53 protein-coding genes are annotated in these 55,451 nt (G+C 73.9%); 32 read left to right on the forward strand and 21 right to left on the reverse strand.

Annotation, left to right across the window (positions count from 1 at the left end; translation table 11 throughout):
• Positions 1-86: 86 nt before the first annotated feature.
• The 3 genes from ACWCXH_RS05325 to moaA are packed head-to-tail and all read right to left on the reverse strand — an operon-like array spanning position 87 to position 1,499.
• On the reverse strand, positions 87-218 hold the full coding sequence (locus tag ACWCXH_RS05325) for a hypothetical protein (protein ID WP_449799982.1): 132 nt from the start codon (positions 216-218) through the stop codon (positions 87-89).
• A gap of 32 nt (positions 219-250) precedes the next feature.
• Positions 251-442: a hypothetical protein gene (locus ACWCXH_RS05330; protein ID WP_449799983.1), complete on the reverse strand. Its 192-nt coding sequence runs from the start codon at positions 440-442 to the stop codon at positions 251-253.
• 28 nt (positions 443-470) lie between these two features.
• The gene (gene moaA, locus ACWCXH_RS05335) at positions 471-1,499 is read right to left on the reverse strand and encodes a GTP 3',8-cyclase MoaA (protein WP_449799984.1); all 1,029 of its coding nucleotides are present in this window, start codon (positions 1,497-1,499) and stop codon (positions 471-473) included.
• 145 nt (positions 1,500-1,644) lie between these two features.
• Here moaA and ACWCXH_RS05340 point away from each other — a divergent pair, with 145 nt between their 5' ends.
• The 5 genes from ACWCXH_RS05340 (at position 1,645) to ACWCXH_RS05360 (ending at position 6,644) form a co-directional block, all read left to right on the forward strand.
• Positions 1,645-2,256 (forward strand): nucleotidyltransferase family protein, encoded by a 612-nt coding sequence (locus ACWCXH_RS05340; protein WP_449799985.1) that lies wholly within the window; start codon positions 1,645-1,647, stop codon positions 2,254-2,256.
• A gap of 185 nt (positions 2,257-2,441) precedes the next feature.
• A complete protein-coding gene (locus ACWCXH_RS05345) occupies positions 2,442-3,293 on the forward strand; it encodes a hypothetical protein (protein WP_449799986.1) in 852 nt (283 codons plus the stop codon).
• Positions 3,294-3,419: 126 nt separating this feature from the next.
• The gene (locus ACWCXH_RS05350; protein ID WP_449799987.1) at positions 3,420-4,292 is read left to right on the forward strand and encodes a hypothetical protein; all 873 of its coding nucleotides are present in this window, start codon (positions 3,420-3,422) and stop codon (positions 4,290-4,292) included.
• A gap of 173 nt (positions 4,293-4,465) precedes the next feature.
• A complete protein-coding gene (locus ACWCXH_RS05355; protein ID WP_449799988.1) occupies positions 4,466-5,389 on the forward strand; it encodes a (2Fe-2S)-binding protein in 924 nt (307 codons plus the stop codon).
• 214 nt (positions 5,390-5,603) lie between these two features.
• A complete protein-coding gene (locus ACWCXH_RS05360; RefSeq protein ID WP_449799989.1) occupies positions 5,604-6,644 on the forward strand; it encodes a DUF2637 domain-containing protein in 1,041 nt (346 codons plus the stop codon).
• Positions 6,645-6,665: 21 nt separating this feature from the next.
• On the opposite strand, the gene ACWCXH_RS05365 is transcribed toward ACWCXH_RS05360, so the two are convergent.
• Together ACWCXH_RS05365 and ACWCXH_RS05370 are read right to left on the reverse strand one after the other, a co-directional pair.
• Entirely contained in the window at positions 6,666-8,951 is a 2,286-nt protein-coding gene (locus tag ACWCXH_RS05365; protein WP_449799990.1) for a SpoIIE family protein phosphatase, read from the reverse strand.
• A gap of 336 nt (positions 8,952-9,287) precedes the next feature.
• Entirely contained in the window at positions 9,288-9,803 is a 516-nt protein-coding gene (locus ACWCXH_RS05370; RefSeq protein WP_449799991.1) for an ATP-binding protein, read from the reverse strand.
• A 518-nt stretch (positions 9,804-10,321) separates the two neighbouring features.
• Here ACWCXH_RS05370 and ACWCXH_RS05375 point away from each other — a divergent pair.
• The 4 genes from ACWCXH_RS05375 to ACWCXH_RS05390 all read left to right on the forward strand — a co-directional run bounded on the left by ACWCXH_RS05375 (position 10,322) and on the right by ACWCXH_RS05390 (position 14,642).
• Positions 10,322-11,032: an urease subunit gamma gene (locus ACWCXH_RS05375; RefSeq protein ID WP_449799992.1), complete on the forward strand. Its 711-nt coding sequence runs from the start codon at positions 10,322-10,324 to the stop codon at positions 11,030-11,032.
• A gap of 97 nt (positions 11,033-11,129) precedes the next feature.
• Positions 11,130-12,845: an urease subunit alpha gene (locus tag ACWCXH_RS05380; protein ID WP_449799993.1), complete on the forward strand. Its 1,716-nt coding sequence runs from the start codon at positions 11,130-11,132 to the stop codon at positions 12,843-12,845.
• An 18-nt stretch (positions 12,846-12,863) separates the two neighbouring features.
• Entirely contained in the window at positions 12,864-13,913 is a 1,050-nt protein-coding gene (locus ACWCXH_RS05385; protein WP_449799994.1) for an agmatine deiminase family protein, read from the forward strand.
• Between the two features lie 129 nt (positions 13,914-14,042).
• Positions 14,043-14,642, forward strand: coding sequence for a TetR/AcrR family transcriptional regulator (locus ACWCXH_RS05390; protein WP_449799995.1), 600 nt, complete (start codon positions 14,043-14,045; stop codon positions 14,640-14,642).
• Positions 14,643-14,664: 22 nt separating this feature from the next.
• Here the strand turns inward: ACWCXH_RS05390 and ACWCXH_RS05395 are convergent, their stop codons facing one another.
• A complete protein-coding gene (locus tag ACWCXH_RS05395) occupies positions 14,665-16,329 on the reverse strand; it encodes a protein phosphatase 2C domain-containing protein (protein WP_449799996.1) in 1,665 nt (554 codons plus the stop codon).
• A gap of 284 nt (positions 16,330-16,613) precedes the next feature.
• Between ACWCXH_RS05395 and ACWCXH_RS05400 the strand changes: the two genes are divergently transcribed.
• The 4 genes from ACWCXH_RS05400 to pth all read left to right on the forward strand — a co-directional run bounded on the left by ACWCXH_RS05400 (position 16,614) and on the right by pth (position 19,365).
• Positions 16,614-17,105 (forward strand): hypothetical protein, encoded by a 492-nt coding sequence (locus tag ACWCXH_RS05400; RefSeq protein ID WP_449799997.1) that lies wholly within the window; start codon positions 16,614-16,616, stop codon positions 17,103-17,105.
• A gap of 101 nt (positions 17,106-17,206) precedes the next feature.
• On the forward strand, positions 17,207-17,869 hold the full coding sequence (locus tag ACWCXH_RS05405; RefSeq protein ID WP_449799998.1) for a DUF3105 domain-containing protein: 663 nt from the start codon (positions 17,207-17,209) through the stop codon (positions 17,867-17,869).
• Positions 17,866-18,582, forward strand: a complete 717-nt coding sequence (locus ACWCXH_RS05410) for a DUF305 domain-containing protein (protein ID WP_449799999.1) — start codon at positions 17,866-17,868, stop codon at positions 18,580-18,582. The genes ACWCXH_RS05405 and ACWCXH_RS05410 overlap by 4 nt, the downstream gene beginning before the upstream one ends.
• 186 nt (positions 18,583-18,768) lie before the next feature.
• Positions 18,769-19,365, forward strand: a complete 597-nt coding sequence (gene pth, locus ACWCXH_RS05415; RefSeq protein ID WP_449800000.1) for an aminoacyl-tRNA hydrolase — start codon at positions 18,769-18,771, stop codon at positions 19,363-19,365.
• Here the strand turns inward: pth and ACWCXH_RS05420 are convergent.
• Positions 19,313-20,824: an MFS transporter gene (locus ACWCXH_RS05420; protein WP_449800001.1), complete on the reverse strand. Its 1,512-nt coding sequence runs from the start codon at positions 20,822-20,824 to the stop codon at positions 19,313-19,315. The genes pth and ACWCXH_RS05420 overlap by 53 nt on opposite strands.
• A 146-nt stretch (positions 20,825-20,970) precedes the next feature.
• On the opposite strand from ACWCXH_RS05420, the gene ACWCXH_RS05425 reads away from it, so the two are divergent.
• Positions 20,971-21,471 carry a MarR family winged helix-turn-helix transcriptional regulator gene (locus ACWCXH_RS05425; RefSeq protein ID WP_449800002.1) on the forward strand — a complete coding sequence of 167 codons (501 nt, stop codon included), beginning with the start codon at positions 20,971-20,973 and terminating at the stop codon, positions 21,469-21,471.
• 42 nt (positions 21,472-21,513) lie between these two features.
• Positions 21,514-22,035: a GNAT family N-acetyltransferase gene (locus tag ACWCXH_RS05430; protein ID WP_449800003.1), complete on the forward strand. Its 522-nt coding sequence runs from the start codon at positions 21,514-21,516 to the stop codon at positions 22,033-22,035.
• Between the two features lie 78 nt (positions 22,036-22,113).
• Here the strand turns inward: ACWCXH_RS05430 and ACWCXH_RS05435 are convergent, their stop codons facing one another.
• Positions 22,114-22,623 carry a methylated-DNA--[protein]-cysteine S-methyltransferase gene (locus tag ACWCXH_RS05435; protein WP_449800004.1) on the reverse strand — a complete coding sequence of 170 codons (510 nt, stop codon included), beginning with the start codon at positions 22,621-22,623 and terminating at the stop codon, positions 22,114-22,116.
• Positions 22,620-24,191 carry a DNA-3-methyladenine glycosylase 2 family protein gene (locus ACWCXH_RS05440; RefSeq protein ID WP_449800005.1) on the reverse strand — a complete coding sequence of 524 codons (1,572 nt, stop codon included), beginning with the start codon at positions 24,189-24,191 and terminating at the stop codon, positions 22,620-22,622. The genes ACWCXH_RS05435 and ACWCXH_RS05440 overlap by 4 nt, the downstream gene beginning before the upstream one ends.
• Before the next feature lie 221 nt (positions 24,192-24,412).
• On the opposite strand from ACWCXH_RS05440, the gene ACWCXH_RS05445 reads away from it, so the two are divergent.
• Complete coding sequence (locus ACWCXH_RS05445) at positions 24,413-24,868, forward strand: ASCH domain-containing protein (protein WP_449800006.1); 456 nt, start codon at positions 24,413-24,415, stop codon at positions 24,866-24,868.
• Positions 24,869-24,917: 49 nt separating this feature from the next.
• Here the strand turns inward: ACWCXH_RS05445 and rsgA are convergent, their stop codons facing one another.
• Together rsgA and ACWCXH_RS05455 are read right to left on the reverse strand one after the other, a co-directional pair.
• Positions 24,918-25,979, reverse strand: coding sequence for a ribosome small subunit-dependent GTPase A (gene rsgA, locus ACWCXH_RS05450; RefSeq protein ID WP_449800297.1), 1,062 nt, complete (start codon positions 25,977-25,979; stop codon positions 24,918-24,920).
• Positions 25,980-26,405: 426 nt separating this feature from the next.
• Positions 26,406-27,527: a cytochrome c oxidase assembly protein gene (locus tag ACWCXH_RS05455; protein WP_449800007.1), complete on the reverse strand. Its 1,122-nt coding sequence runs from the start codon at positions 27,525-27,527 to the stop codon at positions 26,406-26,408.
• 186 nt (positions 27,528-27,713) lie between these two features.
• Between ACWCXH_RS05455 and ACWCXH_RS05460 the strand changes: the two genes are divergently transcribed.
• A complete protein-coding gene (locus ACWCXH_RS05460) occupies positions 27,714-29,441 on the forward strand; it encodes an FtsW/RodA/SpoVE family cell cycle protein (RefSeq protein WP_449800008.1) in 1,728 nt (575 codons plus the stop codon).
• A 203-nt stretch (positions 29,442-29,644) separates the two neighbouring features.
• On the opposite strand, the gene ACWCXH_RS05465 is transcribed toward ACWCXH_RS05460, so the two are convergent.
• Positions 29,645-30,940, reverse strand: coding sequence for a YihY/virulence factor BrkB family protein (locus ACWCXH_RS05465; protein ID WP_449800009.1), 1,296 nt, complete (start codon positions 30,938-30,940; stop codon positions 29,645-29,647).
• A 187-nt stretch (positions 30,941-31,127) separates the two neighbouring features.
• Between ACWCXH_RS05465 and ACWCXH_RS05470 the strand changes: the two genes are divergently transcribed.
• The 11 genes from ACWCXH_RS05470 (at position 31,128) to ACWCXH_RS05520 (ending at position 41,076) form a co-directional block, all read left to right on the forward strand.
• Entirely contained in the window at positions 31,128-31,211 is an 84-nt protein-coding gene (locus ACWCXH_RS05470; protein ID WP_310593185.1) for a putative leader peptide, read from the forward strand.
• Positions 31,212-31,410: 199 nt separating this feature from the next.
• Positions 31,411-33,135 carry a nitrite/sulfite reductase gene (locus ACWCXH_RS05475; protein WP_449800010.1) on the forward strand — a complete coding sequence of 575 codons (1,725 nt, stop codon included), beginning with the start codon at positions 31,411-31,413 and terminating at the stop codon, positions 33,133-33,135.
• Between the two features lie 130 nt (positions 33,136-33,265).
• Positions 33,266-33,445: a hypothetical protein gene (locus ACWCXH_RS05480; RefSeq protein WP_449800011.1), complete on the forward strand. Its 180-nt coding sequence runs from the start codon at positions 33,266-33,268 to the stop codon at positions 33,443-33,445.
• Complete coding sequence (locus ACWCXH_RS05485) at positions 33,426-34,127, forward strand: phosphoadenylyl-sulfate reductase (protein ID WP_449800012.1); 702 nt, start codon at positions 33,426-33,428, stop codon at positions 34,125-34,127. Before ACWCXH_RS05480 ends, ACWCXH_RS05485 begins: the two co-directional genes overlap by 20 nt.
• Positions 34,128-34,175: 48 nt before the next feature.
• A complete protein-coding gene (gene cysC / locus ACWCXH_RS05490) occupies positions 34,176-34,757 on the forward strand; it encodes an adenylyl-sulfate kinase (RefSeq protein ID WP_449800298.1) in 582 nt (193 codons plus the stop codon).
• Positions 34,758-34,777: 20 nt separating this feature from the next.
• Entirely contained in the window at positions 34,778-35,710 is a 933-nt protein-coding gene (cysD, locus tag ACWCXH_RS05495; RefSeq protein ID WP_449800299.1) for a sulfate adenylyltransferase subunit CysD, read from the forward strand.
• Position 35,711: 1 nt separating this feature from the next.
• On the forward strand, positions 35,712-37,058 hold the full coding sequence (locus ACWCXH_RS05500) for a sulfate adenylyltransferase subunit 1 (RefSeq protein WP_449800013.1): 1,347 nt from the start codon (positions 35,712-35,714) through the stop codon (positions 37,056-37,058).
• Positions 37,059-37,301: 243 nt separating this feature from the next.
• A complete protein-coding gene (locus ACWCXH_RS05505) occupies positions 37,302-38,471 on the forward strand; it encodes an aliphatic sulfonate ABC transporter substrate-binding protein (protein ID WP_449800014.1) in 1,170 nt (389 codons plus the stop codon).
• A 139-nt stretch (positions 38,472-38,610) separates the two neighbouring features.
• Positions 38,611-39,420: an ABC transporter ATP-binding protein gene (locus tag ACWCXH_RS05510; RefSeq protein WP_449800015.1), complete on the forward strand. Its 810-nt coding sequence runs from the start codon at positions 38,611-38,613 to the stop codon at positions 39,418-39,420.
• Positions 39,407-40,336: an ABC transporter permease gene (locus tag ACWCXH_RS05515; protein WP_449800016.1), complete on the forward strand. Its 930-nt coding sequence runs from the start codon at positions 39,407-39,409 to the stop codon at positions 40,334-40,336. The genes ACWCXH_RS05510 and ACWCXH_RS05515 overlap by 14 nt, the downstream gene beginning before the upstream one ends.
• Positions 40,337-40,347: 11 nt before the next feature.
• Positions 40,348-41,076, forward strand: a complete 729-nt coding sequence (locus tag ACWCXH_RS05520) for a sirohydrochlorin chelatase (RefSeq protein ID WP_449800017.1) — start codon at positions 40,348-40,350, stop codon at positions 41,074-41,076.
• 15 nt (positions 41,077-41,091) lie between these two features.
• On the opposite strand, the gene ACWCXH_RS05525 is transcribed toward ACWCXH_RS05520, so the two are convergent.
• From ACWCXH_RS05525 to ACWCXH_RS05535, 3 genes are all read right to left on the reverse strand, one after another.
• Positions 41,092-41,502, reverse strand: a complete 411-nt coding sequence (locus ACWCXH_RS05525) for a PIN domain-containing protein (RefSeq protein WP_449800018.1) — start codon at positions 41,500-41,502, stop codon at positions 41,092-41,094.
• The gene (locus tag ACWCXH_RS05530; protein WP_449800019.1) at positions 41,499-41,720 is read right to left on the reverse strand and encodes a type II toxin-antitoxin system VapB family antitoxin; all 222 of its coding nucleotides are present in this window, start codon (positions 41,718-41,720) and stop codon (positions 41,499-41,501) included. Before ACWCXH_RS05530 ends, ACWCXH_RS05525 begins: the two co-directional genes overlap by 4 nt.
• 77 nt (positions 41,721-41,797) lie before the next feature.
• Positions 41,798-42,814: a hypothetical protein gene (locus ACWCXH_RS05535; RefSeq protein WP_449800020.1), complete on the reverse strand. Its 1,017-nt coding sequence runs from the start codon at positions 42,812-42,814 to the stop codon at positions 41,798-41,800.
• A 190-nt stretch (positions 42,815-43,004) separates the two neighbouring features.
• Between ACWCXH_RS05535 and ACWCXH_RS05540 the strand changes: the two genes are divergently transcribed.
• Positions 43,005-43,853, forward strand: a complete 849-nt coding sequence (locus ACWCXH_RS05540) for a helix-turn-helix transcriptional regulator (RefSeq protein ID WP_449800021.1) — start codon at positions 43,005-43,007, stop codon at positions 43,851-43,853.
• 58 nt (positions 43,854-43,911) lie between these two features.
• Here the strand turns inward: ACWCXH_RS05540 and ACWCXH_RS05545 are convergent, their stop codons facing one another.
• From ACWCXH_RS05545 to ACWCXH_RS05555, 3 genes are all read right to left on the reverse strand, one after another.
• Positions 43,912-45,615: a DEAD/DEAH box helicase gene (locus tag ACWCXH_RS05545; RefSeq protein ID WP_449800022.1), complete on the reverse strand. Its 1,704-nt coding sequence runs from the start codon at positions 45,613-45,615 to the stop codon at positions 43,912-43,914.
• A gap of 160 nt (positions 45,616-45,775) precedes the next feature.
• Positions 45,776-45,982 (reverse strand): cold-shock protein, encoded by a 207-nt coding sequence (locus ACWCXH_RS05550; RefSeq protein WP_449800023.1) that lies wholly within the window; start codon positions 45,980-45,982, stop codon positions 45,776-45,778.
• A 320-nt stretch (positions 45,983-46,302) separates the two neighbouring features.
• Positions 46,303-48,486: an MMPL family transporter gene (locus ACWCXH_RS05555; RefSeq protein ID WP_449800024.1), complete on the reverse strand. Its 2,184-nt coding sequence runs from the start codon at positions 48,484-48,486 to the stop codon at positions 46,303-46,305.
• 625 nt (positions 48,487-49,111) lie between these two features.
• On the opposite strand from ACWCXH_RS05555, the gene ACWCXH_RS05560 reads away from it, so the two are divergent.
• From ACWCXH_RS05560 to ACWCXH_RS05570, 3 genes are all read left to right on the forward strand, one after another.
• Complete coding sequence (locus tag ACWCXH_RS05560; protein ID WP_449800025.1) at positions 49,112-50,005, forward strand: phosphotransferase enzyme family protein; 894 nt, start codon at positions 49,112-49,114, stop codon at positions 50,003-50,005.
• A gap of 186 nt (positions 50,006-50,191) precedes the next feature.
• Positions 50,192-51,160: a polysaccharide deacetylase family protein gene (locus ACWCXH_RS05565; protein WP_449800026.1), complete on the forward strand. Its 969-nt coding sequence runs from the start codon at positions 50,192-50,194 to the stop codon at positions 51,158-51,160.
• Between the two features lie 103 nt (positions 51,161-51,263).
• A complete protein-coding gene (locus ACWCXH_RS05570; RefSeq protein WP_449800027.1) occupies positions 51,264-52,226 on the forward strand; it encodes a hypothetical protein in 963 nt (320 codons plus the stop codon).
• A 21-nt stretch (positions 52,227-52,247) separates the two neighbouring features.
• On the opposite strand, the gene ACWCXH_RS05575 is transcribed toward ACWCXH_RS05570, so the two are convergent.
• The 3 genes from ACWCXH_RS05575 to ACWCXH_RS05585 all read right to left on the reverse strand — a co-directional run bounded on the left by ACWCXH_RS05575 (position 52,248) and on the right by ACWCXH_RS05585 (position 55,131).
• On the reverse strand, positions 52,248-52,715 hold the full coding sequence (locus tag ACWCXH_RS05575; protein WP_449800028.1) for a GNAT family N-acetyltransferase: 468 nt from the start codon (positions 52,713-52,715) through the stop codon (positions 52,248-52,250).
• Between the two features lie 141 nt (positions 52,716-52,856).
• Positions 52,857-53,558 carry an exonuclease domain-containing protein gene (locus ACWCXH_RS05580; protein WP_449800029.1) on the reverse strand — a complete coding sequence of 234 codons (702 nt, stop codon included), beginning with the start codon at positions 53,556-53,558 and terminating at the stop codon, positions 52,857-52,859.
• 301 nt (positions 53,559-53,859) lie between these two features.
• Complete coding sequence (locus ACWCXH_RS05585) at positions 53,860-55,131, reverse strand: SAV2148 family HEPN domain-containing protein (RefSeq protein ID WP_449800030.1); 1,272 nt, start codon at positions 55,129-55,131, stop codon at positions 53,860-53,862.
• Positions 55,132-55,451: the final 320 nt, after the last annotated feature.

Genomic DNA, 55,451 nt, shown 5'->3' on the forward strand with positions numbered 1-55,451 from the left:
GCGGGTGGCGTGGCGCACCGTGTCCGGTGAGGTCACGCAGATGGGCGTGGTGACGTTCCAGCGCCTGGACGCGGATCACACGCGGGTCAAGGGCCGCCCGCGGCGCCGCCACCCGGGGTGCCGGCGCCGGTGGTGCAGCCGGCGGGCAGCGCGACGGCGAGGACGGCGGCGAGGACGGGCAGGGCGCGCCGCGGGTACCGGGGGATCATCGAGTCCACTGCCCACGAATACCACCTGCGCGGCGTCCCGGTCACGCCGGGGACCTGCCGAGACGGCCGGAACCGGGGGCTCCTCGGCCGCCGCGCTGCTGGAGCACGGCCTTCTCGTCCGCCTCGGTGACCGGGAGTTGGTACGTGAGCGACACCTGGGCGAAGCGGACCGCGTACGCGCAGCGGATCCCGGTGTCGGCGGGCAGCCACGCGGCCGGGCCGAAGTCGCCCATGGGGGCATGTCCGAGGTCACGCCGGGGCCTACCCGCCGATCGCGGACATCGGGCGCTGCGGGCGCACGAAGGCGGCGGAGTCGATGGTGTGTCCGGGGCCCTTGCGGCCGATGGTGGCGCGCCAGGCCGCCTCCACCGCGTCGTCGCCGGCGCCGCCGCGCAGGAGGGCGCGCAGGTCGGATTCCTCGGTCGCGAACAGGCAGTTGCGCAGCTGCCCGTCGGCGGTGAGGCGGACCCGGTCGCAGCCGCCGCAGAACGGGCGGGTGACGGAGGCGATCACGCCGATCACGGTGCCGGTGCCGGCGATCCGCCACTCCTCGGCCGGCGGCGTGCCACGTCTCGCGGACCCGCCGTCCGTCATGGCATCGTGGCGGCCGACCGGGACCAAGTCCCACCGGGCGCCGAGGACGGTGAGGATCTCGTCCGCGGTGACCATCGTCGAACGGTCCCAGGCGCCCTGCGCGTCCAGCGGCATGGACTCGATGAACCGCATCCGGTAGCCGTGCGCGGCCGCGAACTCGGCCAGCGGCACGATCTCGTCGTCGTTGACGCCGCGCACCGGGACGGCGTTGACCTTCACCGGCGCGAGGCCCGCGTCCTGCGCGGCGGCGAGGCCCGCGAACACGTCGGCGATCCGGTCCCGGCGGGTGATCGCCGCGTACCGCTCAGGCCGCAGGGTGTCCAGGCTGACGTTCACCCGGTGCAGTCCCGCCTCGCACAGCGCGACGGCGGTGCGCGCCAGCCCGATGCCGTTGGTCGTCAGCGACACCTCGGGGCCGAGCGCGGCGATCCGTCCGACCAGGTCCGGCAGGCCGCGGCGCAGCAGCGGCTCGCCGCCGGTCAGCCGGACGGCCGTGATGCCGAGGCGCTCGACGGCGATCCGCACCAGTCGCAGCACCTCGTCGTCACCGAGCACCTCGGCCCTGGGCAGCCAGTCCAGGCCCTCGGCCGGCATGCAGTACGTGCAGCGCAGGTTGCAGCGGTCGGTGAGCGAGACCCGCAGGTCGGTGTGGACCCGGCCGAAGCGGTCCAGCAGCGGGCGCGGTGCGGTGTTCATCCGGTAAGTACAGGGGGCGGCGGGCCGGACCACCAGCGGCCGAACCGCCGGGGACCGGCCGCGGCCTGCGGCTCGGCCTTGTGGATTCGTACAACTATGGGTTCCTGCGGTGCGCGGCGGCGCCCGGGGCGGGCAGGCTGGGCCCATGCAGACCGCCTCCGAGCCGCCCCCGCCCGTCGCCGCGCTCGTGCTCGCCGCCGGGGGCGGGCGGCGCCTCGGCGGGCGGCCCAAGGCGCTGGTGCGCTACGGCGGCCGGCCGCTGGTCGAACACGCGGTGGCCGTCGTGCGGGCCGGCGGCTGCGCGGACGTGACGGTGGTGCTGGGCGCCGAGCGCGACAAGGTCCGCGCCACCGCGCACCTGCCCGGCTGCCGCCTGGTCGCCAACCCGGACTGGGCGGGCGGCATGGGTTCCTCGCTGCGGGCCGGCCTGGCCGCGCTGGCACCGGGCGCGTCGGCGGTGCTGGTGATGCTCGTGGACACCCCGGGCGTCACCCCGGCCGCGGTGGCCCGCCTGCTGGCCGCCCACCGGGCGGGCGCCGAGCTCGCCGCGGCGGCCTACGACGGGCGGCGCGGGCACCCGGTGCTGATCGGCGCCCGGCACGTCGCGCAGGCGGCGGAAGGCGCCACGGGCGACGCGGGCGCACGCGCACTCCTGACAGCGCACGCGGACGAGGTCACCCTCGTCGAGTGCGCCGACGTCGCCGTCCCGGACGACCTCGACACCCCGGCCGACCTGGCCCGGTGGTCCGCCGGGTGACCACCCGTCCACCCCTGGCCCACCGGCCCGCCCCACCTCCACGGCCCCGCCACGCACTGCGCACACCGACCGGCCGCACACCCCTGATCTCTCCCTGAGGATTGCCCCATTCCGCGCCCATCGGCCCCGGTTTCAGGGAGCATGGGAGACGTCCTCCCACCCGACTCGAACGGACGGAGCCCGAGATGGCCGGACTGCCCGACGACTTCACCGGATACGACCCCGCGCGTCACGAGCCGGGGGCGGGCGGTGGCGGCCGGGCGATCCGCTGCCCCGCCTGCCGCCGCGAGCACCTCTACGAGCCGCCCTCGCTGCCCTGCCCCTGCGGCGCCTCGCTGAAGGTGCCGCTGCTGCGCGGCGGCGTGCCGGTGCAGGTGCGGTTCCGCTCCTGGGAGGACTCCTGGCTGAGCATGCGCTGCCCGCACTGCGGCCGCTCCGACCAGTGGCCGCAGCCCGAGTTCACCTGCAACTGCGGCGCCACCGTCCGCCTGCCGGTGGACCGCACCACCCGCCTCGGCGGCGGCACCGCCACCCCGCTCGGCAGCACCGGGCCACAGGCCGCCCGCCCCCACCCGGCCCACCCGATGGGCGCCCCGGTGCCCGCCCCGCCCGGCGGCAGCGGCGGCCAGGCCAGGCCCTTCCGCCACCGCGCCCCGTTCCGCCCGCACCCGGTGCGCACCTCGCAGGACGCCGTGTTCACCGCCGCCCGCTACCTGGAGTGGCTCGGCTTCGACGACCTGGAACTGACGGAGGCCCAGGAACGCGACGGCGTCACCCTGCTGGGCAGCCGGATGGTCGCCCAGGTCGACACCTGGACCGAGCCCGCCGACGTCAAGTCGGTGGAGTGCCTGTGGCTGCAGACCCTGCACGCCGAGGAGATGGCCGCCGCGATGTTCACCCTGGCCGGCTACTCCCACCAGGCCACCGTGCGCGGCGAGCAACTGCTGGTCGCCCTGTTCAGCCTGGACCTCGCCGGCGTCCCGCAGCCCGCCAACGGCGCCGCCGAGGCCCTGATGGAGACCGGCTGGACCTCCTGACCCCGCGCGCCCCACTGGATCAATTCCTCCGCGGACGCAACAACCTGCGCTCGTGATCTGGTGCACAAGCTCACCCCCGTGTTGAATTGCCGCCACAGCGCGGGCCGTTGCGGCGCGTCCGTGCCCATGCCGGATGGCGCACACAAGGAGGTGGCGTTGTCGGAGCACGGATGGGGCCCGAGCGGCCCGGACGGGCGGGGGCAGGCCGCGCCGGAGGAGCCGGGGGACACCGTGTGGCGGCTGCGGTCCCGGGGATGCTGGCAGGAGGCCGCCGACGTGCTGCGACCGGCCGCCGAACACGACCCGGCGGTGGCCCTCGGCCGCGCCGAACTCCTCATCGAGCGGTGCCTGTTCACCGCCGCGCACTGGACCCAGGCGGAGCAGGCGCTGCGCCTCGCCGAGGCCGTCGTGACCACCACCGAGCAGCGCGCGGCCGCCGCCTGCGCCCGCGGCTTCCTGGCGTACCTCGCCAGTGTGCTCGGGCCCCGCGACCGGCTCGACGAGGCACAGGCCGCGTTCGGCCGCACCTCGGCGCTGCTGCCGCCGGACGCCCCCGGACGCCCGCTGCTGGACTTCCGGCGCGGGCTGGTCGCGGAGAACCTCCTGCGGGACCGCGGCGCCGCCTGGATCGCCTACCGCCGGGCGCACGACGGCGCGGGCGAGCGCGGCGACGAACTGCTGCGCTCGTACACCTGGCGCCACCTCGCCGCGCTGGCGCTCGCGCGCGGGGACCGCGGCCACGCGCGCGAGGGCTTCGACGCCTCGCTGCGGCTGCGCGAGCAACTCGGCTTCACCGTGGGCGTGGCACCGGCACTCGCCGCGCTGGCCGAGGTGTCCGAACCGGCCGAGGCGGCCAGGCTGCGCGCCGAGGCCGCCCGGCTCGTGCACGCCCTGGGAGGCGTACCCGTGTGGCTCGCGCGCCAGCTGGGCGCGGGCCGTGCGCCGGCGCCTCCCCCGGACGGGCGCATCGGGCACGAGACCAGAGGCAGCATCAGCTAAGGTGAGCCTAACCTGGCTGGGGGGAGCAGCGCCCCGGCCGGGTCGCCTTGCCGCTCCCGGGCACCGCCATGCCCCGGCCCGGCGCGGGCGCGCACCGGAGCTCCACCGAGCCATCCGACGGGCCCCGCCGCGCCATCCGCCGGCGGCCCCGGACGACCCGATGGGGCCCGCCCATGACCGCGACCACCGCGACCGCGAGCAGCACCCGCCCCGGCCCCACGCCTCGCGCCCCACACACCACCGAGACGCTCACCGCCACCCCCACACCCGACTCCCCCACCCCCTGCACCACCACGTACCAGCGACTCGGCGTCCTCTCCCCCATGCTGCGCGTGCGCTGCGCCCCGCCCCGGCGCGGCCACGGCTGGATCCCCGCCGCCGACCTCGCCACCCACCCCGAGGCCGTCCGCGAGCTGATCGCCCACGACGCCCGCCAGGGCCTCGCCCGCTACGGGCGGCCGCTGCGCCCGGACGTCGCGGCCGGCTTCGGGCTGCACCGCTTCACCTGGCCCGCGTCCCTGCTGTTCACCGCGCCGTGGTTCCTGGAGCGGCGCGTCCCGCTGCTCACCCCGGCCGACGTCTCGCTACGCCGCCGCACCGGCGAGGTGACGGTCCGTCCGGGCGCCTTCGCCTGCCTGCCCGGCGATCCGGCCGCCGGGCTGCCGCAGGCCCGCCCGGTACCGTGCGAGGCCGCACTGGCCGCCGAACTGCGGAACGCCCTGGGCGAGTTCCTCGCGCCCGTGCTGGCCGCGCTTCGCCCCGAGGTGCGGCGCGGACCGCGCGTGCTGTGGGCGATGGCCACCGACGCGGCGGTCGAGGGGCTCTGGCACGTCGCCAGGCTGCTCGGCGAGGAGGAGCGGGCGCGGGCCGAGCTGACCGTCCTGCTGGACCCGGCCGCCCCGGCGCACGCGCCCGGCGTGGCCGACGCCTCCGCCCCGCCTCCGTCCCCCTTCACGCCGGGCGCCGGCTTCGCCCCCGCGACCGACGGCCCCAACGGCCCTTCGGGTGCCGACCGGGCCCGCGCCAGCTGCTGCCTCGTCTACACCGCGGAGCCGGCGGACATGTGCGGCGGCTGCCCCCGCGTCACGCGGAATTGACGAAAGGGCGTGCGAGAGGGAATCCGGAAAGCCCGCAATTCCGGGAATCGCCCGCCCACAATTCATATGACAATGTGATTGAGTCGGAGTCAGAAATCCTCCTACTCAGCGCATTGACGGCGAATCCGCCATTCCCCCGCCGAGCATCCGTCATGATGGTCCCCGCCATCACGGCGCAGGAACTCGACGCAGGAAAGCGAGGCTGGTTCCGGCCATGAAATTGTCCGACATACCGCTCGGCTGGGCCGTCACCGCGGGCGTGGGGCTGCTGGTCAGCGCCCTCCTCGTGGCCCTGGCCCGGAGCCGGGGATCCGTCGCCGCAGGCACGGATACCTGGGAGCGATCCGAGGAACGGCGCCGCCGCAAGGAATCCCTGTACGGGGCCGCCTCCTACACGCTGCTGTTCTGCTGCGCCGCGGTCGCCGCCGCGCTCTCCTTCCACGGCCTGGTCGGCTTCGGGGTGCAGAACCTGAACCTCTCCGGCGGCTGGGAGTACCTGGTGCCGTTCGGGCTCGACGGCGCGGCGATGTTCTGCTCGGTGCTCGCCGTCCGCGAGGCCAGCCACGGCGACGCCGCCCTCGGCTCGCGCCTGCTGGTCTGGCTGTTCGCCGGCGCGTCCGCCTGGTTCAACTGGGTGCACGCCCCACGTGGCTTCGGCCACGCCGGCGCCCCGCAGTTCTTCTCCGGCATGTCGCTCTCGGCGGCCGTCCTGTTCGACCGCGCGCTCAAGCAGACCCGCCGCGCCGCCCTGCGCGAGCAGGGGCTCGTCCCCCGGCCGCTGCCCCAGATTCGCATCGTGCGCTGGATGCGCGCCCCGCGCGAGACCTACGCGGCCTGGTCGCTGATGCTCCTGGAGGGCGTGCGCAGCCTCGACGAGGCGGTGGACGAGGTCCGCGACGAGAAGCGGGAGCGGGCGCTGGAGAAGGAGCGCCGCAAGCTCGCCGGGCGCCGGGAACGCGCGGAGATCCGGGCGATCAACCGCAGCAACGGCGCCTGGCGCACCGGACGCGGCGGCGCACGCCAGTTGGAGTCCGCCGGCTCGGAGCCCGCCATAGCCGGCGGGCCCGCGGCCGAGCGCCCCGCCGGACCGCGCGAGGTCGAGGACCCCGCCGAGCGCACCGTGGTGCAGCCCGGCCTCCCGGCCTACCCGGAGCGGCGCACCATCGACCTCACCCTCGACGAGGACACCGTGGCGCTGCCCCGGCTGGACTCGCTGGAGCGCAAACTCAAGGACCTGGAGCAGCAGTTCGGGTAGTCCCGGTCCCGGCCGCGGTCGCTACGCGGCCGCGGCCCCGCTGAGCTCGAACCACATGCGCTTGCCGGAGCCGCGCGGCTCCACCCCCCAGGCGTCCGCGAGCGCCTCCACCAGCATCAGACCGCGCCCGGAGGAGGCCTGTTCCCCCGGCGTCCGGCGGGTCGGCCACAGGTCCGACTCGTCCTCCACCTCGACCCGCAGCCTGACCCGGCCGCAGTCCGAGGCTGGCTCCCGGTAGAGCCGGGCGGTGAACATCGCGTCCCGGTCGGTGTGCCGGATGGCATTGGTGACCAGTTCGGAGGAGAGCAGTTCGGCGGTGTCGATGAACTCGGCGACGCCCCAGCGGCGCAGCGCGTCGCGCAGCTCCGCCCGCACCTCGGCGATGCGGGCGAGGTCGGCCTGGCCGATCCGGCGGCGCAGCTGCTGGGCGGCCAGGCCGCCGGCCGGGCCGTCCCAGCGCAGGAGCAGCAGCGCTATGTCGTCCTCGCGCTCGCTGGAGTCGGCGGCCTGGGAGGCGATCCGGTCGGCCAGGTCCTCCAGCGGGTCGCGGGCGACCTCCTCGGCGAGCGGCAGCGGCTCGGCGAGCGCCCGGGTCAGCCGGGCGACGCCCTCGTCCAGGTCCATGCCGCGGGCCTCGACCAGCCCGTCGGTGCACAGCAGCACCGTCTCGCCCGGGTCCAGGCTGAAGCGGGTGACCCGGTACTCCTGGTCCGGGTCGATGCCGAGCGGCAGTCCGCCGGCCACCGGCACCACCGCCGCGGTGCCGTCCGAGCGGCGCACCACCGGGTCGAGGTGGCCGGCCCGCACCGCGTAGACCACGCCGTAGTCCACGTTGACCTCGGCGTAGGTGCAGGTCGCGAAGTGGTCGGTGTCCAGGTCGGCGAGGAAGCGGGAGGCGCGGGCCATCACGGCGGCCGGCGGGTGCCCCTCGGCCGCGTAGGCGCGCAGCGCGATCCGCAGCTGGCCCATGATCCCGGCGGCGTGCACGTCGTGGCCTTGGACGTCGCCGATCACGAGGCCCACGTGCCCGCCCGGCAGCGGCACCACGTCGTACCAGTCGCCGCCGATCTGCAGGCCGGAGCCGGCCGCCAGGTAGCGCACGGCCGTGGTGACGCCCGGCACGGACGGCACCGTGCGCGGCAGCATCACCCGCTGCAGCCCGGCCGCAAGCTCGTGCTCGGCGTCGTGCAGCCGGGCCCGGGCCAGCGACTGGGCGACGAGGCCGCCCAGCGTCGACAGCAGGGTCCGCTCGTCGGCGTCCAGCTCGCGCTCGTCGTCGAAGCTGACCACGCACACGCCGATCGCCCGGCCGCTGGCCACCAGCGGCAGGTACGCCCAGGAGCCGCGGCCGTTGCGGCTGGTCGGCTCCCACACGTCGGGGTAGGCCTCGCGGTACTCGTCGCGGGAGGAGACGAACACCGGCGCCCGGTGACGCAGCGCCTCCGCGGCCGGGTGGCCGGCGGGCAGCAGCGTGCGGTCCCAGATGGCGAGCGCGCCGGGCCGGTAGCCGGAGGCGCCGAGGATCTGCGCCCGCCCGGCCTCGAACGCGGCCAGCACCAGGCCGTCCGGCGGCAGCCCGGGCAGCGGCAGCTCGGTGAAGACCCGGGCGACGTCGCGGACGGTGACCGCCTCGGACAGCGCGCGGGCGGCCTCCTTGATGAACCGGGAGCGCTCCTCGCGCAGCAGCGCGAGCCGGTCGGCGCGGTCGCGCTTGTGCAGCTCGACGGTGGCGTCCCAGACGAAGCCGACCATCCGGGAGGCGCGCCCGAAGGCGTCCGCGAGCACCCGGCCGCGGAAGCGCACGGCGCGCATGGTGCCGTTCGGCCCGACCGTGCGGTAGTACGCGCCGCACTGGCCGAGCTCGGCCACCGCACGCTCGACCCGGCGGCGCACGATGGGCGCGTCCTCGGGGTGCAGCAGCGCCAGGAAGGAGCCGGCGGTGCGGTCGAAGCGGCTCTGGCCCAGCTCGTCCAGGCCGATGATCGTGCAGGCGCGCGGGTCGCCCTCCAGCACGTCGCGGCGGATGTCCCAGTCGAAGGAGCCGATGCCGTTGGCGGCCATCGCCGGCTCCAGCCAGTCCGGCATGGAGTCGCCGGAGGCGGCCGGCAGCCCGCCGGGGAGCACCGGTGCCAGGCGGCCCACGGCAGGCCCGGGCGCCGCGCGCAGCAGGCGCCGGCGCACGGCCTGGGCGGGCGGCTTCGCCCGGCCCGTCCCCGCGGTCGTGGGGCCGGCTGAGCCGGCGGGCGGATCGGCCGTGGACGCACCGGGAGGAAGCGCCGGCCCCGGCGACTCGGGCTCAGTGGGCATGCTGCTCCTGCCGCTGCCGTGGCGGACCGCGCCGACCGTCCGGCCGGGCCGCGTGGCGATGTGATGGGTGGTGCTGGATCGGGCGGTGCCGACCTGCGGCGGTCAGTCGAGGTACCGTCTCCCCGCTGCTCTCCGCACGTGGTCACACATTCCCACCATCCTGGCCAATGTTCGGCCGAGCGGCAATGGCAACGGGCCGGAAATCTTCGGTTCCGCCTTCTGTTCTGGGTGTCCTTCGGCAACGAATGAACCGTGTCCGAAGTGTTCTCCGAACCGGGCCGTGCGCCGTCGGCACGTCAGCACGTCGGCGTGTCGACACGCCGACGGCTACGGCGGCTACGGCAGGGCGAGCTCGAACCAGGTGACCTTGCCGTCGCCGCGCAGCTGGACGCCCCACGCGTCCGCGAGCGACTCGACCAGCATCAGCCCGCGCCCCGAGGTCGCGTACTCGGCGTCCGGGGCGCGCCGGCGGCCGGGCAGGCGGGTCGTGCCGTCCTGCACCTCGATCCGCAGCCGGTGGTCGGTGCCGAGCACCGCGTCGAACACCGCGCCCTTGCCGGTGTGCAGCAGCGCGTTGGTCACCAGCTCGGAGGAGAGCAGCTCGGCGGTGTCGGAGAGCTCCGGCACCCCCCAGTGGCTCAGCGCCGTGCGCAGCCGCCGCCGGACCGCGCCGACCGCCACCAGGTCGGCCGGGTCGACCGTCAGGTGGAGCCGGCGGTGCAGCGCGCAGCCGGGGGCGACGGCGCCCGGCAGGGTGGTCCCCGTGCTGCCGGCCGCGGCCTGGACCGGCCCGGACCGGTAGGCATCGCCCGAACTCGTCCGCTGCCGCGGGAATCGCGACTGACCGTCCATCACCACATGCCCCCGCCCTCGCATCCGGGCCCCCGGGCCGGATCCCCCGCCCGCCGGGTGGCCCTCCTCGTTCCGACCACCATCCTCATGCCCAGCTGACGGCGTTTGCAACAGTGTGCGTCCGATCACGTGGGGTGAAAGGGGCACGAGGAGGTTCGCGTGATCCAACTGCCCGCGCCGGACGGGTTTGCGAAGCGCAGAGCCCGCATTCGAGTCCTCCCTTCGCCGATCCCGCGCACACCCGGCGCGCGGAACCGCACCCTCCCCGCCCCGCGCGCCGGCTCCCCCGGCCCGCCCGGCTCACCCCCCGCGCCATCCCGGCGAGCCGAACCGGCCCGCAGCCGCAACGCTGGACAGGGCGGCCCGGGCCGGGTTCAATGGCCCGAGAAGTTTGAACGACGTTCTAAACCTCACCGGACACCCGAACAACCCCCGAACACCCCGAGCACCTCCCCGAACACCCCCGAGCCGACCCTCCTACCTGCCCGAAGGGCCCGACGACCCGCGAGCGAGGAACCGTGCGACTGACCCCCACCGAGCGGGACCGGCTGCTGATCTTCACAGCAGCCGAACTGGCCCGCGCCCGCCGCGCCCGGGGCGTACGCCTCAACATCCCCGAGGCCACCGCCCTGATCGCGGACACCGTCTGCGAGGCCGCCCGCGACGGCCGCCGCCTCGCCGAGGCCATCGAGGCCGGACGCAGCGTCCTGACCGCCGACGACGTCCTGCCCGGCGTCCCGGACGTCGTCACCGTCATCCAGGTCGAGGCCGTGTTCGACGACGGCACCCGCCTCGCCGTCGTCAACGACCCGTTCAAGGGCGCCGGCTCACTCGGCGACGAGGCCCCCGGCGGCGCCCTCATCGGCGACGGCGCCGGCTACGACCCGGTCGAGGAGACACTGCTGCTCCCCGTCCACAACACCTCCGCGGTGCCGATCTCCGTCACCTCGCACTTCCACTTCTTCGAGGCCAACCCGCGCCTGGCCTTCGACCGCGCCGCCGCCTACGGCACCCACCTCGCCGTCCCGGCCGGCTCCTCGGTGCGCTTCGACCCCGGCGCCACCGTCGAGGTCGGCCTCGTGCCGATCGGCGGCGAACGCGTCGCGATCGGGTTCGCGGGGCTCGTGGACGGCCCCCTGGACGGGCCCGGCGCGAAGGAGGCCGCCCTGGCGAAGGCCCGCGCGACCGGCTACCTGACCAGCTTCGACGACGTGGAGGTGCCCTCATGAGCGAGCGATGGGGGTACCCCCGGCCGAAGTCCGGGGGAGCGCGACCGAACAGAGCCGCCACGCGGGCGTGGTCCGCCGAACGAAACGAGGCGGGAGCATGACCGCGATCTCTCCCCACGACTACATCTCCGTCCACGGCCCCCGCGCCGGCGACCGCATCCGGCTCGGCGACAGCGGACTGATCGTCCGCGTCGAATCCGACTCCCAGGCCCCGGGCGAGGAGTTCCTGGCCGGCTTCGGCAAGACCGCCCGCGACGGCCTGCACCTCAAGGCCGCCGCCGTCCGCGACACCTGCGACGTCGTCATCAGCAACGTCCTCGTCATCGACGCGATCCAGGGCGTCCGCAAGACCTCCATCGGCCTCATCGACGGCCGGATCGCCGCCATCGGCCGGGCCGGCAACCCCGACACCCTCGACGGCGTGGACGTCGTCGTCGGCACCGGCACGACCATCGTCTCCGGCGAGGGCCTCATCGCCACCGCCGGCGCCGTCGACACCCACGTCCACCTGCTCTCGCCGCGGATCATGGAGGCGTCGCTCGCCTCCGGCGTCACCACCATCATCGGCCAGGAGTTCGGCCCGGTCTGGGGCGTCGGCGTCAACTCCCCCTGGGCACTGCGCCACGCGTTCAACGCCTTCGACGCCTGGCCCGTCAACATCGGCTTCCTCGGCCGCGGTTCGTCCTCCGACCCGGCCCCACTGGTCGAGGCCCTCGCCGAGGGCGGCGCCTCCGGCTTCAAGGTCCACGAGGACATGGGCGCCCACACCCGCGCCCTGGACACCGCGCTGCGCGTCGCCGACGAGTACGACGTCCAAGTGGCCCTGCACACGGACGGGCTGAACGAGTGCCTGTCCGTCGAGGACACCATCAGCGTCCTCGAAGGCCGCACCATCCACGCCTTCCACATCGAGGGCTGCGGCGGCGGACACGTCCCCAACGTCCTCAAGATGGCCGGCGTCCCCAACGTCATCGGCTCCTCCACCAATCCCACCCTGCCGTTCGGCCGCGACGCCCTCGGCGAGCACTTCGGCATGATCGTCTCCGCGCACGACCTCAAGGTCGACCTGCCCGGCGACGCCGCCATGGCCCGCGACCGCATCCGCGCCGGCACGATGGGCGCCGAGGACGTCCTGCACGACCTCGGCGTCATCGGGATCACCTCCTCCGACGCCCAGGGCATGGGCCGCGCCGGCGAGACCGTCCGCCGCACCTTCGCCATGGCCGGCAAGATGAAGGCCGAACTCGGCCCCCTCGACGGCGGATACGGCACCACGGAGAGCGGCGACGACAACGAGCGCGTCCTGCGCTACATCGCCAAGCTCACCATCAACCCCGCCATCGCCCACGGACTCTCCCACGAGGTGGGCTCGATCGAGGTCGGCAAACTCGCCGACATCGTCCTGTGGCGCCCCGACCACTTCGGCGCCAAACCGCAGCTCGTCCTCAAGGCCGGATTCCCCGCCTACGGCGTCGTCGGCGACCCCAACGCCTCCACCGACCGCTGCGAACCCCTCGTCCTCGGACCGCAGTTCGGCGCCCACGGCGCCACCGCCGCCGACATCTCGGTCGCCTTCGTCGCCCGGGCCGCCGCCGACGGCGCCTACCTCGACCGCCCCGCCGACGGCCTGCCCACCCGCCGCCGCCGCGTCGGCGTCCGGGGCACCCGCGGCATCGGGCCCCGCGACATGGTGCGCAACGCCCGCCTCGGCCACGTCGAGGTCACCGAGACCGGCCTGGTCTCGCTCGACGGCTCGCCGCTGCGCTCCGAACCGGCCGACAGCGTCTCGCTCAGCCGCCTCTACTTCCTCTGATCCCCCAAGGACCGTCCGATGACCACCCCCACGCCCGCCTCCCTCGGCTACCGGATGCCCGCCGAATGGCACCCGCACGACCGCACCTGGATGGCCTTCCCGACCGCCAACCCCACCTTCGACACCCCCGAGAACCTGCACGCCGGCCGCGAGGCCTGGGCCGCGGTCGCCAACACCGTCGTCCGGTACGAGCCGGTGACCCTCATCGTCAACACCGGCGAGACCGAGCAGGCCCGCAAGTACGTCTCCGAGCAGGTCGAGATCGTCGAACGCCCGCTGGACGACGCCTGGATGCGCGACATCGGCCCGTCCTTCCTGATCGACGGCAAGGGCTCGCTCGCCGCCGCCGACTGGATCTTCAACGGCTGGGGCGCCCAGTCCTGGGCCCGCTGGGACAAGGACCAGCACATCGCCGAGCACATCAGCGAACTGACCGACGTCCAGCGCTTCGCCTCCCGCCTCATCAACGAGGGCGGCGGCATCCACGTCGACGGCGAGGGCACGGTGCTCGTCACCGACACCGTCCAGCTCGGCGAGGGCCGCAACAGCGACTGGACCAGGGAGCAGGTCGAGGCCGAGCTGCACGCCTTCCTCGGCACCACCAAGGCGATCTGGCTGCCGCGCGGACTCACCCGCGACTACGACGAGTTCGGCACCCGCGGCCACATCGACATCGTCGCCTCCTTCGTGCGCCCCGGCGTCGTCGTCGCCCACGTCCAGCCGGACCCGGCCCACCCCGACCACGAGGTCTGCCGGGAGCTCGTCGCCGTCCTTCGCGCCTCCACCGACGCGCAGGGCCGCCGGCTCGACGTCATCGAACTGCCCGCCCCCACCGTGCTGTTCGACGAGGACGGCGAGCCCGTCGACTACTCCTACATCAACCACTACGTGGCCAACGGCGCCGTCATCCTGTGCGGCTTCGACGACCCGCGCGACCAGGAGGCCGCCGACATCCTCGGCGAGGCCTACCCCGGGCGCACCGTCGAACTCGTCGACGCCCGCGAGATCTTCGCCAACGGCGGCGGCATCCACTGCATCACCCAGCAGCAGCCCAAGCCCGAGGCCTGACGCCCCCGCTGCCGGAGCGGGGCCTGTTCGCCCCGCTCCGGCAGCGTTCGGACCTCCGTATTCCGAGACCTCATTCCGAGACCTCCGTATTCCCAGACCTCCGTATTCCGTCGAGGGAGAGCACGACAGATGGCGGACGCCCGCCCGCGCCGACCGGCACGCCCCCGCGAGGAGGTCTTCGCCACCGCCCGCGCCGCGATCGCCGAACACGGGCTCGCCAAACTCACCATGGCCGGCCTCGGCAAACAGCTCCAGATGAGCGCCGGACACCTGCTCTACTACTTCGGCAGCAAGGACCAGCTGCTGCTCGAAACCCTCCGCTGGAGCGAGGACCAGCTCGGCACCCGCCGCCACGAGGCCCTCACCGACCACACCCTCGACCCTTGGCAGCGCCTCGACGCCTACCTGCGTCTCTACCTCCCCGAAGGGCCCGGCGACCCGCGCTGGATCCTCTGGGTCGAGGTGTGGGGCCGCTCCCCCGCCAGCGCCGAACTCCGCCAGGGGCAGCAGGACATCGAGGCCCCCTGGCAGTCCGACCTCGCCGCCCTCATCGACGAGGGCACCGTCGGCGGACACTTCACCCCCGGGCCCGCCGCCGACCGCGCCACCCGGATCCGCGCGCTCCTCGACGGGCTCGCCGTCCCCCTCGCCCTCGGCCTCCCCGGCACCCGCCTCGACGCGGCCCTCGCCCACGCCACGGCGGTGGCGGGGATCCTGCTGCGCGCGTGAGCCGCTCCGTCCGGCCCGTGAGCTAATCCGTCCAGACGGCGGCGGCCGTGCGGTCGTCGGCGTAGCCCTTGGCGCGGACCTGTACCTGGCGCAGGAAGTCGACCGTGCCCGGCGGGTGCGGGTGGGCCCAGTGCGAGGACAGGAAGTGGGCGACCGCCGGCTCGTCGGCGATCGGGCCCGCCAGGCCCGGCGTGCAGAGCAGCAGGATGTCACCCGGCGTCGCCGGGACCAACCGGAAACGGAACGCACGCGGCTGCGGCACCGGCCCGTCCGGCACCGGCGGCGCACCGTCCGGGTGGTGCAGCAGCTGGGCCGCGTAGGCGTCGATCCAGTGGCCGGAGCGCAACAGGTAGAGCCCGCCCGGGCCGACCCCGAACGCCGCCCGGTAGCCGGCCGCCGGGTCCAGCGACACCATCAGGCAGTGCAGCGACGCCGGGGACGGACCGTCCTCCCCGCGCGGCGCCAGCGCCCGCAGCGGGGCCGCCGCGCCGGTGGCCAGCCGCTGCAGGCCGTAGCGGAGCCGGTCGCGGGCGGCGTCCCGCAGGTCGGCCGCGAGGCCGGCCCGGCTGCGGCCGACCGCGGCCGCCAGCTGCCGGCAGGCCTCGCCGGTCGCGGTGCTGACGACCTCGGGCGGGACGGCCTCGTCGGCGGCCTCGTCGGCGGCCGGACCGCTGCGGTCGAAACCGCCGAGCACCGCGAGCAGCAGCCCGTCCGGGCCGTCGCCGAACCGCGTCACCAGCAGCGCGTCCCGGCGCGGCTCGCCCCGGTAGCGGGCGGAGTCCCCGCGCACGGAGACCGCCCGCACGATGGCCGACCCGTACTGGGCGCCCTCCAGGACGGTGTCCGGCACGACATTCCCCAGCGCCCCCGGGTCCGCCTCCGGCACGGCCGTCGGCTCCGGACCGTACGTCGGCGGGCGCGCCCCCACGTGCGGCACGGCGTCCGCGGCACCGGCCAGCGGCGAACGGACGACGGGCCGGGGCGAGGCGGCCGGCTCGGGGGCGGACGTGCCGGCCGGCTCGGGCTCGCGCCGCGGGTCCGCCGCCGCCGCAGGCCTGGCCTCCGACTCGGGCTCCGGCGCGTGATCAGGCGCGTGATCAGGCTCCGGCTCGGGAACGCGGACGGCCTCGGGCTCAATCCGCGCGCCCGCCACCGCCGTTGGCTCCGGCACGCGGTCCGGCTGGGGTTCGGACGGCGAGGCGTGCACCGCCTCCGGCTCCGGATCCGGATCCGGATCCGGATCCGGCGTCCGTGCCGACTCGGGTGCCGGGGCGACATCGGCGGTGGGCTCGGGCTCCGCGACCGCCACCGGCTCCGGCGCGTCCGGTTTGCCGGGCGAAACGGGGCCCGTCCGGAACTCCGGCGCCGGGAACCTGTGCGTCTCCGTCGACGGTCCCTGCTGGCCGATCACGCCCAGCGCGGTGTCGAACCAGTCGTCGAAGCTGTCCCGCTCGGCCCCGGGCGCCGTCGCGGCAACGGTCGCGGCCGCCGCCTCCGTCCGCGCCTGCTCGCCGGTGCGCTGCGGCGCGACCAGGCCCGCCGCCGTGTCGAACCAGTCGTCGACGCTGCCCTCGCCCGGGTCCGCCCCGGGGGTGTCCGGGAGGGTGCCCGCCGGGCCGTCGTAGACGGTGTCCCACCAGCCGTCGTCGGACCGGTGGGGCTGGGCGGGTGCACCCTGTTGGCTCATCTGGCGGCTCCTGGTCGGTCCGTGATCGCGCCGCCCCCGGCGGGGCCGGACTCGACGTCATTGTCTCCGAGTGCAACGACGCTGTCCGGGTTTCGGCGACAACCGGACACCGACCGGGGCGATCCCGGCCACCCGGTCCGCCAACCGCGTTCGTTCCCGTTCCGTCCTGGCTTGCCGGAAGTGCCCGGAGCAGGGCGTTTCCGTGCCGTTCGGTGCCATTGGCGGCCGAAAATGGGGCCAGGAGAGGGGCATCGCATCACTCGTTCGGCTGATTAAATGTGCCCATGACCGTGTCGGCCCCCAGCTCACCCCGACCGGGGAGGGCCGCAGCGGCGGGCCGCCCGGCGGGTGTGCTGTGGATCCTGCTGCTGGTCGCGCTGCTGACGGCGCTGCCGTGCACGGGCCGGGCGATGGCCGCCGACCAGGACTCCCCCGCGCCGACCACCGCGACCACCACGGTGGTCCTGGTCACGGCCGCCGCGAGCACGACCGGCCACACCGCCAAGGCCGCCGACCACCACCTGCACGTCGACGAACCGCGTCACTGGACCTGGTGCTCGGCAGACGGCCGTCCGCCGCAGCGCGACAACGGCTGCTCCAGCCACCCGTACTGCGCCCAGGACGCCCAGCTTCCGAACCCGCCGCCGCACCCGCAGCCGGCCGTGTCACCGCACACGCAGGCGTCCGAGGCGCTGCCCCGGGTGGTGCCCGCCGGGCTGCTCGTCGGCCCGCACCCCGCACCAGATCTGCACGAGCTCCAAGTACACCGGTCCTGAGCGGAACCCGCCGTCCGGCACCGGACGGATCCGCCCTCCGCCCCACTTCAGCCGACCGCCGCGCCCGCAGCCGGGCGCGCGCGGGGACAAGGACAACCACCATGGGTTCCGCCTCGAAGCAGTCCAACAAGAACAAGCAGCAGCCCGTCAACGACCGCCGCGCCCGGATCGCCGAGCTGCGCGCCGCCGAGCAGCGCCGTGACCGCCGCAACAAGATCATCGCCATCGTGGCCGCGTGCGTCCTGGTGGCCGGCACGGGCGGCGCCATCGCCTGGGTCCTCAAGGACCAGAACGACAAGAAGAAGGCCCAGGAGGCCGCCGCCAACGCGGACATCCCGGGCGTGAAGACCTTCGGCGACCTGAGCCGCAACCACGTCAAGGAGAAGGTCAACTACCCGATGACCCCGCCGGTCGGCGGCGACCACAACGCGATCTGGCTGGACTGCATGGGCCACGTCTACGACAAGCCGGTCGAGAACGAGCGCGCCGTCCACTCGCTGGAGCACGGCGCGGTCTGGGTGACGTACAACGGCAAGGCCACCCCCGAGGACATCAAGACCCTCTCCGACAAGGTCAAGGCCACCCCGTACTCGCTCATGAGCCCCTACCCGGACGAGCAGGGCACCATCACCCTGAACGCCTGGAGCACCCAGCTGATCGTCGACAGCGCCAGCGACCCCCGGGTGAACGAGTTCTTCACCAAGTACGTCCAGGGCAAGCAGACCCAGGAGCCGGGCGCCTCCTGCACCATGGGGCAGATGTGACCGCCGCGGAGCCCGGGGCCGCCGCCGGGGACCCGCAGGCCGTCGAGGAGCCGCAGGCCGCCGCCCGGCCCCGCCGCCGCCTGTGGTGGCCGGCCGCGCTGGCCGCCGCCGTCGCGCTGGCGCTCGGAGTGCCGGCCCTGGTGGCGAGCGGAACGTCGGCCTCCGGCTCGTCCTCGCTGTCCGTCCCGGCGGACGACTCGCCCGAGGCCGGGTTCGCCCGCGACATGGCGACCCATCACCAGCAGGCGGTGGACCTGTCGTTCATCGTCCGCGACCGCACCGGCGACGAGCCGACCCGCACCCTCGCGTTCGACATCATCAACACCCAGGCCAACCAGCGCGGCATGATGATGGGCTGGCTCGACCAGTGGGGGCTGTCGCAGAACTCGGCGGCCAAGCCGATGGCGTGGATGAAGATGGACCACGACTACCAGGCCCACGACGGCTCGCTGATGCCCGGCATGGCGACCAACGCCCAGCTGGCGAAGCTGCGCACGCTCAGCGGCCGGGACGCCGAGGTGTACTACCTGCAGCTGATGATCGAACACCACAAGGGCGGCGTCGAGATGGCCCAGGGCTACGTGGACCTGGCGAAGAACGACACCGAGAAGCGGCTCGCCCAGTCGATGGTGGTCGCCCAGACCTCCGAGCTGGAGCTGATGACCGACATGCTCAAGGAGCGCGGCGCCGCCCCCGGCGTGCCCACCTCCTGACCCAGAGTCCGCACGGCCCGCTGGCCGGGGGTGCGGTGGGGACGGTCCGTTCCGTCCCCACCGCACCCGTTTCCTTTTCCCGCTTCGCCTTCTCCTTCTTCTTCGCCCCTCTTCCCTCTTCGCCTCTTCCCTCTTCGCCTCTTCCCTCTTCGCCTCTTCCCTCTTCGCCCTCCCTGGAGCACCGAGATGACCCCCGACGCCCCCTGGCTGATCGCCGGCCTGGGCAACCCCGGCCCGTGGTTCCGGCTCACCCGGCACAACGCGGGCTTCCTCGCCGTCGACCGGCTCGCCGAGCGGCACGGCGCGCGGTTCCGGCGGCGCGCGATCGGCAGCCAGGTCGCCGAGATCGAGGTCGGCGGCCGACGGGTGCTGCTCGCCAAGCCGCAGTGGTTCATCAACCTGTCCGGCCGCCCGGTGGCCGGCCTGATGCGGCGGTACGGCGTCCCCGTCGAGCAGCTGGTGGTGGTGCAGGACGACCTCGACTACGCGTTCGGCTCCTGCAAGCTCAAGCGCGGCGGCGGCCCGGGCGGGCACAACGGGGTGCGCTCGGTGGGCGACGTCCTCGGCACCCGCGACTTCGTCCGGCTGCGCTTCGGCCTCGGGCGCCCGCCGAAGGGACAGAGCATCGGCGACTTCGTCCTGAAGAAGTTCTCCGACGCCGAACTGGCCGCGCTGCCGGGCGTGTTGGACCGCTGCGCGGACGCCTTGGAGACACTCGTGCAGCGCGGCCTCAACCGGGCCCAGGACGCGCTGAACGCCTCCGCGCCGTCCCTTCCCGGCTAGGAACGTGCGCGGCGGGCGGCCCTGCGAGGACCACGGCCGCCGCCGCGACCGCCGCGAGGACGAGCAGCACCGTCCGACCACCGGACGCCGCGCCCGCCAGGTGGACGCCGAGGACGGACAGCGCCATGCCGAGCGCCGTGCCGAGGCTGCGCGCCATGTTCACCATGCCGCCGCCGACCGCCGAACACTGCGCCGGGATCGCCCGCATCACCAGGGCGTTGTTGGCCGGCAGCAGCAGGCCCAGCCCGTACCCGGCGACCAGCAGCGGGGCCGCCACCGCCGCGCCCGAGACCGGCAGCACGGCGAACAGCAGCAGCCCGGCACCCGCCACCACCGCGCCGAAGCGGCACCTGGTCACGTCCGACCAGTCCCGGGGCAGCAGCCCGCCGCCGACCGTCGCGGCGACCGCGAACGCGGCGGGCAGCAGCGTGATCACCAGGCCCGCGCGGGCCGTCGACACCCCCGCGCCGGTGAGCAGCACCGGGCCCAGTACGAGCGGGCAGAACAGCAGCAGGTAGCCGATCAGCGCGACCACCAGCCCGGACCGCACGCCCGGGGTGTTGACCAGCCCCGGCGCCAGGATCGGCCGGGCGGCCCGCCGCTCCTGGCGCACCAGCGCGAGCGCGAGGACGGCGGAGGCGGTCAGCAGGACGGCGACGAGCCAGCCGGGCAGGGGCAGGCCGGAGGCGGTGGACAGGGCGAGCAGCAGCGCCGCGGTGGCGCCGGCGAGCAGCAGCATCCCGGGGAAGTCGAAGCCGGGCGCCTGCGCGACGCCACCGCGGGACCCCGGCGCGGCGGCGCGGCGGGGCTTCGGCGCCGCGGCCGGGCGCTCCGCCCTGGTGCGTGGCAGCAGGTACCAGCCGGCCATGATGCCGAACACGGCGATCGGCACGTTGACCCAGAACACCCACCGCCACGACGCGTGCTCGACCAGCAGCCCGCCGAGGCTCGGCCCGAGCGCCAACCCGAGGCCCTGGGCGGCGGCCTGGATGCCGAGCGCGCGCCGCATCGCGTGCCCGGGCACGCCGCGCGCGACCAGGGCGACGCTGTTGGCCTGCATCATCGCGGCGCCGACGGCCTGGACGGCCCGGCAGGCGACCAGGATCCAGAGGGTGCCGGCGAACCCGGCGCCGAGCGAGGACAGGCCGAAGACGGCGAAGCCGCCGATGTACATCGTCTTGCGGCCGATCAGGTCGGACGCCCAGCCCACCGGGGCCAGCAGGGCGACCAGGACGAGCAGGTAGGCGAGGGCGACCCACTCGACCGCGGCGAAGCCCGCGCCGAAGTGGTGGCCGATGGCCGGGAAGACCAGGGCGATCACGCTGGCGTCGAGCTGGCCGAGGAAGGCGCCGAGACACACGGTGCCGACGGCCAGCCAGTGGGCGTGTCGCCAGCCGGCTACGCCGCGGGGTCGTGGATGCTCGGTGAGCAGCCACGCGGCAAAGGCGGTGGCGTTCATGCCAGTAAATATATCCGATGCAGACATGTTCTTTCAACGACCTGCTCGCAATCAGACGAGTGCGGGGCGCAGCGGGCCCAGACGTGGACGCAGAGGCCCCCACCGGGCGGGCGGAGAGGCCAGTACCAGGCGATACGCTGTCCGCCATGCCGTCGTCACCGCACGTTCCCGACTCCGCCACCGGAACCCCCGAAACGTCGGTCGAACACGCCCGCCGGCTGACCGACGTCGTCACCCGCCTGCGCCGCGCCCTGCGCAGCAGCATCCGCACCGACTACCCGTGGGAGTCCCTGCCCATGGCGCAGGTCGAACTCCTCCAGACCCTCGCCGCCGCACCCCTGCGGGTCGGCGAACTCGCCGCCCGCCAGCGGCTCGCCCCCAACACCGTCAGCGGACTCGTCGGCAAACTCCTCGACGCCGGCTTCGTCGACCGCCAGGCCGACCCCGGCGACCGCCGCACCGCCCGCATCGCCCTCACCCCGGCCGGACAGCGCCAGCTCGACGACTGGCAGCACGCCCACGAACGCCGCATCGCCGGCGCGCTCGGCACCCTCGCCCCCGCCGACCGCGACGCCGTCGTCCAGGCCCTGCCCGCCCTCGAACAACTCGCCCGCGCCCTCGCCGAACCCACCCCTCCCGCCGCGTAGACCGCTGGTCACGACCGCCCGGCGAGCGCTACCTTCCCTGTCGTGGACACGGCACAGGTACACCTCGAACCCTGGACGGACGCCGACCTCGCGCTGCTGCGCCGGGTCAACGCGCCGGAGATGAAGAAGCACGTCGGCGGCCCGGAGACCGAGGAGCAACTGCTCGTCCGGCACGGCCGCTACCTCGACTTCGTCCCGTCCGGCCTGGGCTGCATGTACCGGATCGTGCTGCTCCCCGGGGGCGAGTCCGTCGGCACCGTGGGCTACGGCACCCGGACGTGGGAAGGCGAGACGGTCCACGAGATGGGGTGGAACGTCCTCCCGTCCTACCAGGGCCGGGGCATCGCCGTTGCCGCGACCCGAGCGGCCGTCACCGCCGCCCGCCGCGAGGCCCGGCACCGGTACCTGCACGCGTTCCCGTCGGTCGACAATGCCGCGTCGAACGCCGTCTGCGCGAAGGCCGGCTTCACGCTCCTCGGGGAGACCGACTTCGAGTTCCCGCCCGGCCGCTTCATGCGCAGCCACAACTGGCGCGTCGACCTGCGGGCTCCGCGGGCCGGGTAGCGGGGGCGTCGGCTTCCGCGGCGGCCTGGCCTCAGAAGCCCCCCAGCAAGACCCCCAGCAGACCCCTCAGAAGACCCCTCAGAAGAGCGTGCCGCTCTCCAGTTCCAGCAGCCAGCGCTTGCGGTCCACGCCGGCGGCGAAGCCGGTGAGGGAGCCGTTGGCGCCGAGGACGCGGTGGCAGGGGCGGACGATGAGGAGCGGGTTGGCGCCCACGGCACCGCCGACGGCGCGCACCGCGCGCGGCGACTCGCCCGCCATCGCGGCGAGTTGGCCGTACGTGACGGTCCCGCCGTACGGGATCCCGTCCAGGGCGGCCCAGATCCGCCGCCGGAACTCGGTGCCCTCCGGGGCGAGCGACAGGTCGAACTCCGTGCGCTCGCCGGCGAAGTAGGCGGCGAGCTGGGCGACGGGCTCGGCGAGCGCCTGCGGGTCGAGGACCCAGTCGTCGGCGGGCTCGGCGAGGGCGTACTTCTGGCCGGGGGCGGTGACGGTGGCCAGCGCGGCCGGACCGCCGTCGTCGGGCTGGACCCCGCTCAGCAGCAGCTGCCCGAACGGGCTCTCCATGGTCGTGAAGACGGTGGTGCTCATGCTCGTGCGTTCTCCGTTCCGGTACTGGTGGTGCTCGCGGACCCGGCCCACAGCCGGTGGACCGCGTAGGAGCGCCAAGGGGCCCAGGCCTCGGCGGCGCGGGAGGCGGACCTGGGGTCGCCGGGGGCACCGAGGCGGGTGAGGCCGTGCTTGACGCCGATGTCGCTCGGGAGGAAGACGTCGGGGTCGGCGAGCGCCCGCATCCTCAGGTAGCCGACCGTCCAGGGGCCGATGCCGGGCAGGGCCAGCAACTGGGCGGCGGACTCCTCCCGGTCGACGCCGCTGTCGAGCCGGACCACGCCCTCGGCGAGGGCGGCGCAGAGGCCGGTGAGCGCCCTGCGGCGGGCGGCGGGCATCGCGAAGTCCCCGGGGTCGGCGGTGGCCAGGGCGGCCGCCGTCGGAAAGAGCAGACGCAGGCCGCCGTTGGGCTCGGGCAGGGCGGTGCCGTACTTCTCGGCGAGCCGGCCGGCCAGGGTGCGGGCCGCGCCGACGCTGATCTGCTGGCCGAGGACGGCGCGGACGGCGAGCTCGTGCGGGTCGACGTGGCCGGGCGAGCGCAGGCCGGGGCGCTCGCGGACCAGCGGGCCGAGGACCGGGTCGGCGCCGAGCTGCTCGTCGACGGCGTCGGGGTCGGCGTCGAGGTCGAACAGGACGCGCAGACGCTGGACGGCGGTCGGCAGGTCGCGCAGGTCGGCGAGGAAGAGACGGCAGTCGAGCCAGCCGCGGGTGCGCTCCTCGCCCGGCGCGAGCCCGTCGACCTCGGCGATGCCGTGGCCGTACGGGAGCGCGAGGGTGCGACGGTAGGTGCGGACGCCGGGGCGCGCGCCCGGGACGACCTCCTCCACGCCGGGGACGGTGCGCAGGGCGAGGAAGTCGATCACGTGGTCGCTGTCGATCGCGCCGCGGTAGGCGAGGCGGAGGGTGAGGCCGCCGGCCGGGGTCGCGATGCGACGGCCGGCGGCGACCTCGGCACGCAGGCCGCTGGGGGTGCGGTCGTAGACCTCACGGACGGTGTCGTTGAACTGCCGGACGGAGGCGAAGCCGGCCGCGAACGCGATGTCGGTGACCGGGAGTTCGGTGGTCTGGAGGAGCAGCCGGGCGGTCTGGGCGCGGCGGGCGCGGGCGAGCGCGATCGGGCCGGCGCCGAGTTCGGCGGTGAGCTGGCGCTGGAGCTGGCGGGCGCTGTAGCCGAGGCGGTGGGCGAGGCCGGCGACACCCTCGCGGTCGACCAGGCCGTCGCCGATCAGGCGCATCGCCCGGCCGACCAGGTCGGCGCGGTGGTTCCACTCGGGCGAGCCGGGCACCGAGTCGGGGCGGCAGCGGCGGCAGGCGCGGAAGCCGGCGCCCTGGGCGGCGGCGGCGCTGGGGTAGAAGACGCAGTTGGCGCGCTTGGGAGTCACGGCGGGGCAGCTCGGCCGGCAGTAGATACCGGTCGTCGTGACGGCCGTGAAGAAGATCCCGTCGAAGCGGGAGTCACGGCTGTCCACGGCTCGGTACCGGATGTCGTCGTCGATCACGCTGTCCAGTCTGCGGCACCGGAGGGGGCCCGACTGGCGGGAATCGGACATGACCGTTGGGGGCCCTCCCCCCTCCCCCCTCCCCCTCCCCCTCCCACCCATCCGATCGGCATCCGCCCATGCCCCACCCACCGCCCGATCCCTGTCCCCACGCCCGCCCACGCCCCCCTCCGGGAGGGGCGAGGCCTCTCTTCCTCGGGCCCGGGCGGCCGGGCCGCCTCGGGCCCGATAAACCCGGGCCCGGGGCCCGGCCGGCGGCTACGCTCGGCCGCATGAGCGAACAGCCCTACACCGCCTCGGACGACCCGCGCGTCGTCGCCCTGCGTCCGCTCGAATTCGTATTCCCCGGCCCGCTCCGCGACACCCTGGTCGCGTCCGTCCTCGGCGGTGCCAAGACCACCACCACCGGCCTGCTCGCCGACTACGAGCACGCGGGCGACCCGCTACCCCAGGCTGGCGAGCGCTCGGCGATGCTCGACTCGGACGGCCGAGCCGTCGCCGTGATCGAGACCACGGACGTCCAGGTGGTCCCGCTCGCCGAGGTCGACCTGCGGCACGCGCTCGACGAGGGCGAGGGGTACGCCTCGGTGGCCGCCTGGCGCTCGGCGCACGAGCGCTTCTGGCACGGCCCGGAGATGCGCGCCGCCCTCGGTGACCCGGGTTTCACCGTGGACGACACCACTCCGGTGGTGCTGGAGCGCTTCCGCGTGCTCGCCGACCTCCGCTGAGCGCAGCCGCTCTGCGGAGGCCGGCCGCGGCCGGGCGGTGCGTGCGACGTCAGCGCCGGACCGAACTGCCCTCCTTCCGCATCGACTTGGTGATCGCCTTCCACTTCTTCAACCGCGCCGACGCGAGCCGGGCATCCGAGCGCGACGCGATCCACTCGTTCTCGCGCTGGAGCTTGCGGTAGCTCTCCCACCGGCGTTGCGGCAGCGTGCCGTCGGCCAGCGCGGCCTGGACGGCGCAGCCGGGCTCGGTGTGGTGGCCGCAGTCGTGGAAGCGGCACTCCTCGGCCAGGTCGGCTATGTCGGCGAAGGCCAGGTCCACGCCCTCGCCGCCGTAGAGGCCGACTTCGCGCAGGCCGGGTGTGTCGATCAGCACGCCGCCGCCGGGCAGCGCTATCAGCTCGCGGGTGGTCGTGGTGTGGCGGCCCTTCTGGTCGACGGCGCGGGCGGCCTGGACGCTCATGACGTCGGCGCCGGCCAGGGCGTTGGTGAGGGTGGACTTGCCGACACCGGACTGCCCGATGAGGGCGGTGGTGCCGGGGATGCGGGCGCGCAGGACGTCCACGCCCTCGCCGGTCTCGGCGCTGACGACGAGCACGGTGACGCCGGGTGCGACGCCTTCGACGTCGGCGCGGATGAAGTCGGCGTCGTCCACGAGGTCGGCCTTGGTGAGGACGACCACGGGTTCGGCGCCGGACTCCCAGGCGAGGGCGAGGAAGCGTTCGATCCGGCCGAGGTCCGGGTCGGCCGCGAGGGAGGCGGCGATCAGGACGGTGTCGACGTTGGCCGCGAGCACCTGGCCGTCGGAGCGCTTGCCGGCCACCTTGCGGATGATCGCGGTGGTGCGCGGCAGCAGCACGGCGACGGCGGCCATCGGCTGGGCGTCGAGGTCGACGGCGGCCCAGTCGCCGGTGCACGGGCAGTTGATCATGTCGGCGTCGCCGACCGGGCGGGTGTCGAGCCGGACGGTGCGCGGTTGACCCGTTTCGGGGTCGGCCAGGACGGCGTCGCACTGGCCGCGGTCGACGCGGACGATGCGGGCCGGGACGAGGCCGGCCTCGGCGAGCGGGGCGAACAGCTCGGCGAGTTCGGCGGTCCAGCCGTAGCCGGACAGCGCGCCAACCGACGCGGAGGACGACTCGGAGAAGGACGACTCGGAGAAGGACGACTCGGAGAAGGACGACTCGGAGAAGGACGACTCGGAGAAGGAAGAGGAAACCGAGGAAGAGAAGGAAGACGGGCACGACGGAACGGAGGCAGCGTTGAACAACGCAGTGGGCCCTTCGGGAGGAGATGGTCCCGGCGGGCTACGGCTGGCTCGGAACGTCAGCCGGCGGCCGGGAAAAGGAGGTGAACGCGCGTGCTGCCCAGGGCAGCTATCGGGGCGACAACGACCACGGGGTTCACCTCCTGCTCTCTTCTCCTCGGGCGGCCCTTCAGGGCCCCCGAACCGGACGTGTCACACGCTAGCGGACGGGCATTCTCCCGCCAACAGGTTTTTGACCTGCGGAAATACCAGGAATTTCCCGGAAGGGCAGGCTCAGCCGCCGTAGCGGTGCTTGAGGTTGGGGTCGTCGAGCCACCAGGGCCGCATCCCCGTCTCCTCTTCCTCCTCGCGTCCCTCGGCCCGCGCCTGCGCGGCGGCCTCCTCGAAGCGGGCGTCCAGTTCGGCGTCCACGGCCCTGATCTCCTCCCGCCCCTGCACCACCATGCGCCGCACCAGCGCGGCCAGGAACGGCAGACCGACCAGGTCCCCCAGCACCCAGAAGGCGTTGCCGCCCCAAGTCTGGTCCTGCGCGAGGCTCGGCCCCCAGGGCCGCCCGAGCGCGACGTAGTGGTGCTCGGCGACGAGGTGGCCGCCGTAGATCAGCACGATCCCGAGCCCCGCGTCGAAGATCACCTCGGCGAAGGTGATGAACAGGCCGACCAGGTGCGGGTACTCGTGCCCGACGGGGTCGATCTGCAGCCGCGGCCAGAAGTAGGCGAGGCCGAGCAGCACCAGGGACAGGTGCAGCACGATGTTCCCGGTCCCGCTGGACACCGACCAGTCGTACCAGGGCGTGAAGTAGAGCAGCCAAGGCGGCGCCATCAGCAGCGCGGTCGAGACGGCCGGGAACATCAGCACCTTGGACGGCTTGCTGCGCAGCGCCCGCAGGAGCCGCTCCCGCCGCCCCTCGGGCGAGGACTCGACGAGGAGCGAGACCGGCGCGCCGAGCGCGAGCAGCAGCGGGACGACCATCAGCAGCAGGACGACCTGGACGGCCCGGTCGGTGAAGAGGATGCGGTCGTAGACGCCGAGGCCCGAGCAGGTGGCCCAGATCCACAGGAGCAGTCCGCCGAGGAAGGCCGCGGTGCGGGTGGGCTGCCACCGCTCGCCGCCGGCCCGGTGGACGGAGCGCACGGAGAGGAGGTACCAGGCGCCGAGGAGGACGGAGAGGCCGAGCACGAGGGGTTCGGCGGTCCACGAGGTGGCGAGGTCGGACCACTGCCAGGTCGGCGGCCCGCTGTAGCCGAGCGCCTGCACCGAGCCGTCCATCCGTCCGCCCACCTCGTCCACGCCGTTGCCGTCGCCGTTCCGCCGCCCGACCGGACGGGGTGGCGCGCCGCCGTCCGTACGGAACGCGCGGCGCCCGGCCATCATGGCCGGTCGGCGGTGGATCACCGCGGCCAGGGCCCCTCTCTATACCCCGCCCTGAACAAGACTTTGCCAAAACAAGCCAAAACTTTGCCAAGGCAAAGTTTTGGCCCCGTTCCGTCCCCTTGTGCAACCGGCGGAGGGGCGCGTTCGTCTGGCAGGATGCACCGTCGGCATACCGGCCACGTGGGTGACAACAAGGGGACGACAAGGGTGCAAAGCACTGCACGCGGCGAGGGCCGCCGGCTGGCGGCGCGCCACCGCAACATCGAGCTGGGCCTGCTGGCCCTCGCGGTGGCCGTCTGTCTGGCGGGACACATCGACGCCCGCATGGCGCTGAGCGACGGCAAGATGCCGCCCGGCCTGCTGATGCACGGCCTCTCCCTGGGCGGGCTGGCCGCCGCGGCGCACATGGCGGTGCGCCGGTTCGCCCCGTACGCGGACCCGCTGATCCTGCCGCTCGGCGTGTTCCTGACCGGCTTCGGGCTGATGCTGCTGGACCGGCTGGACGTCTCCTACGCGGCGGCGCACGCGAAGAAGGGCGACTTCCAGAAGATCCCGGCCGCGCCGCAGCAGTTCATGTGGGTGTTCATCGCCGTCGTCGTGTCGCTCGCGCTGGTCGTGTTCATCAAGCACCACCGGTTCTTCCAGCGCTACGTCTACATCCTGATGGCGGGGGCGCTGGTGCTGCTGGCCGCGCCCGCGTTCTTCCCCGGGCGCCCGGAGGACTTCGGCGCCAAGCGCTGGATCCGCCTGTTCGGGCTCTCCTTCGAGCCGGACGAGTTCGTCAAGGTCGCGATCACGATCTTCTTCGCGGGCTATCTGATGGCCTCGCGGGACGCGCTCGCGCTGGCCGGCCGGAAGATCTGGGGGATGACCCTGCCGCGCGGGCGGCACGCCGGGCCGGTGCTGGCGATCTGGGCGATGAGCCTGCTGGTGCTGATCTTCGAGCGCGACCTCGGCACCTCGCTGATCTTCTTCGGCGTGTTCGTCGTGATGCTGTACGTGGCGACCGAGCGCACCAGCTGGGTGGTGCTCGGCCTGCTGATGGCGGTCGGCGGCGCGGCGGTGGTCGGCACCCTGGAGCCGCACGTGCACGGGCGCGTCGAGGCGTGGCTGCACCCGCTCGACATCTACAAGCCGGTGCACGACAAGGCGATCATCTCCGACCAGCCGGCCGAGGCGCTGTTCAGCCTGGGCACCGGGCACCTGACCGGGACGGGCCTCGGCTCGGGCCGGCCCTGGCTGATCGGCTTCGCCGGGCGCAGCGACTTCGTCTTCACGACGATCGGCGAGGAGCTGGGCCTGGCCGGGGTGACGGCGATCCTGCTGGTGTACCTGCTGCTGGTGCAGCGGGGGCTGCGGACGGCGGTCGGGCTGACCGACCCGTTCGGGAAGCTGCTGGCGACGGGTCTGTCGACGGCGCTGGCGCTGCAGGTGTTCGTGGTGGTCGGCGGGGTGAGCGGGCTGGTGCCGCTGACCGGCAAGGCGCTGCCGTTCCTGGCGGCGGGTGGTTCGTCGCTGTTGGCGAACTGGCTGACGGTCGCTCTGCTGATCAAGCTGAGCGACTCGGCGGGGCGGACGGCGCTGGAGCCGGCGCTGCCGAGTCCCGAGTTCCCGGTGCAGGCCGTGGCCGTGAAGCGCCCGGCGCCGGCGGAGCAGTCGTCGGGGCAGACGCCGGGCCAGTCGCCGGGGCGGACGCCCCCGCAGGGCACGCCGTCCGAGCCGGAGCCCGCCGGCCCGCCGGCGCAGCCGGAGTCGGCGTCCGAGCCGGGTCCGCAGCAGGCCGGCCACCCGGGCGCGGTGGCGGACTTCCCGACGGCCCCCGGCTACCCGGTGGCGCCGGATCCGTCCGGGTCGGGCACGCTGGGCGGCGGCTTCCACCCGCCGACGCACCCGTCCGGGCCGTACCCGCCCAACCAGAACCCGGCGACCGCCTGACGGCCTCCCAGGAGCACCCGACAGGGCGGCAGGGACACCCGACACGGCGGGAACGCCGGACAACGCAGGAACGCCTGAACGCCGGACAACGCAGGAACGCCTGAAAAGGCGGGACCGCCGAACAACGCAAGCGCCGCGAGCAGAGCACGGGCGGCAAGCACGACAGGGCCTCCCCCGCACCCGCGGGGGAGGCCCTGTCCGTCCTACCGCTGCTGGTCCCAGGGCGGCCTGGGCGGGTAGCCGGGCAGCGGGTACTCGGGGGGCGGGGCGGTGGGCCGGTCACTGTCGGGCGCGGGCGGGGCGGGCCGGTGGTGGGGGCCGCCGCGGGCGGTGAGGCGGCCACGCACGTTGTCGGCGGCGAGGACGTCGGCCCAGCGCTCGGGGTACTCGGAGGGGACGTCGACGTCCTCGTCCTCGTCCTCGCCCCAGTCCTCCTCGGCGCCTTCGGCGAGGCCGAGTTCGCGGGCCCGGCGGGCGCGCTCGGCGGCCCGCCGGGCGGCGACCTCGCGGACCATGGCCGCGGCGGCGGCCTCGTGAGCGCGCTCGTTCTCGGCGCGGGCGTCGGCGGTCTCCAGGGTGGGCCAGCGACGGTCCATGGCCGCGTTCATGGCGGCGCCGATGAGGACGGCGAGCGCCACGACGAAGATCCACAGCAGGACGGCGACGGGCGCGGCCAGCGAGCCGTACACGCTGTGGCCCTCGACGGAGCTGACGAGGTAGAGGCGCAGGGCGACGCTGCAGAAGACGAGGACGACGAGGGCGACGAGCGCGCCGGGGATGTCCTCGCGCCAGGGCGTGGAGACGGGCACGGCGAGGTGGTAGAGCGTCGTCAGGGAGACGATCAGCAGGACGATGGCGACCGGCCAGTAGGCGGCGCCGACGAGCCCGGCGATGCCCTGCACGGCGTTCTCGACGAGGCCGGGGCCGGCCATGAGCAGGGGCAGGACGAGGGAGCCGATGGCGAGGGCGCCGAGGTAGAGGCCGAGGGACATCAGGCGGGTCTTGACGATGCCGCGCTTGCCGTCGAGCCCGTACATGACGGTGATGGTGTCGATGAAGATGTAGAGCGCCCTGGAGCCGGACCACAGCGACAGCAGGAAGCCGATCGAGATGAGGTCGGGCCGGGTGTGGTCGAACACCTGGCTGAGCAGCGGTACGACGACCTGGTTGACGGAGGAGTCCGAGAGGACCGTCCCGGAGGCCGCGATGATGTCGTGCTTGAGCCGCTCGATGGTGCCGGCGCCGAGGAACTCGTCGAGATAGCCGAGGGTCGCGGCGAGGCCGAGGAGCAGCGGCGGGATCGACAGCAGGGTGAAGAAGGCCGCCTCGGCGGCGAGGCCGGTGACCCGGTACTCGACGCAGGTGTTGGTGGTGTCCCTGACCAGTTCCCACGCCGTGCGGCGCCAGGTGGCCTGCTTGGCCGCGCGCCGGGAGCCCTTGCCCCGGCGCCGGGAGGGCCGCTCGGGGTGCGGTTTGCTCGTATCGCCTGCTGCTTGCACAGGGCTAACGGTATCGGGCGGGCCTGTCCGGTTGATCTCGGCGGGGCTCCGGCGTGCGGTCGCCGGGTGGCGGGCGGGCGGCGGGGGGAGCGGTGGGAACGCTCGACCGTCCCATCTGGCGAAACCTGAGCGTCCACGATGCGGACGTTAGTGGACCGCGAGTCGTGCGCCGTGCGAATCTCTTGCCATGCCTAGCGCCGGAACCACCCTGGTAGGTCGACTCCACGTCGATCTCCTTCGCGTGTCCAGCGCCATCTGTCCGGTGACCTGAGCCCCACCCCGCCGCCACCACCGCACCCCGGCGCCACCCACCCCGCCGTCCCCGCAAAGAGCGGATGCGCAAGGCGCCCGCCCGGCCCGGTCACTGCCCTCACGGCCCTGAGAAACAGCAGGTCACAGCAGCACCGCCCGGCCGAGCACGCCCAGCGACCCACCCGGCGTCAGAGCCACCTGCCCCGAAGGACTTCACCATGGCCACCTCCCCCGAGACCGTCGAGCCCACGGCCGACCGCGCCGCCGCGCGCCGCCCCGCCGCGGCCCGCAAGGTGACCCGCCACCGCGGGGAGGGCCAGTGGGGCATGGGCCACCACACGCCGCTGAACGCCAACGAGCAGTTCAAGAAGGACGACGACGGTCTCAATGTGCGGACGCGCATTGAGACGATCTACGCGCACCGGGGCTTCGACTCGATCGACCCCGCCGACCTGCGCGGCCGGATGCGCTGGTGGGGCCTGTACACCCAGCGCAAGGAGGGCATCGACGGCGGCAAGACCGCGATCCTGGAGCCGCACGAGCTCGACGCCGAGTACTTCATGCTCCGCGTCCGCGTCGACGGCGGCCGGCTCACCGTCGCCCAGCTGCGCGCGATCGCCGAGGTCTCCGAGCAGTACGCGCGCAACACCGCCGACCTGACCGACCGCCAGAACGTCCAGTACCACTGGATCCGGATCGAGGACGTGCCGGCGATCTGGCGGAAGCTGGAGGCCGTGGGCCTGTCCACCACCGAGGCCTGCGGCGACACCCCGCGCGTCATCCTCGGCTCCCCGGTGGCCGGCGTCGCCGAGGACGAGATCATCGACGGCACCCCCGCCATCGAGGAGATCCAGCGCCGCTTCATCGGCAACCCCGACTTCTCCAACCTGCCGCGCAAGTTCAAGTCCGCGGTCTCCGGCTCCCCGATGCTCGACGTCGCGCACGAGATCAACGACGTCGCCTTCGTCGGCGTCGTCCACCCCGAGCACGGGCCCGGCTTCGACCTGTGGGTCGGCGGTGGGCTGTCCACCAACCCGAAGCTCGGCGTGCGCCTGGGCGCGTGGGTCCCGCTGGAGGACGTGCCCGACGTCTACGGCGGCGTCATCGGCATCTTCCGCGACTACGGCTACCGCCGGCTGCGCAACCGCGCCCGCCTGAAGTTCCTCGTCGCCGACTGGGGCGCGGAGAAGTTCCGCCGGGTGCTGGAGGACGAGTACCTCAAGCGCGAGCTGGCCGACGGCCCCGCCCCCGCCGAGCCCGCCGCCCGCTGGCGCGACCACGTCGGCGTCCACAAGCAGAAGGACGGCCGGTACTACGTCGGCTTCGCGCCGCGCGTCGGCCGGGTGGACGGCAAGCTGCTCGGCCGGATCGCCGACCTCGCCGAGGCCCACGGCAGCGATCGGGTGCGCACCACCGCCGAGCAGAAGATGCTGATCCTCGACATCGCCGAGGACCAGGTCCAGTCGGTGGTGGCCGGCCTGGAGGCGCTCGACCTGCGGGTCACACCGTCGCCGTTCCGCCGCGGCACCATGGCCTGCACCGGCATCGAGTACTGCAAGCTCGCCATCGTCGAGACCAAGGAGCGCGGGCGCACCCTCATCGACGAACTCGAGGAGCGCCTGCCGGACTTCGCCGAGCCGCTGACCATCAACATCAACGGCTGCCCGAACGCCTGCGCCCGCATCCAGGTCGCCGACATCGGCCTCAAGGGCCAGCTGGTCACCGACGAGCACGGCAACCAGGTCGAGGGCTACCAGGTGCACCTGGGCGGCGCGCTGGGCCTGGAGGCCGGCTTCGGCCGCAAGGTCCGCGGCCTCAAGGTCACCAGCGAGGGCCTGCCCGACTACGTCGAGCGCCTCCTGACCCGCTACCAGGCCGACCGCGCCGAGGGCGAGCGCTTCGCCCAGTGGGCGGCCCGGGCGAACGAGGAGCAGCTGTCGTGAACGAGCGACGGGCCTACCCGCCTCCGGCCCGGCGGCCGGGAGGTGCCCCCGGGCCGGAGGCCGGGGGAGAGAGAGCCGATCAGCAGGGGCGCGTCTCGCGGAGCGGACGCCGAGCGGAGCGAGGTGGGCAATGAGCGAGCGAGCAGCACCGTTCTTCTGCCCCTACTGCGGCGACGAGGACCTGCGTCCCTCCGAGGCCGGGCACGGCGCCTGGGAATGCCACGGCTGCCGCCGGGCCTTCCAGTTGAAGTTCCTCGGCCTGCTGTCCGCGACTCACGGGGGTACGTCCAATGAACAGCACCACGACTGACTACGAGGCGGTCGCGACCGCCGCGGGCCGCGAGCTGGAGGAGGCGACCCCGCAGGAGATCCTGCGGTGGGCCGCCGACACCTTCGGCAAGCGGTTCTGCGTCACCTCCTCCATGGAGGACGCGGTCGTCGCCCACCTCGCCTCCTCGGTGCTCCCCGGCGTGGACGTGGTCTTCCTGGACACCGGCTACCACTTCGCCGAGACCATCGGCACCCGGGACGCGGTCGCCGCGACGATGCCGGTCAACGTGATCACGCTGACGCCCCGCCGGAGCGTCGCCGAGCAGGACGCCGAGTACGGGCCGCACCTGCACGACCGCGACCCGGACCTGTGCTGCTCGCTGCGCAAGGTCGAGCCGCTGAACCGCGGCCTGGCCGCGTACGACGCGTGGGCGACGGGGCTGCGCCGCGACGAGTCGCCGACCCGCGCCGGCACCCCGGTGGTGGCGTGGGACCCGAAGCGCCGCAAGGTCAAGCTCGCCCCGATCGCCCGCTGGACGCAGGAGGACGTGGACGCCTACGTCGCCGCGAACGGGGTGCTGCTCAACCCGCTGCTGTGGGAGGGCTACACCTCGATCGGCTGCTCGCCGCTGTCCTGCACCCGCAAGCCCGCCGAGGGCGAGGACGCCCGGGCCGGCCGCTGGTCCGGCTCCGGCAAGACCGAGTGCGGCATCCACCTCTGATCCCCTGGCCAACTCTCGTTGAAGGACTGAACCGTGACAGCACACACCCTGGCCGCTGACGGAGCCGCAGAGGCGGCCCGCGCGGCCACCCCCTGCGAGCGCGGCGCCACCGTGTGGCTGACCGGGCTGCCGAGCGCGGGCAAGACCACGCTCGCCAACGCCTTGGCCGAGCGGCTGCGCGCCGAGGGCCACCGGGTCGAGGTCCTGGACGGCGACGAGATCCGCGAGTTCCTCTCCAAGGGCCTCGGCTTCTCCCGCGAGGACCGGCACACCAACGTCACCCGGATCGGCTTCGTCGCCGAGAAGCTGGCGGCCAACGGCGTCAAGGTGCTCGCCCCGGTGATCGCCCCGTTCGCCGACTCGCGCGCCGCCGTCCGCGAGCGGCACGCCGCCGCCGGCACCGAGTTCCTGGAGATCCACGTCGCCACCCCGGTCGAGCTGTGCGCCGAGCGGGACGTCAAGGGCCTGTACGCGAAGCAGGCGGCCGGCGAACTCTCCGGTCTCACCGGCGTCGACGACCCGTACGAGGCCCCGCAGGACCCGGAGCTGCGCCTCCAGACACAGGGCCGCGCGGTCGCCGAGTCCGCCGCCGAGCTGCACGCCTTCCTGACCGAAAGGGGCCTCGCGTGACCACCGCGACCCAGAACAAGGTGCAGGCCGACGACTCCGGCCGGAATTCGGGAGGGCCCTTCGCGCTGTCCCACCTGGACGCGCTGGAGGCCGAGTCGGTGCACATCTTCCGCGAGGTCGCGGGGGAGTTCGAGCGCCCGGTGATCCTGTTCTCCGGCGGCAAGGACTCCATCGTCATGCTGCACCTGGCGCTGAAGGCGTTCCGCCCCGCCGCGGTCCCCTTCTCGCTGCTGCACGTCGACACCGGGCACAACTTCCCCGAGGTCATCGACTACCGCGACCGCGTCGTCGCCGAGCACGGCCTGCGCCTGCACGTCGCCCACGTCCAGGAGTTCATCGACCGCGGCGTCCTGCGTGAGCGCCCCGACGGCACCCGCAACCCGCTGCAGACCGTCCCGCTGCTCGACGCGATCGAGAAGAACCGTTTCGACGCCGTCTTCGGCGGCGGCCGCCGCGACGAGGAGAAGGCCCGCGCCAAGGAGCGCGTCTTCTCCCTGCGCGACGAGTTCGGCGCCTGGGACCCGCGCCGCCAGCGCCCCGAGCTGTGGTCGCTCTACAACGGCCGGCACGCCGTCGGCGAGCACGTGCGCGTCTTCCCGCTCTCCAACTGGACCGAGCTCGACGTGTGGCAGTACATCGAGCGCGAGGGCATCGACCTGCCCGAGATCTACTACGCGCACGAGCGCGACGTCTTCTCCCGCAACGGCATGTGGCTCACCGCCGGCGAGTGGGGCGGGCCCAGGGACGACGAGCCCGTCCAGCGGCGCCTGATCCGCTACCGCACGGTCGGCGACATGTCCTGCACCGGCGCCGTCGACTCCGACGCCACCACGATCCGGGCCGTGATCGCCGAGATCGCCGCCAGCCGCCTCACCGAGCGCGGCGCCACCCGCGCCGACGACAAGCTGTCCGAGGCCGCGATGGAAGACCGCAAGCGCGAGGGGTACTTCTAACATGACCAGCACCACCCGGGAAGCCACCGCCACGTCGCTGCTGCGCTTCGCCACCGCCGGCTCCGTCGACGACGGCAAGTCCACCCTCGTCGGCCGGCTGCTGCACGACTCCAAGTCCGTGCTCGCCGACCAGCTGGAGGCCGTCGAACACGCCTCCCGCAATCGCGGACAGGCCGCGCCCGACCTCGCGCTGCTCACCGACGGCCTGCGCGCCGAGCGCGAGCAGGGCATCACCATCGACGTCGCCTACCGCTACTTCGCCACCCCCGCACGGCGGTTCATCCTCGCCGACACCCCGGGCCACGTGCAGTACACCCGCAACATGGTGACCGGCGCCTCCACCGCCGAGCTCGCCGTCGTCCTCGTCGACGCCCGCAACGGCATCGTCGAGCAGACCCGCCGGCACGCCGCCGTCGCCGCCCTGCTGCGCGTGCCGCACGTCGTCCTCGCCGTCAACAAGATGGACCTCGTCGGCTACGCCGAGCCCGTCTTCGCCGCCATCGCCGCCGAGTTCACCGCCTACGCCGCCTCCCTCGGCGTCAAGGACGTCCTCGCCGTCCCGATCTCCGCCCTCGCCGGCGACAACGTCGTCGAGCCCTCCGCCCACATGGACTGGTACGGCGGCCCGACCCTGCTCGAACACCTGGAGACCGTCCCGGTCGGCAGCGACCCGAGCGCCGAGCCCGCCCGCTTCCCCGTCCAGTACGTGATCCGTCCGCAGACCGAGGAGCACCCCGACTACCGAGGCTACGCCGGCCAGCTGGCCTCCGGCGTGCTGCGCGTCGGCGACGCCGTCACCGTGCTGCCCTCCGGCCACACCACCACCGTCGCCGGCATCGACGCGCTCGGTGAGGAGACGGACATCGCCTGGGCCCCCCAGTCGGTCACCGTCCGCCTCGCCGACGACATCGACATCTCCCGCGGCGACCTCATCGCCGCCGGCCCCGCCCCCGTCCCCACCAAGGACATCGAGGCCACCGTCAGCCACCTCAACGAGCGGCCGCTGCGCGCCGGGGACAAGGTGCTCCTCAAGCACACCACCCGCACCGTCCGCGCGCTCGTCAAGGAGATCTCCTACCGCATCGCTCTGCCGACCAAGGCGGGCGACACCCTCGAACGGCGCTCCGGCGACAGCGGGCTCAACGTCAACGACATCGGCCACGTGGTGCTGCGCACCGCCGAGCCGCTGGCCCTCGACTCCTACTCCGACAACCGCCGCACCGGGTCCTTCCTCCTGATCGACCCGGCCGACGGCACCACCCTCACCGCCGGCATGGCGGGCGAGGCCTTCGACACCGTACGCAGCACCGACGCCAACGACGCCACCGAAGAGGAGGACTGGGTCTGATGCCCAGCGAGGCGTTCTCGGGCATGGACAAGGAAGGCGGCCGCATCGGCAGCGGCGTCCTCGGCAGCGGCCAGGGCGGCCTGACCCGATGTGCGGGCCGACAGGGCTGAGGAGCCCTGTCACCGGGCCGCCTCCCCCGCAGCGTCCGGCCTGCCCGGCATTCGTGATGCCGCAAGCGACACCCTTCCGACCTCCCGCCCCGAGACCGCCTGCTGACGGTCCGTCCACGAACAGGACACCACCATGGCACCCTCGCACACCCTCTTCCGGCATAGCCAGGCACGCCCCAACGCCGGCCGGACCAGACGCTCCGCCGCGGCCGCCGTCGCCGGCCTGGCCGCCGTCGCCCTGCTGTCGGCCTGCGGCTACGGCTCCCAGGCCGAGGGGAAGTCCTCCGGCGACGCCAACTCCGCCGCCGCCTCCGGGGCTCCGGCCGCCGGCGCGAAGCTCTCCGCCGACACCGTCAAGATCGGCTACTTCGCCAACCTGACCCACGGTACCGCCCTGGTCGGCCTCCAGGAGGGCCTGTTCCAGAAGGAGCTGGGCGCCACCCAGATCAAGACCCAGGTCTTCAACGCGGGCCCGTCCGAGATCGAGGCGCTCAACGCCGGCTCCATCGACATCGGCTGGATCGGCCCCTCCCCCGCGATCAACGGCTTCACCAAGTCCGACGGCAAGTCGCTGAGGATCATCGGCGGTTCGGCCTCCGGCGGGGTCAAGCTCGTCGTCAACCCGGACAAGGTCTCCTCCCTCGACGACCTCAAGGGCAAGAAGATCGCCACCCCGCAGCTGGGCAACACCCAGGACGTGGCGCTGCTCAACTACCTGGCCGGCAAGGGCTACAAGGTCGACCCGAGCTCCGGCGCCGGCGACGTCTCGGTGGTGCGCACCGACAACAAGGTCACCCCCGACGCCTACAAGCAGGGCTCCATCGACGGTGCCTGGGTGCCCGAGCCCACCGCTTCCAAGCTGGTCACCCTCGGCGCGAAGGTCCTGCTCAACGAGAAGGACGTCTGGCCGGACAAGAAGTTCGTGATCACCAACATCATCGTCTCGCAGAAGTTCCTCAAGGAGCATCCGGACGTGGTGGAGGCCGTGCTGCGCGGCTCGGTGAACGCCAACGCCTTCATCAAGGCCAACCCGGACAAGGCCAAGGCCGACGCCAACGAGGCCATCAAGAAGGACTCCGGCAACGCCCTGGAGCCGGCCGTCCTCGACCCGGCCTGGTCGGACATCGACTTCCTGGACGACCCGCTGGCCGGCACCCTGCAGGCCGAGGCCGACCACGCGGTGACGGCCGGGCTGCTCAAGAAGCCGAACCTGAACGGGATCTACGACCTCTCCCTGCTGAACAAGGTGCTCGCGGCCAAGGGCCAGGGCCCCGTGGCGGACGCCGGACTCGGCACCAAGTAGCGCCGCCGCCCCTCCAGTTCCGCGGTCCGGGCCCCCGCCCGACCGGTCGATCCCCGATCGATGCCCACCGGACGGGCGGGGCCGGACCCCGGCTCCAGCCCCTTGCCCCAGCCAGACCACTCACGCAGGAGGTGCCCGGATGACCTCGGCACTGACCACCTCGGCGGACGCCCCCGGCGCCGCCGGCGCCGCGCCCGCGCCCGCGCCCGCCGTCCGGATCTCGCACGTGCACAAGTCCTTCGGCCGGCCCGGCGCGCAGACCCACGTCCTGGACGACATCACCCTCGACGTCGCCCCCGGCGAGTTCGTCACGCTGCTCGGCGCCTCGGGCTGCGGCAAGTCCACCCTGCTCAACCTCGTCGCCGGCCTCGACCGGCCCACCCGGGGCAGCATCGAGGTGCCCGGCGCCCGGCCCGCGCTGATGTTCCAGGAGCACGCGCTGTTCCCCTGGCTCACCGCCGGGCGCAACATCGAGCTCGCCCTCAAGCTCGCCGGCGTCCCCCGCCCCGAGCGGCGCGCCGAGGCCGAGCGCCTCCTCGAACTCGTCCGCCTGCGCGGCTCCTACGGCAAGCGGGTGCACGAGCTGTCCGGCGGCATGCGCCAGCGCGTCGCGATGGCCCGCGCGCTGGCCCAGGGCAGCAAGGTGCTGCTGATGGACGAGCCGTTCGCCGCGCTCGACGCGATCACCCGCGACGTCCTGCACGACGAGATCACCCGGATCTGGGCCGAACGGCAGCTGTCCGTCCTGTTCGTCACCCACAACGTGCGCGAGGCCGTCCGGCTCGCCCAGCGCGTCGTGCTGCTCTCCTCCCGCCCCGGCCGCATCGCCCGCGAGTGGCACATCGACCTGCCGCAGCCGCGGCGCATCGAGTCCGCCGGCGTCGCCGACCTGTCCATCGAGATCACCGAAGAACTGCGTGGGGAGATCCGTCGCCATGTCCAGCACTGACACCACGCTCACCCGGTCCGAGAACGGCACCGCTGGCACCACCGGCACCACCGGCACCACCGACACCGCCGAGGTCGGCGCCGGCCTCGACGCCCTCGACTCCGTCTCCGCCCAGCGCAGTTCGCTCGGCGAGGTGCTGCGGACCAAGGCGCTGCCGCCGCTGCTCGGCGTCCTCGTCGTGCTCGCGCTGTGGCAGGGCGCGTACAGCCTGCACCTCACCTCGTCCTACAAGCTGCCGAGCCCGGCGGACGTGTGGCACTCCGCGCAGGACCTCTGGTACCGGGGCACGCTGTTCTCGATCATCTGGACCAGCGTGTGGCGCGGCCTGTCGGGCTTCCTGCTCGCCGTCGTCATCGGCACGCCGATCGGCCTGGTCGTCGCCCGGGTCAGGCCGGTGCGCACCGCGATCGGCCCGGTGCTGCAGGGCCTGCAGTCGCTGCCGTCGGTCGCGTGGGTGCCGGCCGCGGTGATCTGGCTCGGCATCAACGACTCGATGATGTACGCGGTGATCCTGCTCGGCGCCGTGCCCTCCGTCGCCAACGGCCTCGTCGCCGGGATCGACCAGGTGCCGCCGCTGTTCCTGCGCGCCGGGCGGACCATCGGCGCCACCGGCCTGACCGGCGCCCGGCACGTGCTGCTGCCGGCCGCACTGCCGGGCTACCTGGCCGGGCTCAAGCAGGGCTGGGCGTTCTCCTGGCGCTCGCTGATGGCCGCCGAACTCGTCGCCTCCTCCCCCGACCTGGGCCTCGGGCTCGGCCGGTACCTGGAGAACCAGCGCGAGTTCTCCGACATGTCCGGGGTGCTGCTCGGCATCGTCTTGATCCTGTTCGTCGGCATCGCCATCGAACTGCTCGTGTTCACCCCGGTCGAGCGCCGGGTGCTGCGCAACCGCGGCCTGCTGGCCGCCGCGAAGTAGGGACGGTCCGGATGCCCACCCTCCTCCTGATCGCCCACGGCAGCCGGGACCCGCGGCACGCCGCGACGGTGGCCGCGCTCGTCGGGCGGGTGCGGGCGCAGCGGCCCGGGGTCGAGGTCGCGACGGCGTACCTGGACCACTGCGCGCCGCGGATCCCGCAGGTGGTGGGGCGGCTGGGGGAGGCGGTGGCGGTGCCCCTCCTGCTGAACCGGGCGTTCCACGCGAAGTACGACATCCCAGCGGCCCTGCGCGCCGCGGGCGCGGGCCTGCCGGTGGCGGACGTCCTCGGCCCGTCGCCGCTGCTGCCGGCCGCGCTGGACCGGCGGCTGGCCGAGGCGGGCCTGGACGTCTCCTCGGCCGCCGTGCGGGCCCGTACGGGTGTGGTGCTCGCGGCGGCGGGCTCCTCCGACCCGGCGGCCGACGCCGCGACCCGTGCGGTCGCCGCCGCGTGGCGGCGCACCCGCGGCTGGGCCGGCGTCGAGGTCGCCTACGCGGCCGGGAGCGGCCCTCGCGTCCCCGAGGCCCTGGCCGCCCTGCGCGCCGCCGGCGCCGCCCGGACGGCCGTGGCCCCCTACCTGCTGGCCCCCGGCCGCCTCCCCGACCGCATCACGCAGGCGGCCGCGGACGCCGACGTCCTCGCCGACGTCCTGGGCGCGTGCCCGGAGCTCGCCACCCTGCTCCTGCAGCGCTACGACGAGGCGCTGCGGGCCTCCCGGGCAGTCCCGGCCCTCACCGCCTGAGCCTGTGGCCTCGGCTCAGGCGTGGTCCAGAACACTGTGCTCGCTGAGATCGGCGGCGTGCTGCGCCACAGTGCGGTAGTCCGCGTCGTCGTGGAGAACCGTGAGTCCGTGGTGTGCGGCCGTCGCCGCGATCATCAGGTCGACCGCCGAGGCGCTGCGGTGGTGCCCGGCGAGCGCCATCCGCCGCTGCACGGTGTCGATCCAGCGGCCCGCGCCCTTCGGAACCGACACGTCCGGGTAGAGGTCAGCGAACATCTCGGAGATCTCGTCGTACTCCCGGCCGTCACGCGCGCTGTAGAGGAATTCGGCACGCTGCGGAAAGCACGACGCGATCGCCCCCGCGTCGATCGCGTCGTGCCAGGCGGCCTGGAGCTTCGGCTCACGAAGGAGCCGGAACAGTGCCGAGGTGTCGAGGAGATAGATCACCGAGCGTCCTTCTCGGCCTTGTGCAGCCGCTCGGCGTGCTCGACGGCTGCCCAGCGTCGGGCCCGCTCGAAGTGCGTGCTGATACGAGCCGCGCGCTCCTGCTGCTCGGCGTAGAAGCGCAGAGCCAGGTTGACCGCGTCCTTCTTGGTCCGCACCCCGGCAAGAGCCATCGCGCGTTCCAGCGCGTCTTCATCGATGTCGATCTGTGTCACGGACATCCGGCACCTCCGTCGATCGATGTTGGTGATGTCCATAGCATTGTACTTCGCCAACATCGGTCGACGGGGGAAATCGGTCAGAGGCGGCGCAGGGTGAAGGTGTCCGTCGGGTGGCCGCCGAGGGCGTCGGCGAGGCCGCCGGAGAGCTGGTAGAGGCGGCCGGCGGGGCCGGGGGTGACGGCGGTGGGGGTGGCGTCGGCGGAGGGGCGGACGGTGACCAGGCGGGCGGTGTTCCAGTGGTCGTCGGAGCGCAGTTCGACCTCGGTGTCGCGGCCGGTGCCGAAGAACGCGTTGGTGACGCCCGCGATGCCACCGCCGGGGCGGCCGGACAGGCCGTCGAGGTGGAGCAGCGACGTCGCGTCCCCGCCGGTGACCTCGATCCGCCGCACCGCCGCCGGGTCGCGCAGCGGCACCTGCCACAGTGTCCCGTCGTCCCACTTGCCGACGACCAGGCGCCCGCCCCGGTGGACGATGCCGTTGAGGCCGTAGGTGCCGGGCTTCGGGGTGAGGCGGTCGTCGCGGACGAGGACGGAGGCGGTTCCGTCGGGGCCGACGCGGTAGACGATCGGGGCGAAGGAGTCGGTGACGTAGGCGGTGCCGTCGGGGCCGACGGCGATGTCGTTGGCCAGGTGGGGGCCGCCGTCGCCGGCGACGGCGGCGAGGTCGACGTAGAAGAGGCGGCGGCCGGTGTCCAGGTCGTAGGCGCCGAGGCCGGCGACCTTGCCGTTGGTGGCGCTGCTGCTGCGTTCGCCGACGCCGTTGTCGAGGTTGGTGACCAGGACGCGGCCGCGGTCGGAGTCCACCCGCAGTCCGGCGACCTCCAGCAGCGTGCCGGGGTCGTCGACGAGCGTGCGGACGGTGCCGTCGGTCCGCACCTCGGAGACGGTGCCGTGCCGCAGCGAGCCGACCAGGAAACGGTGGCGGTCGCGGTCCCAGGCGACGCTCTCCGGGACGAGCGAGTCCGCGTGCCCGGTGATGACGGCCGGCGCGCAGGCGGTGCGGGCGGCAGCGGGCACGGCGGCAGCGGGCACCGCGCCTGCGGCGACGAGCAGGACGGCGGAGGCGGCGGCCGCGGCGAGGGCGCGGCGCGGCATGGGGCGCTGACGGCTTTGACGACTCTGACGGCTCTGACGGCTCTGACGGCTCTGACGACGGTTCATCGGAATTCCCTTGGACGTGCGATCCGTTGACGCGGTCAAGCCTGGCGCGGGCGGCCGGGGCGCGGCAGTGCGTGGTGATACTGGTAGTCGGACTACCAGCGAAGTGCCTGGGAGGGCGGGGGACATGAGTGAGGCGCAGGAGCGCCGGGTGGCGCTGTCGAGTTTTCTGCGCAGCCGTCGGGCCCGGTTGGCACCCGAGGACGTCGGGCTGGCGCCGGGGGTGCGGCGGCGGACGCCGGGCCTGCGGCGGGAGGAGTTGGCGCTGCTGGCCGGGGTGGGGGTGACGTGGTACACGTGGCTGGAGCAGGGCCGGGCGATCAATCCGTCGCCGGAGGTGCTGGGGAGTCTGGCGCGGACGCTGCGGCTGGACCGCGCGGAGACGGCGTACCTGTTCCGGCTGGCGGGCAGTCATCCGTTGGACGGCGAGGTGGAGGTGCCGGCGGAGGTGCCGGCGGCGCTGTTGCGGCTGCTGCACGCGCAGTGGCCGGCGCCGGCGTTCCTGATGGACGTGAACTGGGATCTGCGGGCGTGGAATCCGGGGGCGGACGCCCTGTTCGCGCTGTCGGCGGGGCCGCCGGAGCGGTGCAACCTGGCGTGGGTGGTGTTCGGGAACGCCGTCCACCGGGCGCGGGTGGTGGACTGGGAGGTCCATGCGCGGCGTTTCCTGGCCCAGTTACGGTCGGCGTACGCGGAGCGGGGTGGTGGCACGACGGCGGCGGGGCGGCGGCTGGCGCGGCTGATCGCGCAGGTGCGGGAGTCGTACCCGGAGGCGGAGCGCTGGCTGGACGAGCACCAGGTGGAGGAGCGCGGCGGGGCTCAGAAGGTGCTGCGGCACGAGGAGTTGGGGCTGCTGCGGATCGACCAGCACGTGCTGCAGGCGTCCGGCGGGCTGCAGTTGGTGGTCCTGTCGCCGCGTGACGCGGAGACGGACGAGCGCCTGCGTCTCCTCGCGCCCGTCGCCGCCACGGCCTGACGTCTCGGCGCGAAAAGGGCGCCCCTCGCTGCCGAGGGGCGCCCTTTTCGCGCGGATGTCAGTCGAACTTGCGGCGCTGGCGGCCCGTCGCGTAGTTGGAGCCCGACTTGGAGCCGCTGCCCGGCTTGCCGCGCCCGGCGGAGCGGCCGATGAAGCCGGCCGCCTGGGGGCGGTCGCCCTGGGCGGCGGCGCCCATGCGCTGCTTGGGGCGGGGGCGGCGCGGGTTGCCGTTCATGTCGACGTCGGTGGGCAGCCCGGAGCGCTTGCCGGGGCGGCGGCGCGGGGCGCCCGCCTTGCCCTCGGCCTTGGGCTTCGCGTCGGTCGCCTCGGCGGCGGGCACCGGGACGGCGAGGGCGACCGGGACGCCGCTCGGGGTGCGGGCACCGGTGATCTTGGCGAGGTCGGCGTCGCCGGGGCGGACCTTGGTGACGGTCGGGCGGATGCCGGCGACCGTCATCAGCCGGTTGACCTCGCGGCGCTGCTCGGGCAGGACGAGGGTGACGACCGTCCCGGACTCGCCGGCCCGGGCGGTGCGGCCGCCGCGGTGCAGGTAGTCCTTGTGGTCGACCGGCGGGTCGACGTTGACGACGAGGTCGAGGCCGTCGATGTGGATGCCGCGGGCGGCGACGTTGGTGGCGATCAGCGCGGTGACGTTGCCGTCGCGGAACTGGTCGAGGACGCGGTTGCGCTGCGGCTGGGACTTGCCGCCGTGCAGCGCGGCGGCCTTGACGCCGCTCGCGAGCAACTGCTTGGCGAGCCGGTCGGCGCCGTGCTTGGTGTGCACGAACATGATCACGCGCCCGTCGCGGGAGGCGATGTGGGCGGTGGTGGACGCCTTGTCGGCCTGGTCGAGCTGGAGGACGTGGTGGTCCATGGTGCTGACCGCGCCGGCCGAGGGGTCGACGGAGTGGGTGACCGGGTCGGCGAGGAAGCGCTTGACCAGACGGTCGACGTTGCGGTCCAGGGTGGCGGAGAACAGCATCCGCTGCCCGCCCTCGGCGACCTGCTCCAGCAGCTTGGTGACCTGCGGCAGGAAGCCCATGTCGGCCATCTGGTCGGCCTCGTCGAGGACGGTGATCGCGACGTCGGAGAGGATGACGTCGCCGCGGCCGATCAGGTCGTCGAGCCGGCCGGGGGTGGCGACCAGGACCTCGGTGCCGCGGCGGACGGCATTGGCCTGGCGCCCGATCGACATGCCGCCGACGACGGTGGTGATCCGCAGGTTGACGGCGTTGGCGTAGGGGGTGAGCGCCTCGGTGACCTGCTGGGCGAGCTCGCGGGTGGGGACGAGCACGAGCGCGAGCGGGTGCCGGGCGTCGGCGCGGCGCCCGGCGGTGCGGGCGAGCAGCGGCAGGCCGAAGGCGAGGGTCTTGCCGGAGCCGGTGCGGCCGCGGCCGAGCACGTCGCGGCCGGCGATCGAGTCCGGCAGCGTGGCGGCCTGGATCGGGAACGGCTCGGTGACGCCCTCGCGGCCGAGCGCGGTCAGCATCGCCTTGGGCAGGTCGAGCTCGGCGAAGGTGGCCGCCGGGGGCCGGGCCGGGGTGCCCTGGACGACGGTGAAGTCGTCGGACACGGCGGCGGTGGCGGCGCGGGAGGTCTTGGGGGCGCGGGATCCGGCAGCGCGGGATCCGGCGGCGCGGGATCCCGCGGCGGAGCCGGCGCCGCCCCGGCTGCGCGGCTTGCGGGTACGCGGGGCGCCCTCGGTGCGGGCGCCGTCGGTGCGGGCGCCGCGGTCGCGCGGCGTGCGGGCAGGGGTGGTCATGGGTTCTCCGTCCGTCGGTCGGCGGCAGCCCGCTGCGCGGGCTGGTCGGCCGTCGGTGGGAGGTGCGCCGCCCCGGCCGTATGGCGGCATGCGCGAGGGCCCGCACCGTGCGGTGCGGGCCCCCGCTTCGCGAAATCGCGAGTCAGCGCGGAGGCTGACGTCAGCCGATGACGCGGATGTTCTCGGCCTGCGGGCCCTTCTGGCCCTGGGTGACGTCGAACTCGACGTGCTGGCCCTCGACGAGCTCACGGAAGCCCTGGGCGACGATGTTCGAGTAGTGCGCGAACACGTCCGGGCCGCCCTCGGCCTGCTCGATGAAGCCGAAGCCCTTCTCGCTGTTGAACCACTTCACGGTGCCGGTAGCCATAACCGTCTCCTCTAACTGGGGCATCAGGGATCCACACCTCGTGAACCCCCAAGTAGCCGCGATCCCCATCCGGAGACTGAAACACCGGACAAAACAAATGCGCCTGTTGGTTGGGACCAGCAGGCGCACACAAACGTTCATGGGAACCAAAACTGCAACTGAGTCGACTGTAGCACGGTGCCCACCCGATTGACCGGGGGATTTTCTACCGGGGAGATCACGTTTACGGGCCCCGCCAAAGGGGCAGGCGGCGCCCCGCCGAAGCGGGGCACCGCCTGTGGATCACCGGATCGGACCACCGGTTGGATCACCGGATCGGATCAGTGCCGCCCGGCCGGCTCCGGCACGCCGTACGCGCCCTGGACCGGCGCCGGGCCGCTGCCGTGGCCCTCGCCGTCCCCGTGGCCCGGCCACCAGGCACGGTGGCCCAGCATCGCGGTCACGGCCGGGGTGAAGAACATCGCCATCACGAAGGCCGCCAGCACGATGCCGAAGGCCAGCGAGAAGCCGAGCTCCATGAACAGGACGTTGCCCGCGAGCATGAAGGTGGCGAACGAGGCCGCCAGGATGAAGCCGGCCGCCGCGACGGTCGGGCCGCCGTGCTTGACGGCCTCGCGGGCCGCCTCGCGCGGGCTGCGGCCCTCGCGGGCCTCCTCGCGGAGGCGGGCGATGATCAGGATGTTGTAGTCGGTGCCGATCGCCACCACGAACAGGTAGATGAAGATCGGCAGCATGAACATCAGACCGGCCTCGCCCTCGATGTTCTGGAACACCAGGGTGGTGGCGCCGAGGGTGCCGCCGAAGCCCAGGCCGACCGAGGCCATCAGGTACCACGGGGCGACGACGCTGCGCAGCTGCAGACCCAGGATGATCATGATGAGCAGGGCCGCGATCGGGAAGACCAGCTTGTAGTCGTGCGCCATCGCGGTGTTGATGTCCTTGAAGACCGACGTCATGCCGCTGACCAGGGCCTTGGTGTCGGCCGGGGCCGCACCGTGCGCGGTGTCGCGCAGCCTCGTCACGGTGTCGATCGCCGCGTTGCTGGCCGGCGCGTCCTTCAGCATGACGGTGAAGTCGGCGGTGGCACCGTCCGCGCTGATGCCGCGTTCCCTGGTCGGCGTGATCACGTTGGACACGCCGTCGACCCCGCCGAGCTTGCCGGCGAAGTCCTTCAGTTCGCCGTCGGTCAGCGCGGCGCCCTTGGTGCTGGTCAGCAGGACGTGGCTCGGGTCGGTGGCACCGGCCGAGAAGGCGTTCATCAGCTTGTCCTGGACGACCATGGACTCGGCGTCCTTGGGCATGGAGCTGCCCGCGAGGTCGTAGGTACCGCTGTAGTTGACGCCGGCCAGGGTCAGGACGACCAGCAGGCCACCGGCGACCAGGGCCACCAGGCCGGGCTTCTTGCCGGTCATCCGGCCGAGCGCGGCGAAGCGGGCGTTCTTGGGCTCCTGCATCCACTTCTTGCCGGGCCAGAACACCGCCTTGGACGGGAGCACGGCGAGGACCGCCGGGGCCAGGGTGAGCATGACCAGCGCGGTGGCGAGGACGGCGATGGCGAGCGCCGGGCCGAGCGCGGTGAACATGCCGAGGCTGGAGAGGATCAGCACCGCGAAGGCGACGGCCACGGCACCGGCGGCGGAGGCGATCGCCTCGCCGACCCGGCCGACCGCGTTGGCCACGGCCTCCTTGCGCTCGTCGCCCGCCCGCAGCCGCTCCCGGTAGCGGAACGCCAGGAAGAGGAAGTAGTCGGTGCCGACGCCGAGCACGACGATGATGAGGATCGCCGAGGTCATCGGCGTGGTCTCCAGGCCGAACGCCTTGACCGCGTCGTTGATCAGACCCTTGGCGGTCGGCATCGCGATCACCAGCGACATGAGCACCGGCAGGAGGCCGGCCAGGATGCTGCGGAAGATGATGCCGACGATCACGATGACCAGCAGGAGGCCGCCGAACAGGACGATCCCGTCGGTGTTGCCCGAGGCATCCTTCTGGTCCAGCTGGCTCGCCGCGTCACCGCCGACCCGGAACTTCAGCCCGGTGCCGTCGGCCAGCTTGGAGCCCTCGTCGCGCAGCTTCTTGGCCGCCTCGACGAACTCCGGGTCCTGGACCTTGTTCCGGTCCATGGCGACCTGGGACAGCGCGTACTTGCCGTCCTTGGACTTCGACTGGTCGACGACCGGCAGGATCTGCTGGACGACCGGGATCTGCGCGTCGGTGAGTCCCTTGACGACCTTGTCCATCGAGGCCTGGTCGTCCTTGGTCAGCTGGCCGCCGTCGTTGCGCTCGAAGAGCAGCAGGGCGGACGGCGTGAAGCTGGACGGGAAGGCCCGCGACTGGAGCTCCCCGGCCTGGATGGACTCGTAGTGCTTGGGGAGGAACTTCGACTCGTCGGTCTGGTCCGCGACCGTCGCCTGGCTCGCGACGATGGCGATCATCGCGACGACCCACGCCGCGATCACCCACCAGGCGCGACGGACGACGAATTGTCCTAGTCGGTGGAACATGCTCGTGATGCCTCCTGGGCATGGTTCACCGCAGCCCTTGGGGGACGGGACGCCGGGCGACGGCAGGACCGGCCCGGGAACGCACGCGGGCGTTCCCTTGCCGGTCGGCAGGTAAGTAGGTCTGGAGGCTCATCCTACGAGTACTTGCTTGCCGCCCGGCAAGGAACCCCGTAAGCCAACCCCCGTTGAGGGCCTCTCCCCCGCGAAGCGGCCCTGACCCAGTGTCACCCGTCCGCACACCCCTCGACCTCGTGCTCCGGGTGGAGACAGCTCCCCCTCAGGGTGGAGCTTCCCCTTACCCTCGGGGAGGAGGGATCAGGGTCGCAGGGGTAGGGATAACCCCACCTCCACCCCGAGACGGGCCCCGGGGGTGGGCGCCCCGCCAGCCGCGTTCCGCTCCAACTCACGCGCTCCTGGAGCCATTTGCGACTCCGGAACACACCCCGGCACCCGGCGGCCGAGCACCGCCCCGGACGGCCCGGCCCCGGGGGCGCCCCCGGGTCGAGGCCCGAGCCGCCGCAGGACCGACGCCGGGCCCCGCATCACGCGGGGCCCGGCGTCCGTGCGTCATGATGATCACCGTCCGGAGGTCTCCGGATGGAGGTCGGCGGAACGGAGCCCAGTCATGATCCCCTTCGACGAGGGCCGCGCCCGGCTGCTGCTCGCCCACGCCTGCGAGTCGGCCGGCCTGCCCGGCCCCGGCGACGCGCGGCTGCTCGCGCTCGGCGAGAACGCCGTCTTCGATCTCGGCGCCCCGGCCGTGGTCGCCAAGGTCGGCCGCGGCCCCGAGCTGTACGAGCGGGCGCACCGCGAACTCGCCGTCGCGAACTGGCTGGCCGGGCAGGGCGTCCCGGTGGTGCACCCGTACGACGCGGTCGCGCCCGAGCCGCAGCTCGCGCACGGACACCCCGTCACCTTCTGGCACCGGCTCGCCCCCGCCGTCCGGCCCGCCCGCCCCGCCGACCTCGCCCCGCTGCTGCGCGCCCTGCACCGGCTGGCGCCGCCGCCCTTCCCGCTGGCGCGGCGCGACCTGCTCGCCCCGGTCGAACGCTGGCTGGCCTCCGCCGAGGGGCACCTCGACCCGGCCGACGTCGCGTTCCTGCGCCACCGCCGGGACGCCTTCGCCGCCGCGCTGCCCGACCTCACCCCGCACCTGGAGCCCGGCGTGATCCACGGCGACGCGCTCCCGCGCAACGTCCACGTCGGCCCCGAAGGGCCCGTCCTGCTCGACCTGGAGAACGTCTCGCGCGACCTGCGCGAGCACGACCTCGTGGTGCTCGCGCTCAGCCACGACCGGTACGGCGTGCCGGGCGAGGAGTACCGGGCGTTCACCGAGGCATACGGCTGGGACGTGCGCGACTGGCCGGGGTTCGCGGTGCTGCGCGGGGCGCGGGAGACGGCCAGCGCCTCGTGGGTCGCGCAGCAGGCGCCGGGCAACCCGGCGGCGCTGGCGGAGTTCCGGCACCGGGTCGACTCGCTGCGCGACGGGGCCACGGACGTGCGCTGGTACCCGTTCTGATGCGGGCGGGACGCAGGACGGGATAACCGCAAGGGCGGGCAGGTGCCAACTCGGGGAGCTGTGAGAAGGCTCCTACGACGAACCGGTCCGGCACGCAACCGGGGCACATAGGCTCGACGTCCTATCGGACAGTCATCCTGACCGAGAGGACCGGCACCCGCCGCCAGTACCCCAGGAGCCGCCGCCATGCCCCAGTCCGCCGCCCGCCGACCCGCCTCCCCGAACCGCTCGGCCCGCCTCCGCCGCCAGCTGATCATGGGCAGTCTCGTCGTCGCCGCCGCACTGGGCGCGGCCGCGTGCGGGACGGCCAGCGGGGCCCTCCAGCCGACGCCGAGCGGCTCCTCGCCCGCGCAGAGCCCGATCACGATCACGCCGACCAACGGCCCGGCACCCGCTGTCCCGGTCACCCCCGACTCGAACGGTGCGCCCGTCGCCGTGGGCACCCCGGCCGCACCGCCGGTCGCCCCGCGCACGCCGAAGAAGCCGACCACATCCCCGGCTCCCACCGCGAGCCCGTCCACCATGGCCCCCGCCGTGCCGGCCGCGCCCATCGCGGCGACCACGGTGATCGGCTCGACCGCCTCCGGCGGCCGGACCGTCGCGCTCACCTTCGACGACGGCCCCGGTCCGGCCACCCCGCAGATCCTCGACCTGCTCGCCCAGTACAACGTCAAGGCCACGTTCTGCGAGATCGGCCAGAACGCCGCCGCCAACCCGGGCATGGTCAAGAAGGTCCTCGCGGCCGGGCACCGGCTGTGCGACCACAGCGTCCACCACCCGCAGCCGTTCCAGAAGCTGCCGCACGACAAGGCGGTGGCGGAGGTGTCGGGCGCGAAGGACATGATCGTCCAGGCGGGCGGCCCCGGCACCCAGGTCACCTGGTTCCGCGCGCCCGGCGGCGGCTTCAACGCCGACAACGAGCACATCGCGGCCGGCCTCGGCATGAAGTCCCTCGGCTGGTCGGTCGACCCGCGCGACTGGTCCCGCCCGGGTGTGCCGGCCATCGTCTCCACCGTGCAGAGCCAGCTCAAGCCCGGCGGCGTGATCCTCATGCACGACGGCGGAGGCGACCGGAGCCAGACCGTGGCCGCGCTCAAGCTGCTGCTGCCGTGGCTGGTCGCCCAGGGCTACACCTTCGACTTCCCGGCGGCGTAGCCGGGTTGACGAACCGGGCGGACGGACCGGGGCGGCGAACGGCCGGACGGGACCGACGGACCGTCCGGAACGGCCTGCCACGCCGTCCGCTACGGTGGGCCGCGTGACGGACCGCACTCCCGCCGACCTCGTCGACGCCGTACCCGCCCTCGCGCCCTACCTGCGGCCGGCCACCCTGCTCCACCCCGAGGCCGGAACGCCCACCGCGCACGGGAGTTCGCTCGGCGGCCCGGCGCTGTGGCCCGACGGCGAACCGTGGCCGCACTGCACCGCCAAGCACCTCGACGACGCCTACGAGGACATGCCCCCGCGCGACCAGGAGATCATGACGGCGATCGACCGGGCCGTGCGCGAGCGCGCCCGCGAGCACGGCGGCGCCCACGTCCTCACCGAGGAGGAGCACGCCGAGACCCGCCGGATCACGGCCGGCGCCGACTCGCTCGACCTCGTCAACCGGCGCACCCACCGCAAGGTCCCCGAGCCGCCGTCCGGCGCGATCGCCCTCGTCCCGCTCCTGCGCGTCCGCACCGCCGACGCGCCCCACCTGCCCTGGCCGGACGGCGCCGACGTGCTCCAGGTGCTCTGGTGCCCCAACGACCACGACGACATCCAGGGCGAGCGCTACTACTACGGGCCCGCCGTCGAACTGCACTGGCAGCGCGCCGCCGAACTCGTGCCCCGCACGCCCCCGCAGCCGCGGCGCGCGGACGACGAGTACCTGCCCACGCCGTGTGTGATGCGCCCCGAACAGATCCGCGACCTCCCCCACCAGGACGAACTGCCCGGCGAACTCCACGACACCGCCGAGGAGTTCGCCGAACGGCACGGCATCGAGTACCACCGCGGCCTGGCCTGCGCCGAGGGCTGGAAGCTCGGCGGCTGGCCGTCCTGGCACTCCACCGACCTGATCCCGATCGACTGCGGCGCGTGCGGGGCGCGGATGCGGCATCTGCTCACCATCGAGAGCGGCGACGGCCCCGGGCTCAGCGTCGGCCGCCACGGAGAACTGCACGTCTTCGTCTGCCCGGACGGCCTCGGGCACCCGGTCGGCCTGGACCTTCAGTAGCCGTCGGCCGAGCAGGAGCCGTCAGCCGGGGCGGAGCCGGTAGACCTGCCGGGAGCCGCCCTCCGGGCCCGGGTCGGCGGCCTCGGCCGGGGTGAAGCCCAGGCGCTCGTAGAACACCCGGGCACCGCTCGCGACCGCGCCCGGGTGGTCCGCGCCGAACGTCACCACCTCGACGGTCGCCGGGCGGCCCCGGACGTGCCGGCGCAGCGCGTCCTCGACCAGCGCCCGGCCCACGCCCGTGCCCCGGGCCGCCTCGGCGACCACCAGCCAGTGCAGGTGGTGCACCGGCGGCTCGCCCCCGAACAGCAGACCGCCCGACAGGCCGCCGTCGGCGCCGTCCACCACCGTCGCGAGCCCGCGGTCGATGTGCTTGACCACGGCCCGGTGGAAGCCGGGGTCGTCCACCATCGGCCCGAACCAGTGCTCGACCCCGGCGGCGAGGACGAGGAAACCGCGGAGGTCGGCGGGCCGGGCGAATCGGATGGTCATCCGGAGAGCATGGCAGAACTCCTCGACGCCCCGGACGCCTTGGTTCGGCCTCCTCCACGAGGTGCACGCCACACCCGAGTTGATGCCCCGGCCACTGTCGTCGGCGGCGGGGCGCGCGCCCCGGAGCCGGGTGGCGGACGGCTACCGCAGCGGCCAGCGGGGGTCTATCACGGCCTGCGGGTCCTTGCCGCGGCGCAGCCAGGACTGGAGGCCCTCGGCCCACTCCCGGTACCAGTGGACCTGGCGCTCGTGCAGGTCGGCCGGCGGGACGTCGCCGACCTCGGTGCTGTACCGCTCGGCGAGGGCGACGGCGACGCGGACGGCGGCGAGGGCGTCGCTGCCGGCCTCGTGGGCGTCGGTCAGCTCGATGCCGTACACCTCGCAGACGCGCTGCAGGGTGCGGGAGCCCTTGCGGTACTTGTCCACGGCCCGGTCGATCACCAGGGCGTCCAGCACCGGCCCGACCGGACCGCCGAGGCGCTCGGCGAGCGGCGCCAGCCCGTGCCTGCGCAGCTCCGCGTCGAGCAGCGAGAGGTCGAAGGGCGCGTTGAACGCGACCACCGGACGCCCCGCCGCGAGACGCTCGCAGAGCGCGCCGGCTATCTCGGCCACCGCCTCCTTGGCCGGCCGCCCCTTGCGCCGGGCGACGTCGTCCCCGATCCCGTGGATCGCCTCCGCCTCGGCCGGGATCGGCACCCCGGGGTCGAGCAGCCAGCCGGTGACGTCCGCCCCGCGGGCCCCGACGGTGTCCACGAGTGCGGCCGTGACGATGCGGTCCACGGCCGGGTCGGTGCCCGTGGTCTCCAGGTCGAAGCCGACCAGTGGCTGCTGCCACCAGCTCATGAGGGTGCGTCCTTCCGTCCTGCTGCGCGAAACAGCCCCTATCATCGCCCGCCCCACCGACAACCCGGCCGATGGGGCGGTCGGGTGCACCACGAAGGAGCGATCACGGGCTGTCGACCACGGAGCCGGAAGGCGTTCTCAGCCTGGCCGTCCAGGATCCGCCGGTCGGTCAGCGCGGTCGCACCGTACTGGGTGAGCGCGGTGACGGCGAGGGCGAGCACGGCGGCGGGGGCGCACGGGGGCGCGCGGTGCCGCAGCGTCGGAGCCCGCCCGGCCGGGCCCTCTCACGATACGGGCAGCCTCACGATACGGGCCGGGAGTCCCCCCAGACCCCCTCGAACTCCTCGCGGTAGACCTCCAGCAGACCCGCCTCCGTGCCGCCGGGCTGCTGGCCGGCGCCGCCGCGCAGGACGAGCGCGGGGGACTCCATGCCGCGGGAGCGGCGCAGGTAGGGCTGGATGACGCCGAGGTCGCGGCCGGCGCGGCGGCCGCCCCGGCCGTCCGGGCGCGGTCCCTCGACGAGGTAGGCGGTGAAGCGCGGGGTCTCGTCGAAGACCCGGATCTCGAAGCCGCCCGGGTCGCGCAGCCGGGCCCGGACCCGGCGCACGTGCATGATGTTCATCTCGATCGAGCGGGACAACTCGCTGCGCCCGAGGCCGAGTTCGCGCTCGCGCCGGCGCACGGCGCTGCTCGCCGGGTTGAGGAACAGCAGGCGTACCCGGCAGCCCTCGCCGACCAGGCGCACCAGGCGCTTGCCAGTGTAGTTCTGGCAGAGCATGCCGAGGCCGATGCCGAGCGCGTCCAGCCGCCGGGCACCGTCCAGGAGGTCCTCGACGGGCAGGTCGCGCTGGAGGCGGACCCGGTCGGCGTGCACCGCGACGACGTCCGCGTACCGCCCGGCGACCAGCGACTCGACGACGTCGGCGGGCACCCCGCCGGTGCCGCCGTCGAGCAGGGCGAGCAGGCGGGCGGCGGCGCGCTCGGTCTGGGCGAGGACGGTCTGGGTGAGGACCCGGTTGCGGGAGACCACGTGCCGGGCCACCTCCAGCTCGTCCAGGGCGAGTTCGATCTCGCGCCGGTCGGCGAGGTAGGGCTCGAAGCAGGGCCAGTGCTGGACCATGAGCTCGCGCAGCTGGGGCAGAGTGAGGAAGACCAGCGGGTCGTCGTCGGCGGGGTCGAGCAGGTAGCCCTTGCGCCGGCTGACCTCGCGGACGGCGCCGGCCCGGTGGGCCCACTCCTCGCCGGCCGGGCCGGCGGCGGCGGTGACCCAGTCCTCGCCGTGGGCGGGGGCGTAGATGGGGTGCAGGACCTCGTCGACGAGGGAGCGCAACCGCTGCTCGACCAGGTTGAGCCAGACGTAGGCGCGCCCGGACAGGCGCACGCGCTGGTAGGCGTCCTCCCACTCGGCGCCGGACCAGGCGAGGGCGGGAACCTCCACCGGGCCGCCCTGGGCGGGCACCAGGGATCGGCCGGTCAGGGTGGGGCGCATGACCACCGTGGGCGCCTCGCTGCGGGTGCCGCCCCGGTCGGGGCCGTCGGGCCCTGCGCCACGGCCGCCGGCGGGGAACACCATGCGCCACCTCATCTGGTTGCTTCCGCGTACTGCCTTCGGTCCTGCCGGGGTCCTGCCCGGGTCCTGCCTGCAACGCCGCTCGGCCTGCTGATGGTTCGCCACGGGCGCCGGGGTGGCCGGACGATCAAGGGTACTGCCCGCCGAGAGCCGTCCGCAGCCGGTTGGCCGAGGGGGCGCGGGCGCACCAGCAGACCCACTCTTCACAGGCCCCGCCCCTGTTCGGAGGAATGACCGACCGGACGCCCGTTCGGGCTAACGCAGGGCACGGGTCCCGGCGACCGGGGGAAGGGTCGGGGAGTATGCGGACTGTGCCGTGCGTC

It is taken from the genome of Kitasatospora sp. NPDC001660 (genome assembly GCF_053596725.1).

Excerpts from the sequence above, each read along its gene's own strand:
- ACWCXH_RS05475 (WP_449800010.1), top strand. The coding sequence starts at position 31,411 with ATGGCCACCTCCCCCGAGACCGTCGAGCCCACGGCCGACCGCGCCGCC.
- ACWCXH_RS05575 (WP_449800028.1), bottom strand. The coding sequence starts at position 52,715 with ATGACCATCCGATTCGCCCGGCCCGCCGACCTCCGCGGTTTCCTCGTC.
- ACWCXH_RS05560 (WP_449800025.1), top strand. The coding sequence starts at position 49,112 with ATGATCCCCTTCGACGAGGGCCGCGCCCGGCTGCTGCTCGCCCACGCC.
- ACWCXH_RS05480 (WP_449800011.1), top strand. The coding sequence starts at position 33,266 with ATGAGCGAGCGAGCAGCACCGTTCTTCTGCCCCTACTGCGGCGACGAG.
- ACWCXH_RS05500 (WP_449800013.1), top strand. The coding sequence starts at position 35,712 with ATGACCAGCACCACCCGGGAAGCCACCGCCACGTCGCTGCTGCGCTTC.
- ACWCXH_RS05395 (WP_449799996.1), bottom strand. The coding sequence starts at position 16,329 with ATGAGCCAACAGGGTGCACCCGCCCAGCCCCACCGGTCCGACGACGGC.
- ACWCXH_RS05585 (WP_449800030.1), bottom strand. The coding sequence starts at position 55,131 with ATGGTGTTCCCCGCCGGCGGCCGTGGCGCAGGGCCCGACGGCCCCGAC.
- ACWCXH_RS05535 (WP_449800020.1), bottom strand. The coding sequence starts at position 42,814 with ATGCCGCGCCGCGCCCTCGCCGCGGCCGCCGCCTCCGCCGTCCTGCTC.
- ACWCXH_RS05445 (WP_449800006.1), top strand. The coding sequence starts at position 24,413 with ATGAGCGAACAGCCCTACACCGCCTCGGACGACCCGCGCGTCGTCGCC.
- ACWCXH_RS05385 (WP_449799994.1), top strand. The coding sequence starts at position 12,864 with ATGACCACCCCCACGCCCGCCTCCCTCGGCTACCGGATGCCCGCCGAA.
- ACWCXH_RS05540 (WP_449800021.1), top strand. The coding sequence starts at position 43,005 with ATGAGTGAGGCGCAGGAGCGCCGGGTGGCGCTGTCGAGTTTTCTGCGC.
- pth (WP_449800000.1), top strand. The coding sequence starts at position 18,769 with ATGACCCCCGACGCCCCCTGGCTGATCGCCGGCCTGGGCAACCCCGGC.
- moaA (WP_449799984.1), bottom strand. The coding sequence starts at position 1,499 with ATGAACACCGCACCGCGCCCGCTGCTGGACCGCTTCGGCCGGGTCCAC.
- ACWCXH_RS05505 (WP_449800014.1), top strand. The coding sequence starts at position 37,302 with ATGGCACCCTCGCACACCCTCTTCCGGCATAGCCAGGCACGCCCCAAC.
- ACWCXH_RS05345 (WP_449799986.1), top strand. The coding sequence starts at position 2,442 with ATGGCCGGACTGCCCGACGACTTCACCGGATACGACCCCGCGCGTCAC.
- ACWCXH_RS05485 (WP_449800012.1), top strand. The coding sequence starts at position 33,426 with ATGAACAGCACCACGACTGACTACGAGGCGGTCGCGACCGCCGCGGGC.
- ACWCXH_RS05530 (WP_449800019.1), bottom strand. The coding sequence starts at position 41,720 with ATGTCCGTGACACAGATCGACATCGATGAAGACGCGCTGGAACGCGCG.
- ACWCXH_RS05470 (WP_310593185.1), top strand. The coding sequence starts at position 31,128 with ATGCCTAGCGCCGGAACCACCCTGGTAGGTCGACTCCACGTCGATCTC.
- ACWCXH_RS05425 (WP_449800002.1), top strand. The coding sequence starts at position 20,971 with ATGCCGTCGTCACCGCACGTTCCCGACTCCGCCACCGGAACCCCCGAA.
- ACWCXH_RS05360 (WP_449799989.1), top strand. The coding sequence starts at position 5,604 with ATGAAATTGTCCGACATACCGCTCGGCTGGGCCGTCACCGCGGGCGTG.
- ACWCXH_RS05355 (WP_449799988.1), top strand. The coding sequence starts at position 4,466 with ATGACCGCGACCACCGCGACCGCGAGCAGCACCCGCCCCGGCCCCACG.
- ACWCXH_RS05405 (WP_449799998.1), top strand. The coding sequence starts at position 17,207 with ATGGGTTCCGCCTCGAAGCAGTCCAACAAGAACAAGCAGCAGCCCGTC.
- ACWCXH_RS05380 (WP_449799993.1), top strand. The coding sequence starts at position 11,130 with ATGACCGCGATCTCTCCCCACGACTACATCTCCGTCCACGGCCCCCGC.
- ACWCXH_RS05350 (WP_449799987.1), top strand. The coding sequence starts at position 3,420 with ATGCCGGATGGCGCACACAAGGAGGTGGCGTTGTCGGAGCACGGATGG.
- ACWCXH_RS05515 (WP_449800016.1), top strand. The coding sequence starts at position 39,407 with ATGTCCAGCACTGACACCACGCTCACCCGGTCCGAGAACGGCACCGCT.
- ACWCXH_RS05565 (WP_449800026.1), top strand. The coding sequence starts at position 50,192 with ATGCCCCAGTCCGCCGCCCGCCGACCCGCCTCCCCGAACCGCTCGGCC.
- ACWCXH_RS05340 (WP_449799985.1), top strand. The coding sequence starts at position 1,645 with ATGCAGACCGCCTCCGAGCCGCCCCCGCCCGTCGCCGCGCTCGTGCTC.
- ACWCXH_RS05400 (WP_449799997.1), top strand. The coding sequence starts at position 16,614 with ATGACCGTGTCGGCCCCCAGCTCACCCCGACCGGGGAGGGCCGCAGCG.
- ACWCXH_RS05555 (WP_449800024.1), bottom strand. The coding sequence starts at position 48,486 with ATGTTCCACCGACTAGGACAATTCGTCGTCCGTCGCGCCTGGTGGGTG.
- ACWCXH_RS05420 (WP_449800001.1), bottom strand. The coding sequence starts at position 20,824 with ATGAACGCCACCGCCTTTGCCGCGTGGCTGCTCACCGAGCATCCACGA.
- ACWCXH_RS05545 (WP_449800022.1), bottom strand. The coding sequence starts at position 45,615 with ATGACCACCCCTGCCCGCACGCCGCGCGACCGCGGCGCCCGCACCGAC.
- ACWCXH_RS05435 (WP_449800004.1), bottom strand. The coding sequence starts at position 22,623 with ATGAGCACCACCGTCTTCACGACCATGGAGAGCCCGTTCGGGCAGCTG.
- ACWCXH_RS05580 (WP_449800029.1), bottom strand. The coding sequence starts at position 53,558 with ATGAGCTGGTGGCAGCAGCCACTGGTCGGCTTCGACCTGGAGACCACG.
- ACWCXH_RS05370 (WP_449799991.1), bottom strand. The coding sequence starts at position 9,803 with ATGGACGGTCAGTCGCGATTCCCGCGGCAGCGGACGAGTTCGGGCGAT.
- ACWCXH_RS05365 (WP_449799990.1), bottom strand. The coding sequence starts at position 8,951 with ATGCCCACTGAGCCCGAGTCGCCGGGGCCGGCGCTTCCTCCCGGTGCG.
- ACWCXH_RS05510 (WP_449800015.1), top strand. The coding sequence starts at position 38,611 with ATGACCTCGGCACTGACCACCTCGGCGGACGCCCCCGGCGCCGCCGGC.
- ACWCXH_RS05550 (WP_449800023.1), bottom strand. The coding sequence starts at position 45,982 with ATGGCTACCGGCACCGTGAAGTGGTTCAACAGCGAGAAGGGCTTCGGC.
- ACWCXH_RS05330 (WP_449799983.1), bottom strand. The coding sequence starts at position 442 with ATGGGCGACTTCGGCCCGGCCGCGTGGCTGCCCGCCGACACCGGGATC.
- ACWCXH_RS05520 (WP_449800017.1), top strand. The coding sequence starts at position 40,348 with ATGCCCACCCTCCTCCTGATCGCCCACGGCAGCCGGGACCCGCGGCAC.
- ACWCXH_RS05440 (WP_449800005.1), bottom strand. The coding sequence starts at position 24,191 with ATGTCCGATTCCCGCCAGTCGGGCCCCCTCCGGTGCCGCAGACTGGAC.
- ACWCXH_RS05390 (WP_449799995.1), top strand. The coding sequence starts at position 14,043 with ATGGCGGACGCCCGCCCGCGCCGACCGGCACGCCCCCGCGAGGAGGTC.